The organism is Isoptericola aurantiacus, from assembly GCF_044769875.1.
Taxonomy (GTDB): domain Bacteria; phylum Actinomycetota; class Actinomycetes; order Actinomycetales; family Cellulomonadaceae; genus Isoptericola; species Isoptericola aurantiacus.
This window is the reverse complement of sequence record NZ_JBJBAE010000003.1, coordinates 115,343-173,013: the sequence shown is the minus strand read 5'-3', so window position 1 is coordinate 173,013 and position 57,671 is coordinate 115,343. Positions and strand designations below refer to the sequence as shown.

Annotated in this window: 50 protein-coding genes and 1 tRNA gene (2 of these 51 running past the window's edge); 35 read left to right on the top strand and 16 right to left on the bottom strand. The window is 72.5% G+C overall.

The annotated features are described in order from the left end of the window. From ACIQLL_RS10740 to rsrA, 3 genes are all read left to right on the top strand, one after another. Positions 1–881, top strand: the 3' portion of a protein-coding gene (locus ACIQLL_RS10740) for a helix-turn-helix domain-containing protein (protein ID WP_402466616.1). Its footprint begins 85 nt before the window's first position; 881 of the gene's 966 nt are visible here — the last part of the coding sequence; the start codon falls outside the window, past its left edge; its stop codon occupies positions 879–881. Between the two features lie 83 nt (positions 882–964). Further along, complete coding sequence (locus ACIQLL_RS10735; RefSeq protein ID WP_402466614.1) at positions 965–1,771, top strand: sigma-70 family RNA polymerase sigma factor; 807 nt, start codon at positions 965–967, stop codon at positions 1,769–1,771. Then, a complete protein-coding gene (rsrA, locus tag ACIQLL_RS10730; protein ID WP_402466611.1) occupies positions 1,768–2,046 on the top strand; it encodes a mycothiol system anti-sigma-R factor in 279 nt (92 codons plus the stop codon). The genes ACIQLL_RS10735 and rsrA overlap by 4 nt, the downstream gene beginning before the upstream one ends. 82 nt (positions 2,047–2,128) lie before the next feature. Here the strand turns inward: rsrA and ACIQLL_RS10725 are convergent, their stop codons facing one another. Beyond that, positions 2,129–2,203: a 50S ribosomal protein bL37 gene (locus ACIQLL_RS10725; protein WP_402375911.1), complete on the bottom strand. Its 75-nt coding sequence runs from the start codon at positions 2,201–2,203 to the stop codon at positions 2,129–2,131. 105 nt (positions 2,204–2,308) lie between these two features. Between ACIQLL_RS10725 and ACIQLL_RS10720 the strand changes: the two genes are divergently transcribed. After that, a complete protein-coding gene (locus ACIQLL_RS10720) occupies positions 2,309–3,109 on the top strand; it encodes a DUF4097 family beta strand repeat-containing protein (protein ID WP_402466609.1) in 801 nt (266 codons plus the stop codon). A 16-nt stretch (positions 3,110–3,125) separates the two neighbouring features. On the opposite strand, the gene ACIQLL_RS10715 is transcribed toward ACIQLL_RS10720, so the two are convergent. Together ACIQLL_RS10715 and ACIQLL_RS10710 are read right to left on the bottom strand one after the other, a co-directional pair. Then, positions 3,126–3,731 (bottom strand): GDSL-type esterase/lipase family protein, encoded by a 606-nt coding sequence (locus ACIQLL_RS10715; protein ID WP_402466606.1) that lies wholly within the window; start codon positions 3,729–3,731, stop codon positions 3,126–3,128. A 169-nt stretch (positions 3,732–3,900) separates the two neighbouring features. Continuing rightward, positions 3,901–4,833, bottom strand: coding sequence for an aldose 1-epimerase family protein (locus tag ACIQLL_RS10710; protein WP_402466604.1), 933 nt, complete (start codon positions 4,831–4,833; stop codon positions 3,901–3,903). Positions 4,834–4,909: 76 nt separating this feature from the next. On the opposite strand from ACIQLL_RS10710, the gene ACIQLL_RS10705 reads away from it, so the two are divergent. Next, complete coding sequence (locus ACIQLL_RS10705; protein ID WP_402466601.1) at positions 4,910–5,902, top strand: aldo/keto reductase; 993 nt, start codon at positions 4,910–4,912, stop codon at positions 5,900–5,902. Positions 5,903–6,001: 99 nt separating this feature from the next. Here ACIQLL_RS10705 and ACIQLL_RS10700 read toward each other — a convergent pair whose 3' ends face one another. The 3 genes from ACIQLL_RS10700 to ACIQLL_RS10690 all read right to left on the bottom strand — a co-directional run bounded on the left by ACIQLL_RS10700 (position 6,002) and on the right by ACIQLL_RS10690 (position 11,926). Continuing rightward, the gene (locus ACIQLL_RS10700; RefSeq protein WP_402466598.1) at positions 6,002–9,847 is read right to left on the bottom strand and encodes a multifunctional oxoglutarate decarboxylase/oxoglutarate dehydrogenase thiamine pyrophosphate-binding subunit/dihydrolipoyllysine-residue succinyltransferase subunit; all 3,846 of its coding nucleotides are present in this window, start codon (positions 9,845–9,847) and stop codon (positions 6,002–6,004) included. Between the two features lie 257 nt (positions 9,848–10,104). Further along, positions 10,105–11,196, bottom strand: a complete 1,092-nt coding sequence (locus ACIQLL_RS10695; RefSeq protein ID WP_402466595.1) for a HAMP domain-containing sensor histidine kinase — start codon at positions 11,194–11,196, stop codon at positions 10,105–10,107. A gap of 1 nt (position 11,197) precedes the next feature. Further along, positions 11,198–11,926: a response regulator transcription factor gene (locus ACIQLL_RS10690; protein ID WP_402466592.1), complete on the bottom strand. Its 729-nt coding sequence runs from the start codon at positions 11,924–11,926 to the stop codon at positions 11,198–11,200. A gap of 150 nt (positions 11,927–12,076) precedes the next feature. On the opposite strand from ACIQLL_RS10690, the gene ACIQLL_RS10685 reads away from it, so the two are divergent. The 4 genes from ACIQLL_RS10685 to ACIQLL_RS10670 all read left to right on the top strand — a co-directional run bounded on the left by ACIQLL_RS10685 (position 12,077) and on the right by ACIQLL_RS10670 (position 16,148). Continuing rightward, positions 12,077–13,408, top strand: a complete 1,332-nt coding sequence (locus tag ACIQLL_RS10685) for a hemolysin family protein (protein ID WP_402466590.1) — start codon at positions 12,077–12,079, stop codon at positions 13,406–13,408. Further along, positions 13,405–14,454, top strand: a complete 1,050-nt coding sequence (locus ACIQLL_RS10680; protein ID WP_402466587.1) for a hemolysin family protein — start codon at positions 13,405–13,407, stop codon at positions 14,452–14,454. Before ACIQLL_RS10685 ends, ACIQLL_RS10680 begins: the two co-directional genes overlap by 4 nt. Positions 14,455–14,649: 195 nt before the next feature. Beyond that, a complete protein-coding gene (locus ACIQLL_RS10675) occupies positions 14,650–15,495 on the top strand; it encodes a M15 family metallopeptidase (RefSeq protein ID WP_402466584.1) in 846 nt (281 codons plus the stop codon). 17 nt (positions 15,496–15,512) lie between these two features. Continuing rightward, positions 15,513–16,148 (top strand): CYTH domain-containing protein, encoded by a 636-nt coding sequence (locus ACIQLL_RS10670; RefSeq protein ID WP_402466582.1) that lies wholly within the window; start codon positions 15,513–15,515, stop codon positions 16,146–16,148. Between the two features lie 6 nt (positions 16,149–16,154). On the opposite strand, the gene ACIQLL_RS10665 is transcribed toward ACIQLL_RS10670, so the two are convergent. From ACIQLL_RS10665 to ACIQLL_RS10645, 5 genes are all read right to left on the bottom strand, one after another. Next, positions 16,155–17,297 carry a bifunctional 2-methylcitrate synthase/citrate synthase gene (locus tag ACIQLL_RS10665; protein WP_402466580.1) on the bottom strand — a complete coding sequence of 381 codons (1,143 nt, stop codon included), beginning with the start codon at positions 17,295–17,297 and terminating at the stop codon, positions 16,155–16,157. 48 nt (positions 17,298–17,345) lie between these two features. Further along, positions 17,346–18,263 carry a methylisocitrate lyase gene (gene prpB, locus ACIQLL_RS10660; RefSeq protein WP_402466579.1) on the bottom strand — a complete coding sequence of 306 codons (918 nt, stop codon included), beginning with the start codon at positions 18,261–18,263 and terminating at the stop codon, positions 17,346–17,348. Continuing rightward, positions 18,263–19,780 carry an MmgE/PrpD family protein gene (locus ACIQLL_RS10655; RefSeq protein ID WP_402466577.1) on the bottom strand — a complete coding sequence of 506 codons (1,518 nt, stop codon included), beginning with the start codon at positions 19,778–19,780 and terminating at the stop codon, positions 18,263–18,265. Before ACIQLL_RS10655 ends, prpB begins: the two co-directional genes overlap by 1 nt. A gap of 238 nt (positions 19,781–20,018) precedes the next feature. Beyond that, on the bottom strand, positions 20,019–20,591 hold the full coding sequence (locus tag ACIQLL_RS10650) for a hypothetical protein (RefSeq protein WP_402466574.1): 573 nt from the start codon (positions 20,589–20,591) through the stop codon (positions 20,019–20,021). A gap of 189 nt (positions 20,592–20,780) precedes the next feature. Beyond that, positions 20,781–20,856 (bottom strand) — tRNA-Arg (locus ACIQLL_RS10645). Positions 20,857–20,986: 130 nt separating this feature from the next. Between ACIQLL_RS10645 and argS the strand changes: the two genes are divergently transcribed. The 25 genes from argS (at position 20,987) to ACIQLL_RS10520 (ending at position 48,067) form a co-directional block, all read left to right on the top strand. Continuing rightward, positions 20,987–22,666, top strand: a complete 1,680-nt coding sequence (gene argS / locus ACIQLL_RS10640; protein ID WP_402466572.1) for an arginine--tRNA ligase — start codon at positions 20,987–20,989, stop codon at positions 22,664–22,666. A gap of 59 nt (positions 22,667–22,725) precedes the next feature. Next, a complete protein-coding gene (lysA, locus tag ACIQLL_RS10635; protein ID WP_402467415.1) occupies positions 22,726–24,102 on the top strand; it encodes a diaminopimelate decarboxylase in 1,377 nt (458 codons plus the stop codon). A 148-nt stretch (positions 24,103–24,250) separates the two neighbouring features. Continuing rightward, entirely contained in the window at positions 24,251–25,603 is a 1,353-nt protein-coding gene (locus ACIQLL_RS10630; RefSeq protein WP_402467412.1) for a homoserine dehydrogenase, read from the top strand. Between the two features lie 2 nt (positions 25,604–25,605). Then, positions 25,606–26,712, top strand: coding sequence for a threonine synthase (gene thrC, locus ACIQLL_RS10625; protein WP_402466569.1), 1,107 nt, complete (start codon positions 25,606–25,608; stop codon positions 26,710–26,712). Between the two features lies 1 nt (position 26,713). Then, positions 26,714–27,643 (top strand): homoserine kinase, encoded by a 930-nt coding sequence (gene thrB / locus ACIQLL_RS10620; protein WP_402466566.1) that lies wholly within the window; start codon positions 26,714–26,716, stop codon positions 27,641–27,643. A gap of 325 nt (positions 27,644–27,968) precedes the next feature. Further along, entirely contained in the window at positions 27,969–29,861 is a 1,893-nt protein-coding gene (gene rho / locus ACIQLL_RS10615; RefSeq protein ID WP_402467409.1) for a transcription termination factor Rho, read from the top strand. A 140-nt stretch (positions 29,862–30,001) separates the two neighbouring features. Next, complete coding sequence (gene rpmE / locus ACIQLL_RS10610; RefSeq protein ID WP_402466563.1) at positions 30,002–30,211, top strand: 50S ribosomal protein L31; 210 nt, start codon at positions 30,002–30,004, stop codon at positions 30,209–30,211. 354 nt (positions 30,212–30,565) lie between these two features. Beyond that, a complete protein-coding gene (prfA, locus tag ACIQLL_RS10605; RefSeq protein WP_402466560.1) occupies positions 30,566–31,657 on the top strand; it encodes a peptide chain release factor 1 in 1,092 nt (363 codons plus the stop codon). After that, positions 31,650–32,627 (top strand): peptide chain release factor N(5)-glutamine methyltransferase, encoded by a 978-nt coding sequence (prmC, locus tag ACIQLL_RS10600; protein WP_402466558.1) that lies wholly within the window; start codon positions 31,650–31,652, stop codon positions 32,625–32,627. The genes prfA and prmC overlap by 8 nt, the downstream gene beginning before the upstream one ends. Positions 32,628–32,632: 5 nt before the next feature. Then, positions 32,633–33,295: an L-threonylcarbamoyladenylate synthase gene (locus tag ACIQLL_RS10595; protein ID WP_402467406.1), complete on the top strand. Its 663-nt coding sequence runs from the start codon at positions 32,633–32,635 to the stop codon at positions 33,293–33,295. Beyond that, the gene (locus ACIQLL_RS10590) at positions 33,292–34,536 is read left to right on the top strand and encodes a glycosyltransferase family 4 protein (RefSeq protein ID WP_402466556.1); all 1,245 of its coding nucleotides are present in this window, start codon (positions 33,292–33,294) and stop codon (positions 34,534–34,536) included. Before ACIQLL_RS10595 ends, ACIQLL_RS10590 begins: the two co-directional genes overlap by 4 nt. Next, positions 34,533–34,997, top strand: coding sequence for a hypothetical protein (locus ACIQLL_RS10585; RefSeq protein ID WP_402466554.1), 465 nt, complete (start codon positions 34,533–34,535; stop codon positions 34,995–34,997). The genes ACIQLL_RS10590 and ACIQLL_RS10585 overlap by 4 nt, the downstream gene beginning before the upstream one ends. Before the next feature lie 155 nt (positions 34,998–35,152). After that, positions 35,153–36,022, top strand: coding sequence for a F0F1 ATP synthase subunit A (gene atpB / locus ACIQLL_RS10580; protein WP_402466551.1), 870 nt, complete (start codon positions 35,153–35,155; stop codon positions 36,020–36,022). A 121-nt stretch (positions 36,023–36,143) separates the two neighbouring features. Next, entirely contained in the window at positions 36,144–36,371 is a 228-nt protein-coding gene (gene atpE / locus ACIQLL_RS10575; RefSeq protein ID WP_402466549.1) for an ATP synthase F0 subunit C, read from the top strand. A gap of 11 nt (positions 36,372–36,382) precedes the next feature. Beyond that, the gene (locus ACIQLL_RS10570; RefSeq protein WP_402466546.1) at positions 36,383–36,949 is read left to right on the top strand and encodes a F0F1 ATP synthase subunit B; all 567 of its coding nucleotides are present in this window, start codon (positions 36,383–36,385) and stop codon (positions 36,947–36,949) included. Continuing rightward, positions 36,949–37,764: a F0F1 ATP synthase subunit delta gene (locus tag ACIQLL_RS10565; RefSeq protein ID WP_402466544.1), complete on the top strand. Its 816-nt coding sequence runs from the start codon at positions 36,949–36,951 to the stop codon at positions 37,762–37,764. Before ACIQLL_RS10570 ends, ACIQLL_RS10565 begins: the two co-directional genes overlap by 1 nt. A 79-nt stretch (positions 37,765–37,843) precedes the next feature. Then, positions 37,844–39,469, top strand: a complete 1,626-nt coding sequence (atpA, locus tag ACIQLL_RS10560) for a F0F1 ATP synthase subunit alpha (protein ID WP_402466541.1) — start codon at positions 37,844–37,846, stop codon at positions 39,467–39,469. 4 nt (positions 39,470–39,473) lie between these two features. Continuing rightward, positions 39,474–40,373 carry a F0F1 ATP synthase subunit gamma gene (locus ACIQLL_RS10555; protein ID WP_402466538.1) on the top strand — a complete coding sequence of 300 codons (900 nt, stop codon included), beginning with the start codon at positions 39,474–39,476 and terminating at the stop codon, positions 40,371–40,373. A 64-nt stretch (positions 40,374–40,437) separates the two neighbouring features. Continuing rightward, on the top strand, positions 40,438–41,922 hold the full coding sequence (atpD, locus tag ACIQLL_RS10550; protein ID WP_402466536.1) for a F0F1 ATP synthase subunit beta: 1,485 nt from the start codon (positions 40,438–40,440) through the stop codon (positions 41,920–41,922). 97 nt (positions 41,923–42,019) lie between these two features. After that, a complete protein-coding gene (locus ACIQLL_RS10545) occupies positions 42,020–42,307 on the top strand; it encodes a F0F1 ATP synthase subunit epsilon (RefSeq protein ID WP_402466534.1) in 288 nt (95 codons plus the stop codon). A gap of 13 nt (positions 42,308–42,320) precedes the next feature. Then, positions 42,321–42,743 carry a DUF2550 domain-containing protein gene (locus ACIQLL_RS10540; protein ID WP_402466531.1) on the top strand — a complete coding sequence of 141 codons (423 nt, stop codon included), beginning with the start codon at positions 42,321–42,323 and terminating at the stop codon, positions 42,741–42,743. A 20-nt stretch (positions 42,744–42,763) separates the two neighbouring features. Then, the gene (gene nucS, locus ACIQLL_RS10535) at positions 42,764–43,459 is read left to right on the top strand and encodes an endonuclease NucS (RefSeq protein ID WP_402466528.1); all 696 of its coding nucleotides are present in this window, start codon (positions 42,764–42,766) and stop codon (positions 43,457–43,459) included. Between the two features lie 52 nt (positions 43,460–43,511). Further along, positions 43,512–44,777 carry an N-acetylglucosamine-6-phosphate deacetylase gene (locus ACIQLL_RS10530; RefSeq protein WP_402466525.1) on the top strand — a complete coding sequence of 422 codons (1,266 nt, stop codon included), beginning with the start codon at positions 43,512–43,514 and terminating at the stop codon, positions 44,775–44,777. Between the two features lie 126 nt (positions 44,778–44,903). Next, positions 44,904–47,423, top strand: coding sequence for a beta-glucosidase family protein (locus ACIQLL_RS10525; protein ID WP_402466522.1), 2,520 nt, complete (start codon positions 44,904–44,906; stop codon positions 47,421–47,423). After that, a complete protein-coding gene (locus ACIQLL_RS10520) occupies positions 47,420–48,067 on the top strand; it encodes a YesL family protein (protein ID WP_402466519.1) in 648 nt (215 codons plus the stop codon). Before ACIQLL_RS10525 ends, ACIQLL_RS10520 begins: the two co-directional genes overlap by 4 nt. Before the next feature lie 137 nt (positions 48,068–48,204). Here ACIQLL_RS10520 and ACIQLL_RS10515 read toward each other — a convergent pair whose 3' ends face one another. The 5 genes from ACIQLL_RS10515 to ACIQLL_RS10495 all read right to left on the bottom strand — a co-directional run bounded on the left by ACIQLL_RS10515 (position 48,205) and on the right by ACIQLL_RS10495 (position 55,894). Beyond that, positions 48,205–49,968: a type 2 periplasmic-binding domain-containing protein gene (locus ACIQLL_RS10515; RefSeq protein WP_402466517.1), complete on the bottom strand. Its 1,764-nt coding sequence runs from the start codon at positions 49,966–49,968 to the stop codon at positions 48,205–48,207. Positions 49,969–49,998: 30 nt separating this feature from the next. After that, positions 49,999–50,943, bottom strand: a complete 945-nt coding sequence (locus ACIQLL_RS10510; RefSeq protein WP_402466514.1) for a carbohydrate ABC transporter permease — start codon at positions 50,941–50,943, stop codon at positions 49,999–50,001. Between the two features lie 12 nt (positions 50,944–50,955). Beyond that, complete coding sequence (locus tag ACIQLL_RS10505) at positions 50,956–51,966, bottom strand: ABC transporter permease subunit (RefSeq protein WP_402466512.1); 1,011 nt, start codon at positions 51,964–51,966, stop codon at positions 50,956–50,958. Between the two features lie 224 nt (positions 51,967–52,190). Continuing rightward, positions 52,191–53,183, bottom strand: coding sequence for a LacI family DNA-binding transcriptional regulator (locus ACIQLL_RS10500; RefSeq protein ID WP_402466509.1), 993 nt, complete (start codon positions 53,181–53,183; stop codon positions 52,191–52,193). After that, positions 53,180–55,894 (bottom strand): glycosyl hydrolase family 95 catalytic domain-containing protein, encoded by a 2,715-nt coding sequence (locus ACIQLL_RS10495; protein ID WP_402466507.1) that lies wholly within the window; start codon positions 55,892–55,894, stop codon positions 53,180–53,182. The genes ACIQLL_RS10500 and ACIQLL_RS10495 overlap by 4 nt, the downstream gene beginning before the upstream one ends. 132 nt (positions 55,895–56,026) lie before the next feature. Between ACIQLL_RS10495 and ACIQLL_RS10490 the strand changes: the two genes are divergently transcribed. After that, on the top strand, positions 56,027–57,671 hold the 5' portion of the coding sequence (locus tag ACIQLL_RS10490) for a beta-galactosidase (protein WP_402466504.1). 455 nt of this gene lie beyond the right edge of the window; 1,645 of the gene's 2,100 nt are visible here — the first part of the coding sequence; its start codon is at positions 56,027–56,029; its stop codon lies off the right edge, out of view.

The window sequence follows — 57,671 nt, the reverse complement described above, 5'->3', positions numbered from 1 at the left end:
GCAGCGACACCGGCGGCCCGGTCTTCGACTTCACGGTGTGCACCCCCGAGCCCGGCCTGATCCCGACCAAGGGCGGGTTCGGCATCCAGGTCGACGCCGGACTGGCGGCCACCGAGGAGGCCGACGTCGTCGTCGCGGTCGCCTACGACGTGATCTCGGACACCGAGCACATCGACGTGCCGCCGGCGTACCTCGAGGCCCTGCGCCGCGCCCACGACCGGGGCGCCTGGGTCCTGTCGCTGTGCTCCGGCGCCTTCGTGCTCGCTGCCGCCGGGCTGCTCGACGGGCGGCGGTGCACCACGCACTGGATGTTCGCCGACCGCCTCGCGGCCCTCGCGCCGTCGGCGCAGGTCGACCCCGACGTCCTCTACGTCCAGGACGGCCGCGTGCTCACCAGTGCCGGGACCGCCGCCGGCATCGACGCCGCGCTGCACCTCGTACGGTCCGAGCTCGGCGGAGAAGCGGCCCGCACGATCGCGCGCCGCATGATCGTCCCGCCGCAGCGCGACGGCGGCCAGGCGCAGTTCGTCGTCGACCCCGTGCCCGCGGAGGCCGACACGCTCGCCCCGCTCCTCGCGTGGGTCCGCGAGCACCTCGACCTGCCGCACACGGTGCCCCTGCTCGCGCGGCGGGCGATGCTGTCCGAACGCACCTTCGCCCGCCGGTTCGCCGCGGAGACCGGCACCACGCCCGCCGCCTGGTTGGTCCGCCAGCGGGTGCTGCGGGCCCAGGAGCTGCTGGAGTCCACCGGTGCCGGCGTCGAGGAGGTCGCCCGGCTCGTCGGGTTCGGCAGCTCCGCGGTGCTGCGGCACCACTTCGCGAGGGTCCTCGCCACCAGCCCGACGGCGTACCGGCGGCGGTTCGCCGACCTCGCGGGCTGACCGCCGGTCGCCGCGGCCTGCAGCGTGCCGGACCGGGAATGCGCGCGCCCGCGCCGCGGTTGACGACGCATGTGGAAGCCTGCATGACCCGCCCAGCCCCCGCCCCGGCGGCACGAGCCGACGTCCCGCTGTTCGGCGTCGCGGCCGACCTCGGCGTCGGCGCCGCGAACGCCTCCGGCACGTCCCGCGCGACCTGGCCGTCAGGGCTAGGCTCGACAGCGATGACCCAGGATGACGACGCCGGAACGAACGATCCGCACACCACCCCGGACGAGGTCGGTGCGGACACCGAGCGCGCCCCCGACGAGGAGTCGCCGACGCAGCGCGCCGCTCGCTTCGAGCGCGACGCCCTGCAGTTCGTCGACCAGCTCTACTCGGCCGCGCTGCGCATGACGCGCAACCCGACGGACGCCGAGGACCTCGTCCAGGAGACCTTCGCCAAGGCGTTCGCGGCCTTCCACCAGTACCGCCCCGGGACGAATCTCAAGGCGTGGCTGTACCGCATCCTGACGAACACCTTCATCAACAACTACCGCAAGAAGCAGCGCCAGCCGCAGCAGGCCCAGACGGACGACATCGAGGACTGGCAGATCGCCCGGGCCGCGACGCACACCTCGCAGGGGCTGCGCTCCGCCGAGGTCGAGGCGCTCGACCGGCTCCCGGACTCGGACGTCAAGCGCGCGCTGGCCGAGCTGCCCGAGGAACGTCGCATGGTCGTGTACTACGCGGACGTCGAGGGCTTCCCCTACAAGGAGATCGCCGAGATCATGGGTACACCGATCGGGACGGTGATGTCCCGGCTGCACCGTGGCCGCCGGCAGCTGCGGGAGCTGCTCGCCGACTACGCCGCGGACCGTGGACTCGCCGGAGCTCGCGGAGGAGAGAAATGAGCGACCTCACCCCCATCCCGCACGAACCCGCCGAGGGTGAGAGCGACTGCGACCACGCGCTGACGCACCTGTACGACTACCTCGACTCCGAGATGACCGAGGCCGACGAGCAGCGGATGCGCGCCCACGTCGCGCACTGCTCGCCCTGTCTGGCCGAGCTCAGCATCGAGGAGCTCGTCAAGAAGCTGGTCAAGCGGTCCTGTGCCGAGCACGCCCCCGAGACCCTGCTCGTGCGCATCCGTCAGCAGATCACCGTGATGACGGTGAGCGACTGACCCGGCACGGCTGCCCCGACCACGAAGGGCCGGACCTGATCAGGTCCGGCCCTTCGTCGTGCAGGCGATCGCCGCGCACGGATCAGGCGTTGGGACGCTTGCCGTGGTTGGCTGCCTTGCTCTTGCGGCCGCGCCGCTTGCTACCGCGCTTGCTCATGGCGGTCTCCTCACGAGAAGGTTGACGGGGTCGGTCCATGATCCCACAGGATCGTGACGGACCGGAACGCCCGGGCAACCGCACCACCCGCACACCGGAGGCACCATGAGCACCGAGTCCTGGGCCGTCGCGGCCCCGCAGACCATCGACGTGAACGGTGTGCAGACCGTGTCCCTGCGCCTCGACTCCGGACGGGCGGAGGTGGTCGCGGACCAGGACACGGACCAGGTCCGGGTGGAGGTGCTGGAGGTGGGCGAGGAGCCCCTCCTGGTCACCCGGGCCGGCTCCAGCCTGCGGCTCGCCTACGAACGCTCCAAGGTCGAGGCGTTCGTGGCGCGCGTGCGCTCCCTGCGGGAGAACGCTCGGGCCGTCGTGCGGGTCACGGTGCCCGCGGCGGTGAGCGTCGACGTCGGCACGGTGGACGGGGACGCCGAGGTGTCGGGGACCCGGGGCACCGTCGTCAAGACGGTGACGGGCACGGTCCGGACCGTGGGCACCACCGGGTCGCTGTACCTGCGGTCGGTCTCCGGCGACGTCCACGCCACGGACCACTCCGGCGACGTCTCGGCGCAGGTGGTGTCGGGATCGCTGACGCTCGGCGGCACGCTGGGCCGGGTCTCGACCAGCACCGTCTCCGGTGCGGTGACGGTCACCGCGGCCGGTTCGGCGCCCCTGGTGTCCGCCAAGACGGTCTCCGGCGCCGTCGCGCTGCGGCTCGACGACGGCACGCCCGTGAGCCTCAAGGTGCGAGGCGCCGCGGGTCAGGTCGTCCTCGACGGTGCGGTGCTCCCCTCGACGGGCCGCACGCTGGTGGTGGACCACGCCGAACCTCCGGCGGAGCACCGGGCCGTGGCCTACGTGACGGCCACGGTCACCTCCGCGCACGTGACCGTCTCCCGCGGATGAGGTGTGGCGCGGGCCGTCACTCGGACTCGTGCGGCAGCCCGAGCCAGGCGTGCCAGCCCGTGTGCAGCACGAGCCACGCCATGAGGCCGTAACCGGCCTGCCCCGGGAAGGTCGACCCCGTCGTCGCCAGGTCCGCCAGCCACTGCTCGTGCTGGGCCAGCGGGGTGTAGGTGTCCACGTAGGGCACGCGACGTCGGCTCGCGACGTCGGAGAACGCCGCGGAGAGCTCGGCGATGCGGTCGCCGTCCTCGGGGTGCCCGGGGGGCGGTCCGACGACGAAGGTCGGCAGGCGCCGGCTGTCCGCCACGTCCAGGATGTTGGCGAGGTTGAGCCGCGACCTCGCCACCGAGAGCCCGGAACCGACGTCGTGGCGGCCGAGAGCGACGACGAGCCGGTTGTCGTGGGTGGCCTCCGGACCGAACCGGGGGTCGGTCTCGGCCTCCCAGCGAGCGCCGAGGCCCGACGTCGTCTCCCCGGGGACGGCCAGCGTGAACGACATCGCCGGTCCGTCGAACCGCGTGCGCGCCAGGACGCGGCCGGTCCAGCCCAGGGCGCGGGCGTCCCCGACGCCCACGCCGAGCTCGTCGCCCACCACGCAGATGCGCACCTCACGGTCCGTCACGAACCCTCACCGTCCCCTGCTGTCGTGCTTGTCGCGCCGTCATTGTCCCGTGCCCGGGTGCGGCTCCGCATGATCCCACGCCGCGCTGCGCGCGCACCCGCCTCCCAGGGAGGGCGGGGTGGGAGATTTGTGACATCCTGCCCGGATTCGCCGCGGGCCGCACCGCGGTTCAGAGCAGCGTCGCGCCCCAGCACACCTCGTGCGACTCGCCGGGAGCGAGGCGCGCGAGCCGGTCGCCGCTGTTGAACGCGTCGGCGTAGCAGCTCATCGGTTCGGCGGCGAGCCCGAACCGCTCGTGACCCGGGATGTGGTCGGCCGAGCAGACCTGCCAGCAGTCCATCGAGTCGTCCATCCACACCGCCGGGGTCCGCCCGTCGGGGCAGCCGAGCAGGCACCAGGCCAGCCCGGCGTCGTCGCGCGTGGCCCCCACCCAGGCGTCGTCGAGGTCGAGTCCGGCCAGCGAGCGCGTCGCGCGCAGGTCGTGGTCCCCGGACACGGGCTCGACACCGGTGGGCAGCAGGCGCTCGTCGACGGTCACGTGCTCGACGGCGTCCAGGCGCACGGTGCAGTCGTCCAGCGCCGCACCCCCGGTCGACAGCCACGGGTGGAAGCCCACACCGTAGGGGGCGGTGCCCGTGCCCACGTTGGTGGTCCGCACGCGCACCTCGAGGCCGCGATCGGCGTCGACGGCGTACCGCACGCGCGTGGTCAGCTGGAAGGGCCAGCCCTTCTGCGCCGGCAGCGCGAGCTCGAGGGTGACCGAGTCCGCCGTCGACTCCACCGCCGTCCAGCGGTACCAGCAGCCCAGGCCGTGCAGCGCGGTGCTCCGGGCGGGCTCGGACAGGGCCAGCTGGTGCTCCGCACCGTCGGCCGTGTAGCGCCCGTCACGCAGCCGGTTCGGCCAGGGCACCAGGACGGCGGCGTTGAAGACCGGGGCCGGCTCGTCGACGCCGAACGGCACGAAGACGTCGCGGCCGGCGACGGTGTACTGGCGCACCATCGCCCCGACCTCGGTCACGGTGACGGCGTGCTCGCCGGCTCGGATGTGGTGCTGGGTGCCCGACGGGGCGTCGGAGATGCTGGGACGAAGACTCGTGTTCACGGTCACACCGTAGTCGGAAGGCCGGACGGGTGCGTCCCACGTAGCGTGTACTGGTCAACCCTGACTTGGAGGACTTATGGAAGAGCGGGTGCTCGGCCGGACCGGCCGGATGGTGTCGGTGATCGGCCTGGGAACCTGGCAGCTCGGAGCGGACTGGGGCGAGGTGGGCGACGACGAGTCGCGTGCCGTGCTCGAGGCGGCGCTCGAGGCCGGGGTGACGTTCTTCGACACCGCGGACGTCTACGGCGACGGGCGCAGCGAGGAGACGATCGGTCGCTTCCTGGCCGACCACCGGGGCCAGGGCATCACCGTGGCCACGAAGATGGGGCGCCGCGTCGACCAGGTGCCGGAGAACTACGTGCTGCCCCACTTCCGGGAGTGGACCGACCGCTCGCGCCGCAACCTCGGCGTCGACCGGCTGGACCTGGTGCAGCTGCACTGCCCGCCCACGCCCGTCTACTCCAGCGACGAGGTCTTCGACGCGCTGGACGAGCTGGTCGCCGAGGGCGTCATGGCCGCGTACGGCGTCTCCGTCGAGACGGTGGACGAGGCCCTGACGGCGATCGCGCGACCGGGGGTGGCGACCGTCCAGATCATCCTCAACGCCTTCCGGCACAAGCCCCTGGAACAGGTGCTGCCCGCCGCGTCCGAGGCGGGTGTGGGCATCATCGCCCGGGTCCCGCTGGCGTCGGGGCTGCTCTCCGGGCGCTACACGACCGAGACGACCTTCGCCGAGGACGACCACCGCACCTTCAACCGGTCGGGTGAGGCGTTCGACGTCGGTGAGACGTTCTCGGGCGTGCCCTTCGAGGTCGGGGTCGAGGCCGCGGGGCGGTTCACCGCGCTGGCCGAGGGCCTGACCCAGGACCTCACGCCGGCCCAGGCGGCGCTGGCGTGGGTCTGGCAGCAGCCGGGCGTGTCGACGGTGATCCCGGGCGCCCGCAGCCCCGAGCAGGCACGGCTCAACGCCGCGGCGGGTTCGGCGTCGTCCCTCGGTCCGCTCTTCACGTCCGACGTGCGGGACCTGTACGACGCGTCGATCCGCGCGCACGTCCACGACCGGTGGTGAGCCGCTGAGCCGTCGGGACCGGCCCCGGCCGCGCTCGGCAGGACGACGCAGGGCCCGGAAGGTCGCGACCTTCCGGGCCCTGCGTCGTCGTGCGAGCGCTCAGCGGGTGAACACCTGGTCGAGCAGCGTGGCCTGCTCCTCCTTGTGCCGCTTGGCGGTACCGGCCGCGGTCGAGGCCGACGCCGGACGCGAGATGACCTGCACGCGCGGCAGGTCCTCGGGCAGCGCCAGGTGCAGGTACGACCAGGCGCCCTGGTTCTGCGGCTCGTCCTGGACCCAGACGACCTCGGCGTCGGGGTACTTCGCGAGCTCGGCGCGCACCTGCTCCTCGGGGAACGGGTAGAGCTGCTCGAGGCGGACGATCGCCGTGGCGCCGTCCTCCCGCTTGGTCCGCTCGGCGAGGAGGTCGTAGTAGACGCGACCGGTGCACAGCACCAGGCGCTGCACCGCCGACGGCGAGATGTCACCCCGCGCCACGGCGGTGTCGCCGAGCACCGGCTCGAACGTCCCGGTGGTGAAGTCCTCGACGGACGACGTCGCGGCCTTCAGCCGCAGCAGCTGCTTCGGCGTGAGCACCACGAGCGGACGACGGGGCCGGTCGTACGCCTGCTTGCGCAGCAGGTGGAAGTACGAGGCCGGCGTCGACGGCTGGGCGACGGTCATGTTGTTCTCGGCGGAGAGCTGCAGGAACCGCTCGGGGCGGGCCGACGAGTGGTCGGGGCCCTGGCCCTCGTAGCCGTGGGGCAGCAGCAGCACCACGGACGAGTTCTGGGCCCACTTCTGCTCGGCCGAGGAGATGAACTCGTCGATGACCGTCTGCGCGCCGTTGACGAAGTCGCCGAACTGCGCCTCCCACAGCACCAGGGCGTCCGGACGCTCCACGGAGTAGCCGTACTCGAACCCGAGGGCGGCGTACTCGCTCAGCGAGGAGTCGTACGCCCAGAACTTGGCCTGGTCGCCGGCCAGGTACAGCAGGGGCGTCCACTCGGCCCCGGTGTGCCGGTCGTGCAGGACGGCGTGGCGCTGCGTGAACGTGCCACGCCGCGAGTCCTGACCGGCCAGGCGGACGGGAGTGCCCTCGACGAGGAGCGACCCGAAGGCCGCGAGCTCGCCGAACGCCCAGTCGATGTCCCCCTCCTTGGCCATGAGCTGGCGCTTCTCGAGGAGCTTGCCCAGCTTGGGGTGGACGCTGAAGCCCTCCGGCGGGGAGACGTGGACCTCGCCGACGCGCTCCAGCACCGTGTGGGGGACGGCGGTCTGCCAGCCGACCATCGTGCCGGCGTCCTCGCGCTGCGACTCGGGGCGCTCCAGGCCGGCGATCTCCTCGGTGCCGGCCGGAGCCGCGGGGCCGGAGCCCTTGGTCTCGGTGAAGACGCGCTCCAGCTGGGCCTGGTAGTCCTTGAGGGCCTGCTCGGCCTCCTCGACCGTGATGTCGCCGCGGGCCACGAGGTTCTTCGTGTACAGCTTGCGCACCGACTGCTTGGCCTCGATGAGGTTGTACATCAGCGGCTGCGTCATCGAGGGGTCGTCGCCCTCGTTGTGGCCGCGGCGGCGGTAGCAGACCATGTCGATGATCACGTCGCGGTCGAACTGCTCGCGGTAGGCGAAGGCGAGCTCGGCCACGCGGACGCATGCCTCCGGGTCGTCACCGTTCACGTGGAACACCGGGACCTGGTAGCCCTTCGCCACGTCCGTGGAGTACGTCGTCGAACGGGACGACGACGGACCGGTGGTGAAGCCGACCTGGTTGTTGATGACCACGTGGATCGTGCCGCCGGTGCGGTAGCCGCGCAGCTGCGCGAGGTTGAGCACCTCGGGCACGACGCCCTGGCCGGCGAACGCGGCGTCGCCGTGCAGCAGGATCGGCAGCACGGAGAAGCCGTCGCCGCCGAGGTCGATGCGGTCCTGCTTGGCGCGCACGATGCCCTGGAGCACCGGGTCGACGGCCTCGAGGTGCGACGGGTTCGCCGCGAGGTAGACCTTCGTCGTCGCGCCGGACTCGGCGGTGAACGTGCCCTCGGTGCCCAGGTGGTACTTCACGTCGCCGGAGCCCTGGACGGACCGCGGGTCGAGCTGCCCCTCGAACTCCTGGAAGATCTGCGCGTAGCTCTTGCCCGCGATGTTCGCGAGCACGTTGAGCCGCCCGCGGTGGGCCATGCCGACGCCGACCTCGTCCAGGCCGTTCTCCGCCGCCTTGGACAGGATCGCGTCGAGCAGCGGGATGACGGACTCGCCGCCCTCGAGCGAGAAGCGCTTCTGGCCCACGTACTTGGTCTGCAGGAACGTCTCGAACGCCTCGGCGGAGTTCAGCCGGCGCAGGATGCGCAGCTGGTCCTCGCGCGGGGTGCGTGCGTAGCCGTGCTCGAGCCGGTCCTGGAGCCACGTGCGCTGGGCCGGGTCGGACAGGTGCATGTACTCGATGCCGATGGAGCGGCAGTAGGAGTCGCGCAGCAGCCCGAGCGTGTCGCGCAGGGTCGCCTTGGGCTTGCCGCCGAAGCCACCGGTCGGGAACACGCGGTCCAGGTCCCACAACGTCAGGCCGTGGGTCTGGATGTCGAGGTCCGGGTGCTTGCGCTGACGGTAGGCCAGGGGGTCGGTGTCCGCCATGAGGTGGCCGCGCGAGCGGTAGGAGTGCACCAGCTCGGCGATCTTGGCGGGCTTGGCGGCCTCGACGTCGGAGTCGACGGTGTTGTCGCGGACCCAGCGCACGGGCTCGTAGGGCACGCGCAGCGCGGCGAAGACGCGGTCGTAGAAGCCGTCGAGCCCGAGGAGCTTCGAGCTGAGGATCTTGAGGAACTCACCGGACTGCGCGCCCTGGATGATGCGGTGGTCGTAGGTCGAGGTGATCGTCATGACCTTCGACACGCCCATCCGGGCGAGCTGCTCGTCCGAGGCACCCGCGAACTCCGCCGGGTAGTCCATCGCGCCGACGCCGATGATCGTGCCCTGGCCCTGCATCAGGCGCGGCACGGAGTGGACCGTGCCGATCCCGCCGGGGTTGGTCAGGGAGATCGTGGTGCCGGCGAAGTCGTCGACGCCGAGCTTGCCGCCGCGCGCCTTGCGCACGAGGTCCTCGTAGCCCGCCCAGAACGCCGCGAAGTCGAGCTCGTCGGCCTTCTTGATGCTCGGCACCAGGAGCTGGCGCGAGCCGTCGGGCTTGGCGAGGTCGATCGCGAGCCCGAAGCCGACGTGCGCGGGCTGCACGACCCCGGGCTTGCCGTCGACCTCCTGGTAGTGGGCGTTCATGACCGGCATGTCGGCGAGCGCCTCGACCAGGGCGAACCCGATGAGGTGGGTGAAGGAGATCTTCCCGCCCCGACCGCGCTGGAGGTGGTTGTTGATGACGATGCGGTTGTCGACCATCAGCTTCGCCGGCACGGCACGCACCGACGTCGCGGTGGGGACCTCGAGCGAGGCCTCCATGTTGGTCACGACCCGTGCGGCCGGGCCCCGCAGCTTGCGCACCTCGTCGCTCGCGTCGTCGTCGTCCGTGTGCGGCGACGCCTTGGCCATCTCCGCGTAGGGGGCCGTGGCCGGCAGCGCCTCGGCCACGGGGGCGTCCGCTGCGGAGACGAGGGGGTCGGCGGGGACCGGTGCGTCGGAGGCGCCCTGCGAGGCCTCGGCGGCGGCCGTGCCGGAGGCCGGGGACGCCGTGGTGGACCCGGTGGCCGAGCCCTCGTCCTGCGCCGGGGTCGCGGCCGGGGAGGACCCCGAGGTGGCCGACGACGGAGCGGTCGCGGGGGAGGTGGCGTCCTGGTCCCGGCGCGCTGCCGTCCCGTCCGGGGACTCGTCGGGCGTGTAGTCCGCGAAGAAGTCCCACCACGCGGGATCGACCGCGTTCTTGTCCTTCAGGTACTGCTCGTAGAGCTCGTCCACGAGCCATTCGTTGGCACCGAACGACGCACTCTCGGCGTTGATCGACTCTGACCCAGCCTTCGGGGACACCACTCCCGGATCGCCCACTTCCCACGTTGCACTCGTCGTCCTGCACCCGATGTCCGGGCACCATCCAGGGTAGGCCCTCGGCGTGCCCTCGCAGGGCCGGCCGCGGGCGGGCCGGCGGTCGGCGGCGTGCTCCCTCACCGCTGCGTGGTCCGTGGGTAATACACCAGGAAAGGAGTCCTCGGTGTTGCGTCGAGCGGCGTCATGCCTGTCTCACGATCAGGGGTCCGCCACGTTTCCGTGTGACCGATCTCACGGAGCTACTGCGCGGACTCCGTGGTCACTCCGGGCGCCGGTCGGGCGACGGCGGGAAGCAGGACCCGCATCGTCGCCCCGGTGTCCGTGTCGGCGACCTCCACGTGCCCCCCGTGCAGATCGACAGCCCACCGCACGATCGCCAGGCCGATGCCGGTGCCACCGCTGCCCGCCAGGGCGCGCCCGCTGGTCGACCCGCGTGCGAAGCGTTCGAAGACGCGGTCGCGGTCCTCCGGCGCGATGCCGGGACCCTCGTCCCCGATCTCGACGACGACGTCGTCCCCGGCCGGGTAGGCGTCCAGCCGGACCGTGCCCCCGTGCGGGGAGTGCCGGATGGCGTTCTGCAGGAGGTTGGTCACGACCTGGCGCAGCCGCTCCACGTCGGCCTCCAGGGGAAGGTCCTCCGGCGTGACGTCGACGACGTAGGTCAGTCCCTTGCCGGCGTCGACCATGGAGACGGCCTCCGCGCACTCCTCCAGGAAGTCGCCCACCGAGAACTCGGTCAGCGTCAGGGCGGAGGCGCCGGCCTCGACCCGGGAGAGGTCGAGCAGGTAGGTCACCAGGCGGCTCAGGCGCTCGGTCTGCTCGAGCGACAGCTCGAGCGAGGCGGGCGTCGCCTCCGTGACGCCGTCGACCATGTTCTCGAGCTGCGCCTGCAGGGCGGCCACCGGCGTGCGCAACTCGTGGGAGACGTTCGCGATGAGCTCGCGGCGGATCCGGTCGGAGGACTCCAGGTCGCGGGACATCGTGTTGAACGCCTCGGCGAGCTGGCCGACCTCGTCCTGGCTGGTGGACCGCACCCGGATCGAGTAGTCGCCGTCGGCCATGGCCTGCGCCGCCGCCGTCATCTCCCGCAGCGGCGACGTCATGCCGCGCGCGAGGAACCAGGTGAGCAGCAGCGAGACCAGGATCGCCAGCGGGAACGTGCGGCTGGGCCCGAACTCGTTGCGCAGCCCCACCCACGTGACGACCACGCCGACGGCCACGCTGGCCACCACCAGCAGTCCGAGCTTGACCTTGAGCGAGTGGACGGGGTCCAGCGGGCGGACGTCCAGCCGCCGGTGCTCGCGTCGCCGTCCGTCGTCGTGCGTCGCCATCTCAGGTGGCCGGCGGCTCGAAGGCGTAGCCCACCCCGTGCACCGTGCGGATCAGGTCCGGTCCGAGCTTGCGCCGCAGCGCCTTGATGTGGGAGTCCACCGTGCGGGTGCCGCTGGCGTCCGCCCAGTCCCAGACCTCCGCGAGCAGCTTCTCGCGGGTCTGCACCGTCTTGGGCGCGCCCGCGAGCATCACGAGCAGCTCGAACTCCGTGGGCGTCAGGTGCACCTCCTCGCCCGCGCGGTGCACGCGCCGCTGGGCACGGTCGATGGTGACGTCGCCGGCCACGAGCGGGGGCTCGGCGGGTGCGGAGGCGGCGGCCTGCGCCGCCCGCTCCACGCGTCGCAGCAGGGCCTTGACCCGCGCGACGAGCTCGCGCATCGAGAACGGCTTGGTCATGTAGTCGTCCGCGCCCACGCCGAGCCCGATGATCATGTCCGTCTCGTCGTCACGGGCCGTCAGCATGAGGACCGGGGTGGGGTGGTCCGCCTGGATGCGGCGGCACACCTCTAGACCGTCGATGCCGGGCAGCATGACGTCGAGGACGACGGCGTCCGGGTGCAGCCGGGCCGCGGCGTCCACGCCCGACAGTCCGTCGCGGGCGACCTCGACCCGCCAGCCTTCGGCGGAGAGGCGCTGCGCGATGGCGGTGGCGATGGCCGGCTCGTCCTCGACGACGAGCACCGTGGCATTCCGCTGGCCCTGCCCGGAACTGCTCGCAGTGGTGGTCATGGATCCCATCTTGCACTCAACACCTGAGGTTTCGCTGGGCATCTCCTGGCGTGGCGGCCGCGGTGCGACAGCGTCGGGGCCGACCCGATACGATCTGCGCACGATGGATGACAGTCGATATACCGGTCCGGACCGCCGTCGGGGGCCCACGTGCTGACCGACCTGATCATGGTCGCCGTGGGTGTGCTGCTCACCGCCGGCACGGCGATCTTCGTGGCGAGCGAGTTCTCCCTGGTCACGTTGGACCCGGCGGTCGTCGGCGCCGACGACGAGGAGGGCGACAGTCCCTCGCCCGGCCGGACGGGTCCCGACAGGCGGGACCGCATCGTCCGCTCCGGGCTGAAGCACCTGTCGACCGAGCTGAGCTCGGCGCAGGTCGGCATCACCGTGACGACGATCCTGCTGGGCTACACCGCCCAGCCGGCGCTGCTGTCCCTGTTCGGGGCCGGGCTCGCCGCCACGCCGCTGGGCGCGGGGATGGCGTCCGTCCTGGCCGGGGTCCTCGCTCTCGTCGTGGTCAACGCCTTCTCCATGCTGTTCGGCGAGCTCATCCCCAAGAACTTCGCGCTGTCGACGCCGCACACGACCGCGCGCGCCGTCGTGCCGGTGCAGCGGGTCTTCACCGTCGTCTTCGGGCCGCTCATCGCGGTCCTGAACGGGTCGGCGAACGCGATCCTGCGCCGCATGGGCATCGAGCCCCGCGAGGAGCTGTCCGGCGCGCGGTCGGCCTCCGAGCTGCTGTCGCTGGTGCGCCGCTCCGCCCAGGAGGGCACCCTCGAGGAGGGCACCGCGACGCTGCTGGCGAACTCCCTGGAGCTCGACGAGCTCACCGCGCGCGACGTGATGACCGACCGCACGCGCATGTCCGTCGTCTCCCGGGACACCAGCGCCCGGGAGGTCGTGGCCCTGGCCCACCGCACGGGCCACTCGCGCTTCCCGGTGATCGGTGACGACCGCGACGACGTCGTCGGCCTGGTGCACCTGCGGCGCGCCGTCGGCGTCCCGGACCCCCGCCGTGACGACGTCCCGGCCGGGGCGCTCATGGTCGACGCGCCGCGCGTGCCGGAGACCGTCACGCTCGGCCCCCTGCTCGTGGAGCTGCGCGGTCTCGGGCTGCAGATGGCCGTCGTCGTGGACGAGTACGGCGGGACCTCCGGGGTGGTGACGCTGGAGGACGTCGTCGAGGAGCTCGTGGGCGACGTCGCGGACGAGCACGACCGGCGCCGCGGCGGCGTGGCGCGGCTCGCGGACGGCTCGTGGGCGGTGCCGGGCGTGCTGCGCCCCGACGAGCTGCAGGAGTCCACCGGGCTGCGCGTGCCCGAGGGAGCCTCCTACGAGACGCTCGGCGGCCTGGTCATGGACCGCCTCGGGCGGCTGCCGGCCGAGGGTGACGTCGTCGAGGTCGACGGGGTCACGCTGCGCGTCGAGATCGTCGAGGGGCGCCGCGTGGAGCGGCTCCGGGTCGTGGGGGAGGACGCATGAGCACCGGGACCGCGCTGCTGGTCGGCGCGCTGCTGCTGATCGGGAACGCCTTCTTCGTCGGCGCCGAGTTCGCCGTGCTGTCCGTGAAGCGCAGCACCATCGAGCCGCGGGCGGAGGCCGGGGAGCGGCGCGCGAAGGTCGTGCTGTGGGCGATGGAGAACGTCTCGCTCATGCTGGCCTGCGCCCAGCTCGGGATCACCGTCTGCTCGACCGGGCTGGGGATCATCGCCGAGCCGGCGCTCGCCCACCTGCTCGAGGGGCCGTTCGCGGCGCTCGGGGTGCCGGAGCAGCTCGTGCACCCGGTGGCGCTGGTGCTGGCCCTGGGCGTCGTCGTCTACCTGCACGTCGTGCTGGGGGAGATGGTCCCCAAGAACCTCGCGGTGACGGGGCCGGAGGCGGCCGCGCTCTGGTTCGCGCCGCCGCTGGTGTTCATCGCCCGCGTCGTCCGGCCGATCATCGTGGCACTCAACTGGGTGGCCAACCACGCGATCCGGATGCTGGGCGTCGAGCCGAAGGACGAGGTGGCCTCGGCCTTCACCGTCGAGGAGGTGCAGTCGATCGTCGAGCACTCCCGGGCGGAGGGCGTCCTCGAGGACGACCAGGGGCTGCTCACCGGGGCGATCCAGTTCTCCTCGCGCACCGCGCGTGACGTGATGGTGCCGCTGGCGTCGCTCGTCACGCTCGCCCCGGGAGCCTCCCCGGAGGACGTCGAACGGCTGGTGGCCCGGACGGGATTCAGCCGGTTCCCGATGGTCGAGCCCGAGGACGACGGCCCCGGGCGGCTCCTGGGCTACCTGCACCTCAAGGACGTGCTGTACGCGACCAACGGCAACCGGTCGCGCCCCGTGCCGACGTGGCGCGTGCGCGCGACCGCGACCGTCGGCCCCGACGAGGAGGTCGAGGACGCGCTGCGCGCCATGCAGCGCTCCGGCGCGCACCTCGCCCGGGTGGACGAGGGTGGCCGCCCCGTCGGTGTCGTCTTCCTCGAGGACATCCTCGAGGAGCTCGTCGGCGAGGTCCGGGACGCGATGCAGCGCCGCCGCTGACGCGGTGAACAAGGCCTCGTGCGGGGTTGAACAGGGCGTGAACAACCGGGGCTTGGCCGTGAGCGCCGTCACCGCTATGGTTCGGTCACAGAACGGCATCCGAGGACGGCGCGGGACGCGTCGTCGCAGGTGACCGTCGGATGGGCACGGAGTCGGTGAGCCGCGGTGACGCGGCCGGAGAACCACGGAGGTGGCGTGGACACGACGTCGCAGGGCGACGCCCGATCCCCGCGCTCCCGTCGCGAGATCCGTGAGGCCGAGGACGCCCGCGCCGGTCGGCGCCAACGTCGCGGCCCGGCCCGCAAGGGCCGTGGACGGGGCGCGCACGCGGCACCCGCCGGTCACACCTGGATCACTCGGGCGACGGTCCTGGGCTCGCTGGCCGCGGTGACCATCGCCGTCCCGCTGTCCACCGACGCCGACGCCGACGACCACTCCCCGTTCGACCTGGAGACGGCCCCGGCGGGGCCGTCCACGCTGGCCCTGCTGCAGTCGGGGTCGACGGCGCCGTCGACGGCGTCCGCCATCGCGGCGGCACCCCGCGAGCGCACCGTGGACGTGGCCAGCCGGTCGACCGTGGCCCGCGACCCGCTGCCGGAGTGCGACGCCGCCGCCCCGGTGGACGGCACCAACGGCCAGCTCGCCGACCACTCGCTGTGCGACCTGTGGCAGAGCGGCGAGCAGCTGCGCCCGGATGCCGCCGTGGCGCTCAGCGCGCTCAACGAGGCGTTCAACGCCCGCTTCGGGCGCGACCTCTGCCTCGTGGACAGCTATCGCTCCCTGTCGTCCCAGTACGCCGTCAAGGCGAGCCGGGGGTACCTCGCCGCGACGCCCGGGACGTCCATGCACGGCTGGGGCCTGGCGATCGACCTGTGCTCCAAGGAGACGGGCAGCGCCGACGTCTACCAGTGGCTCTGGGACAACGGCCCGGCCTACGGCTGGGAGAACCCGCCGTGGGCCCAGCGGGGCGGTTCGGGCAAGTACGAGCCCTGGCACTTCGAGTACCGTGCCGGCGTCGAGGAGATCTCCGTCTGGCACTGACGGCGTACTGTCGTGGCATGTCCACGGACTACTCCGACTTCGAGTTCGAACGCCGGTTCCTCGTGCGCGAGCTGCCGGGCACGCTGCGGGACGCGCCGTCGCTCATCGTCCAGTCCTACTACCTGTCCGACGGCGGCTACGCCCTGCGGGTGCGGGCGCAGGCGAACGGGGTCGAGGCGGGGCTGGACGCCCGCAGCGACCCCCGCGACGTCCTGGACGCCCACCGCGACCAGATCGACTTCGCCGCCGTCACGGTCAAGGGCCCGTCGGCCGGCGGGACCCGGTACGAGGCCGAGCGGCAGCTCGACCCGCTCGTCGGGGTCGAGCTCGTCCGGCGCGGCGGCGCGCGGGTCCTCAAGACGCGGTACGCGGTGTGGCTCGGAGCCGACGGCTGGTCCATCGACGTCTTCGGCGGGGCCAACGACCCCCTGATCGTCGCGGAGTGTGAACGGTCCGGACCGGTCACCGAGCTGCAGATCCCCGAGTTCTGCGTCACCGAGATCACGGACGACCGCCGGTTCTCGAACGAGTCCCTGGCCGTGCGCCCCTTCGGTGAGTGGGCGGTGGACCACGCCCGTGAGCTGGCGGAGTCGGGCCCGCAGTTCCGTGACGACTTCGGCGAGAACCAGCGGCTGCCGCCGGCAGAGCGCTGACGGTGCCTAGGCTCCCGGAACCTCGCGGCGTGCGGGGCCGACGTACGCCGACAGCGGCCGGATGAGGGAGTTCGCCGCCTGCTGCTCGGCCACGTGTGCCGTCCAGCCCGTGACGCGCGCCGCCACGAACAGCGGCGTGAAGGTGTCGGTGTCGAACCCCATCAAGTGGTAGGCGGGCCCGGCCGGGTAGTCGAGGTTCGGATAGATTCCCTTGCGCTCGACGAACGCGGACTCCAGGGCGTCGTATAGGTCGCCCAGGTCCTGGCGGTCGTAGTGGGCCACCAGGGCGTCGAGCGCGGCCTTCATCGACGGCACGCGCGAGTCGCCGTGCTTGTACACGCGGTGCCCGAACCCCATGACCTTGCGGCGGGCGGCCAGCGCCTCGTCGAGCCAGGCCGCGGCGCGGTCGGCGGTCCCGATCTCGGTGAAGGCGTGCATGACGGCCTCGTTCGCGCCACCGTGCAGCGGGCCCTTGAGCGCGCCGATCGCGCCCGTGACGGCCGAGTACACGTCGGACAGGGTCGAGGCGATCACGCGGGCGGTGAACGTCGAGGCGTTGAAGGAGTGCTCGGCGTACAGCACGAGCGAGACCCGGAACGCGTCCACGACGGCGTCGTCGGGCACCTCCCCGAAGGTCTGCCACAGGAAGTTCCGGGCGTAGTCCAGGTCGTCGCGGGGCGCGACCGGCTCCAGTCCCCGGCGGCGGCGCTGGGTGTGGGCCACGATCCCGGGCAGCTGGGCGAACAGGTAGACGGCGCGCCCCCGGTTGAGCTCCGGGTCGAGCACGCCGTTCTCGCCGCCGAGCGTCCCGTCGAGACCGCCGAGCTGGCTGACCGCGGTGCGCACGGCGTCCATGGGGTGCGCCGAGACGGGCACGTCGTCCAGCGCCCGCCGCGTGCGCTCGTCCATCGGTCGCAGCGACCGTTCCTGCTGCTCGAGGGCCGCCAGCTCGGGGGCCGTCGGCAGCTCACCGTGCCACAGCAGGTGCGCCACGGCCTCGAACGGCTGCGTCGCGGCCAGGTCCTGGACCGGGTACCCGCGGTACAGCAGGGAGTTGGTCTCCGGGTCGACCTTCGAGATCGCCGTGGTGTCGGCGACGACGCCGGCCAGGCCCTTGCGGACGTCGGCCTCGGTGGGGGAGTCGGTCATCGGTGCTCCTTCGCTCGCGTGCCGCGCGGCGTCGCGCGACGGGTCCGGTCAGTCCGCTCGGTGGTGGTGGTCCTCCAGCGAGAAGTCGTACACCCCGGCGTCGAACGTGCTGTAGGCCGGGTAGTCGAGCAGGTCGTACAGGTCGGCGCGGGTCTGCATGCGCCCGACGGCGGAGTCCAGCGAGCCCTCGGCGCGCAGCGCGTCGAGCCCGCCCTCGGCGGCGCCCATGGCCAGGCGCAGCAGGGAGACCGGGTAGATGACCATCGCGACGCCCGCGTCGTGCAGCCGGGTGGCGGTGAACAGCTCCGACTTGCCGAACTCGGTCATGTTGGCCAGGACCGGCACGTCCAGCGCGGACGCCATCGCGGCGAACTCGTCGAGGTCGCGCATCGCCTCCGGGAAGACGGCGTCCGCCCCGGCGTCCACGAGGGCCCGGGCGCGCTCGATCGCGGCCTCCAGCCCGGCTCCGGCGCGGATGTCGGTGCGGGCCATGATCAGCAGGTTCTCGTCCCGGCGAGCGGTCACAGCAGCACGGATGCGCTGCAGCGCTGTGGGTTCGTCCACCACCTGCTTGCCGTCGAGGTGGCCGCACCGCTTGGGGTTCACCTGGTCCTCGACGTGCAGGCCGGCGACGCCGGCGTCCTCCATCGTCTGGACCGTGCGGGCCACGTTCATCGCCTCGCCGAACCCGGTGTCGGCGTCCACGAGCGTCGGCAGGTCGGTCATCCGGGCGACCTGACCGGCGCGCCCGGCGACCTCGCTGAGGGTGGTGAGCCCGACGTCGGGCAGGCCCAGGTCGGCCGCGACGACGGCACCCGAGACATACACGCCGTCGAACCCCTTGCGCTCGATCAGGCGCGCCGAGAGCGGGTTGAACGCCCCGGGGAGCTGCAGCAGGTCGCCGGAGCGCAGGCGTGCGCGGAACGTGGCGCGCTTGGCGGCGGGGGTCAGGTCCGAATACAGCATCAGAAGATCCCGGGTGCGGCGGTGGCCCCCGCGGCAGGGTCGACGGCGGGGGTCACGCTGAGCCCGGCGAGCTCGTCCGCATCCAGCTCGGGCAGGCGCTGGGCGACGTCGAGGAACCGCTCGATCTCGTCGTCGGCCAGCACGCCGTCGGCCAGGGACCGGAACTTGGCCACGTACTGCTCGCGACCGAACGGCCGCGCACCGAGCGGGTGGGCATCGGCCACGGCGATCTCGTCGACGATGCGCTCGCCGTCCGCCATCTCGATCTCCACGCGGCCGCCGAAGGACTTCTCGTCGGGGTCGGCCGAGTGGTAGCGACGGGTCCACTCCGCGTCCTCCGCCGTGGTGACGTGGCGCCAGAGCTCGACGGTGTCCGGGCGGCCGGCACGCTCGGGGGCGTAGCTGGCCACGTGGTCCCACGCACCGTCCTGCAGGGCGACGGTGAAGATGTAGGGGATCGAGTGGTCGAGGGTCTCCCGGCTGGCGGTCGGGTCGTACTTCTGCGGGTCGCCGGAGCCGGAACCGATGACGTGGTGGGTGTGGTGCGAGGTGTGCAGCACGATCGAGCGCACGGCCTGCGGCTCGCGCAGCTCGGGCCGCTCGGTGCCGAGACGCCGGGCCAGGTCGATCCAGGCCTGCGCCTGGTACTCGGCCGAGTGCTCCTTGGTGTAGGTGTCCAGGATCGCCGTGCGGTCCTCCCCGTGACCGGGCAGCGGCACCGTGTACCGCGCCTCGGGGCCGGACAGCATCCAGGCGATGAACCCGTCCGTGCCCTCGTAGATCGGGCTGGGGGAGGTCTGCCCGCGCATCGCCCGGTCCACGGCCTCGATCGCCATCTTCCCGGCGAACGCGGGGGCGTGCGCCTTCCACGTGGAGATCTCGCCCTTGCGGGACTGCCGCGTCGCCGTCGTCGTGTGCAGCGCCTGGCCGACGGCCTGGTAGATCGTGTCCGCCGGCAGGCCCAGCAGGGTGCCGATCCCGGCGGCGGCGCTCGGGCCGAGGTGCGCCACGTGGTCGATCTTGTGCTCGTGCAGGCAGATGCCCTTGACCAGGTCGACCTGGATCTCGTACCCGGTGACGATGCCGCGCAGCAGCTCGGCGCCCGAGCGGCCCAGATGCTGGGCCACCGCCAGGACCGGCGGGATGTTGTCTCCCGGGTGGGAGTACTCCGCGGCGAGGAACGTGTCGTGATAGTCCAGCTCGCGCACGGCCACGCCGTTGGCCCAGGCAGCCCACTCGGGGCTGGTGCGCTCACCGCTGCCCACGATGGTGGCGCCCGCACCGCCGCGGGAGACCGGGTGCGCCTCCGCCTGGGCGCGCGCGGCCAGGATCGGTGCGCGCCCCAACGACGCCGTGGCCACCGCCGCGTTGTCGATGATCCGGTTGATCACCATGTCGGTGACCTCCGGCGTCGGGTCGAGCTGCTCGGCCGCGACGTCCGCGATCTTCCACGCGAGCTGGTCGGTGCGGGCGAGCGGTTCGTCGGCGCGGTAGGTGCGCACGGTGTGGTCGATCATGGATCCTCCGGATCACGGGGACGGCATCAGGCCCGACGTCGGCGTCGACGCCTGCCCTGGCGAACCTAACGCGCCCGGCGCCGGGCGTCCACGCCGGTACCGGGTACCGCCGTCGGGCCGTGCGGCATCATCGACCTTCCCATCGATCCGGTCTGCCGTCGTCGACCCGCACCACCCCCGCGCGGGAGAGTGAGCGCTGCGTGCGCGCGGGCGCGTGTGCCGGCGGCCGGCGGCCCACTCATCGGCTCGACGGCTCGTCCTCGATCGCGACCTCCGCCATCGGGGGTTCCGGTGCGCGGCGGGCCCCTGGACGGGCGAGCGCGAGCACCGCGAGGACGCCGACGAAGACGGGCGTCGCCAGGCTCAGTGCACCCTGCCGTGTCCAGGCGATCACGAGCGGGTCGGAGACACCACCGTCCATCCGGGAGGTGGCGCCGTCCAACGACGCGCTGAGCGCGCTGTAGGGAAGGGTGGTCGACGCCACGGCCCAGGCGATGAGGGCGAGCGTCGTCGCGGCGGCGGCCCACACCGGGAGCTGGTGCCATCGCGTCGCCGCCGCCCGCTGACAGTGCCAGAGCGGCCAGACGGCCAGCGCCGTCACCACGGCGATCCCGAGATGGTCCACGACCGGCGCCCGCAGCCGGGCCACCGACACGGTCGAGCCGTCCCAGCTCAGCAGGGCTCCGCCGACGATGCTCGAGGCACGCAGGTCGAGGTAGCCGATCGCCGTGACGTACACCGTGGCCCCGACCGTCGCGGCCAGGACCCCCAGCAGGAGTCCGAGGGATGTCGGTCTGACCGGCGTGCGCACCGCTCCACCTCCGTTCGGGACACCCGGGGTGGGCATCGGTCCGCCGAACGTAGTGGTTGCCTCAAGAGCCGGTCAACGACGGTCGGGCGACCCTGTGCTGATCGCCGCGCCTCGCAGCCGCAGCGGTCCGCCGTCGCGCCGCCGGGAACGACGAAGGTCCCCGGGCCGTCAACGACCCGGGGACCTCGATGGTGCGCCTGAAGGGATTCGAACCCCCGACCTTCTGCTCCGGAGGCAGACGCTCTATCCACTGAGCTACAGGCGCGAGTACCGGGCGCGTCGCCAGAGGCGATGCCGCAGCACGGTCCCCGAGACTACCACCGCGGCTGTGCAGGTCGGAAAACGAGCGCGGCGCCGTCGGAGGGCGGCCGGCGCCGGGCCGGTAGAATCGCCCGGTGACCCCCGACGAGCTCTCCGAAGCACTCAGCGCTGCCCTCGCCGCGGCCGTGGCCGACGGCACCCTGGACCTTCCCGCCGACGCCGTGCCGGCGTCGGTCCACGTGGAGCGACCCCGGCAGCGCGAGCACGGCGACTGGGCCACGAACGTCGCGCTGCAGCTCGCGAAGAAGGCGGGCACGACGCCGCGGGCGCTGGCCGAGGACCTGGCCGCGCGCCTCGGGTCCACCCCGGGGATCAAGGCGGTCGACGTCGCCGGCCCGGGATTCCTGAACATCACGCTGGAGGCAGGTGCCGCCGGCGAGCTGGCGCGCACCATTGTCGAGTCGGGCGCCGCCTACGGCCGCAACGACTCCGAGGTCGGCAAGAAGGTCAACCTGGAGTTCGTCTCGGCGAACCCGACGGGGCCGATCCACATCGGCGGCGTGCGCTGGGCCGCCGTCGGGGACTCCCTTGCCCGCGTGCTCGAGGCCAGCGGCGCCGAGGTGACACGCGAGTACTACTTCAACGACCACGGCGCGCAGATCGACCGTTTCGCGCGGTCGCTGCTCGCCCGCGCTCGCGGCCAGGAGGCGCCGGAGGACGGCTACGGCGGGCAATACATCGCCGAGATCGCCGACGCCGTCATCGCTGACGCGGTCGCTGCGGGCGACACCGACCCGCGCGACCTGCCCGACGCCGAGGCGCAGGAGGTCTTCCGGTCGCGCGGCGTGGAGCGCATGTTCGGCGAGATCAAGTCCTCGCTGCACGACTTCGGCGTCGACTTCGACGTGTTCTTCCACGAGGACTCCCTGCACGGGTCCGGTGCGGTGGACCGCGCCGTGGCCCGGCTGCAGGACGCGGGCCGGATGTTCGAGGCCGACGGCGCGACCTGGCTGCGTACGACCGACTTCGGCGACGACAAGGATCGCGTCGTCATCAAGTCCGACGGCGACGCCGCGTACATCGCCGGCGACATCGCCTACTACCTGGACAAGCGCGAGCGCGGCTTCGACGAGGCGATCATCATGCTCGGCGCGGACCACCACGGCTACGTCGGCCGCATGATGGCGGTGTGCGCCGCGTTCGGCGACACCCCGGGCGTCAACCTGCAGCTCCTCATCGGCCAGATGGTCAACCTGGTCAAGGACGGCCGGCCGGTGCGCATGTCCAAGCGTGCCGGGACCGTCGTCACGCTCGAGGACCTGGTGGACGCCGTGGGCGTCGACGCCGCCCGCTACTCGCTGGCACGGTCGTCGGTGGACACGAGCATCGACCTGGACCTCGACCTGCTCGCCAGCGCCACCAACGAGAACCCGGTCTACTACGTCCAGTACGCCCACTCGCGCACCTGCGCCGTGGATCGCAACGCCGCGGACCGGTCCGTGGCGCGGGCCGACGGCTTCGACCCCGCCCTGCTCGATCACGAGACCGAAGCAGTGCTGCTCGGTCGCCTGACCGAGTTCCCGCGGATCGTCGCCCAGGCGGCCGAGCTGCGCGAACCGCACCGCGTCGCCCGCTACCTCGAGGGGCTCGCTGCGGACTACCACAAGTGGTACAGCGAGCGTCGCGTCCTGCCCTACCCGGACGAGGAGGTCGAGACCGTGCACCGCACGCGCCTGTGGCTCAACGACGCCGTGCGCCAGGTGCTCGCCAACGGGCTCGACCTGCTCGGTGTCAGCGCCCCGGAGCGGATGTGAGCGCCCGGGTGGACGCGGACGGGACGACGGCGGCACTCCCGACAGGTGGGCCCGGTGCCCTGGGTGCGCCCTGGTCCTCAGGTGTCCGACGTCGGCCGGACGGCGAGGTCGAGGTGGCCGGCGTCCCCGTGAGCGCTCTGGCCGCCGAGCACGGCACGCCCGCCTACGTGCTGGACGAGGCGGACTTCAGGGCCCGGGCCCGGGCCTACCGGACGGCCTTCGAGGCCGCCTTCGACCAGGTCGGCGCGGGCGTCGACGTCTACTACGCGGGCAAGGCCCTGCTCACCGTCGCGGTCGCACGCTGGGCCACCCAGGAAGGGTTGCGGGTCGACACGGCCTCGGGCGGCGAGCTGGCCACCGCCCTGCGGGCCGGGGTGCCGGGCACCGCGATCGGGCTGCACGGCAACAACAAGTCCGACGCCGAGATCCTCGCCGCGCTCGACGCGGGCGTGGGCCGCCTCATCGTCGACTCCCTCGTGGAGATCGACCGCGTGGCCGACCTCGCCGCCTCCCGGGGCGTCGTCGCGCCCGTGATGGTCCGCGTGACCACGGGCGTGCACGCCGGGGGGCACGAGTACATCTCCACCGCGCACGAGGACCAGAAGTTCGGCCTGTCGGTGAGTGCCGGGCCCGACGGCGGGACGTCCCCGGCGCTCGCGGCCCTGGTGGCCGTCGTGGCGCGGCCCGAGCTGGAGCTGCTGGGCATCCACTCCCACATCGGCTCCCAGATCCTCGACCCCTCCGGGTTCGAGGCCGCGGCCCGCGTGGTGCTGCAGCTGCGCGCGGACCTCGCCCAGCGCACCGGTGTGCTCGTGGACGAGGTCGACCTGGGCGGCGGGTACGGCATCGCCTACCTGCCGGCGGACGAGGCCCTCGAGCCCGGACCCGTGGCCCGTGACGTCGCCGAGGCCGTCGCCGCCGTGGCGGGTGAGCTCGGCACGCCCCTGCCGCGGTTCTCCATCGAGCCGGGCCGCGCCGTCGTCGGGCCGGCCGGGTTGACCCTCTACACCGTCGGCACGGTCAAGCCGGTCACCGTGTCGGCATCGGTCGACGGCGGGGCCACGGCCGGCACCTTCACCCGCCTGTACGTGTCGGTGGACGGCGGGATGAGCGACAACATCCGCCCCGCCCTGTACGGCGCGCACTACCACGCGGAGGTCGTGGGGCGGCTCTCCGACGCCGCCCCGGTGCTGGCCCGCGTGGTGGGCAAGCACTGCGAGAGCGGGGACATCGTGGTGCACGAGGTCATGCTGCCGGGGGACGTGCGTGCCGGTGATCTGCTGGCGGTCGCCGCCACGGGTGCCTACGGCCGGTCGATGGCCTCCAACTACAACGCGCTCACGCGGCCTCCTGTGGTCGCCGTCGCGGACGGTGCCTCGCGCGTCCTCGTGCGCCGCGAGACCGTGGAGGACCTCCTGGCGCTCGACCAGGGCTGACCGCCGCTCGGACCCGCCGTCACGATGCGGACGGCGGGCCGACCGGCTCCCGGGCACGGCTATCCTTTCCTCGTCCCCGACGTCCCTGATCGAAGGTGGCCCCGTGCCCGCTGCAGACCGCCCGTCCGCCGAGCCCGCGCCGTCGGACGTGCCGCGCCGGCCGCGCACGCCCCAGCGCGTCGCGCTGCTCGGCTGCGGCGTCGTCGGCACCCAGGTGGCCACCCTGCTCCTCGAGCAGTCGTCGGACCTCGAGGCGCGCGTCGGTGCCCCCCTGGAGCTGGCGGGCATCGCGGTGCGCGACCTCTCCCGCCCCCGGGAGGGCGTCCCCGCCGAGCTGCTCACCGACGACGCCGAGGCCCTGGTCGAGTCCGCGGACATCGTCGTGGAGCTGATGGGCGGGATCGAGCCCGCACGGACGTTGATCCTGCGCGCGCTGGCGCGCGGCGCGAGCGTCGTGACGGCCAACAAGCAGCTCCTCGCCGAGCAGGGCCCCGTGCTGTTCGAGGCCGCCGACGCCGCCCGGGCGGACCTGTCGTTCGAGGCCGCCGTCGCGGGGGCCATCCCGATCGTGCGCCCCGTGCGCGAGTCGCTCGCGGGCGACCAGGTGCTGCGCGTGCTCGGCATCGTCAACGGCACCACCAACTACGTCCTGGACGAGATGACCACCCAGGGCATGGAGCTGGACGACGCCGTCCGGCGCGCCCAGGAGCTCGGCTACGCCGAGGCGGACCCCACGGCGGACGTCGACGGGTTCGACGCCGCGGCGAAGGCCGCGATCCTCGCCTCCCTCGCCTTCCACACCCGGGTCTCGATCCACCAGGTCGCCCGCGAGGGTATCCGCGGGATCACCAGCGACGACGTCGAGTGGGCCCGGCGCACCGGGTACGTCCTGAAGCTGCTCGCCATCGCCGAGCGGACGGGTGAGGGCGTGGCGGCCCGCGTCCACCCGGCGCTCGTGCCGCTCGACCACCCGCTGGCCGCGGTGCGCGGCGCGTTCAACGCCGTCTTCGTCGAGGCCGAGGGCGCCGGGCCGCTCATGTTCTACGGGCAGGGCGCGGGCGGGCGCCCGACGGCGTCGGCCGTGCTGGGCGATGTCGTCTCGGCGGCCCGCGACCGGCTGATCGGGGGCAAGGGGCCGCAGGAGTCGGCCTACGCCTCGCTGCCCGTCCTGCCGGCCGACGCGGCCGTCACCCGGTACCAGGTGCGCCTCGAGGTGGCCGACCGGACAGGTGTCCTCGCGCAGGTCGCCGGTGTGCTCGCCGAGAACGGCGTGTCGATCGACACCGTGCGGCAGAGCGAGGCCCTGACGGCCGCCTTCGAGGCCGAGCCGGCCTCCGAGCCCGTCCCCGGTGCCGTGCCCGAGCAGGGCGAGCCCGTGGCGAGGCTGGTCCTGACCACGCACGCCGCGCGCGAGGCGTCGCTGGCCGCGACGGTCAGCGCGCTGGAGCGCCTGGAGCCCGTCCGTCAGATCACGTCAGTCCTGCGAGTCGAGGGAGTCTGAGCATGCCGGCCCACCAGTGGCGCGGTGTCATCACCGAGTACGCCGACCGTCTGCCCGCCCACGTCGCCGAGAGGATCGTGACCCTCGGCGAGGGGGGCACCCCGCTGGTGGGAGCCCCGGCGCTCTCCGCGCGCACCGGTGCCGACGTGTACGTCAAGGTCGAGGGGATGAACCCGACCGGATCGTTCAAGGACCGCGGCATGACGACGGCGATGTCCGCCGCGGCCGCGCGCGGCGCGAAGGTCGTGGTCTGCGCCTCGACGGGCAACACCTCCGCGTCGGCCGCCGCCTACGCCACGCGGGCGGGGATGATCTGCGCGGTGCTGGTCCCGGACGGCAAGATCGCGATGGGCAAGCTCAGCCAGGCGATCGCGCACGGCGCCAGGCTGCTGCAGGTGGACGGCAACTTCGACGACTGCCTGGTCGTGGCCCGCAAGCTCGCCGAGGCCTACCCGGTCGAGCTGGTCAACTCGGTCAACCCGGACCGCATCGAGGGTCAGAAGACCGCGGCGTTCGAGATCGTCGACGCCCTCGGCGACGCTCCCGACATCCACGCTCTGCCGGTCGGCAACGCGGGCAACATCACCGCGTACTGGAAGGGCTACCGCGAGTACGCGGGGATCGCGACCGGCGACGAGGGGCCCGGCGCCGCCCCGGTGGCCGTGGCCACCCGGACGCCCGCCATGTGGGGCTTCCAGGCGGCGGGTGCGGCACCGATCGTGCAGGGGCACCCGGTGGACCCGGAGACGATCGCCACGGCGATCCGGATCGGAAACCCGGCCTCCTGGACGCAGGCCGAGGAGGCCCGCGACGCCTCGGGCGGGGTGATCGAGGCGGTGTCCGACGACGAGATCCTCGCCGCGCACCGGGTGCTCTCGGCCGACGTCGGCGTGTTCGTCGAGCCGGCGTCCGCCGCCGGTGTGGCCGGCCTGCTGTCCCGGGCGGAGCGCGGCCTCGTCCCCGAGGGGGCGCGGGTGGTCGTCACGGTGACCGGCCACGGACTGAAGGACCCCCAGTGGGCGCTGCGCGGTCCGGACGGCGGCGACGTCACCCCGACGCGGGTGAGCGCCGACGTCGTGTCCGTCGCGGACGCGCTCGGGCTGGAGTGAGATGAGGCTCGGCGCCGACCACGTGGTCGCGAGGGTTCCCGCCACGAGCGCGAACCTGGGCCCCGGCTTCGATGCGATGGGCCTGGCCCTCGGTCTCCACGACGAGGTGGAGGTCCGGCTGGTGGCCAGCGACGAGATCCTCGTCGAGGTCACGGGCGAGGGCGCGGGCGAGGTGCCCGACGGCGCCGACCACCTCGTGGTGCGGGCGCTGCGGCACACGCTGGACCTGGCGGGCGCCCCGCTGACCGGGATGCACCTGCGCTGCGCCAACCGCATCCCGCACGGGCGGGGGCTGGGTTCGTCGGCGGCCGCGGTGGTCTCGGGCATCGTGGCGGCGCGGGGTCTGCTGGCGGACCCCCGGGCGCTGGACGCCGCCACCATGCTGAGGATCGCCACCGACTTCGAGGGGCACCCGGACAACGCCGCCCCCGCGCTGCACGGGGGAGCGACCCTCGCCTGGTCGGGGGCGGACGGCCCCCGGGCGGTCGGCCTGGAGATCGACCCGCGGATCGCGGTGACCGCACTGGTACCCGACGTCCGCCTGGCGACCAGTCGGGCGCGCGGTGTGCTGCCGGAACAGGTGCCGCACGCGGACGCGGCCTTCACCGCCGGGCGGGCCGCCCTGCTCGTGGAGTCGCTGGCGCGGCGCCCGGAGCTGCTGCTGGACGCCACCGAGGACCGGCTGCACCAGGACTACCGGGCGGGCGTCATGGCGGGTACCGCCGAGCTGGTCCGGGCGCTGCGTGCCGAGGGTCTGGCGGCCACGGTCTCCGGTGCCGGTCCCACGGTGCTCGTGCTGACGGCGCAGGGGCAGGGTGACGTCCTGGACGGCGTGCTCGCCGAGCTGGTCGACGACGTCGCCGGCTGGCACCGGGTGGATCCGGGCATCGACACGACCGGCGCGGTCTGCAGGAGTGATAGCATGAACTAAGCCTTCGGGAGCGGCCTCAGGGTTCGATCCTCGGATCGATCTGAGATCGACGTCGACGGCGCCATCCTCTTCGTCCCGCACGCTGTCGCGTGCGTCGTCGCAGGACGGGCGCCACGGTCGCGGCGGTGCGTCCCAGCGCCTCCCACGTCCACACCGAAGGCCGACAGCAACCCGGTCAGCGACGTCGTCGTACCACTGACACGAGGTTTGCGCCTGGCGCTCCCGCGTCCGGGCGCCCACCACCCCGGCCCGAGCGGATCTCCGCGGGGCCGCATACGAGGGGGAAGGGTCCTTCGTGACGAACACCACCGACAACCTGAGCTCGATGAAGCTTGCCGAGCTCCAGGCCATGGCGTCCCAGATGGGCGTCAAGGGCACGAGTCGCATGCGCAAGAGCGACCTCGCCGACGTCATCCGCACCCGTCGTGGCGGCGCGTCCGGCAACGGGTCCGCCGAGCAGCAGACCGCCCCGCCGAAGCGTCGCCCGACGGCGGCCTCCAGCGAGCAGCAGACCACCGTCGTCGACCCGCCGGTCGCCGCCGCGTCGGCGACGGCGCCGACCGTGCGGACCGAGGCCGCGGCCGACTCCGGCGAGCGCCGCCAGCGCCGCGCGACCCGTCCCACGTCCTCGGCCGAGGGCGCGGGGTCGGACCGCGGCGGTCGCGGCGGTCGTGACGGCTCCGAGAGCAGCACCGACCGCGAGGCCCGGCTGGCCGAGCTCGCCGACGCCGTGGCCGCGCCGCGTGAGCGGAACCAGCGCCAGCGCGGCGAGCGCCAGGGCGGCTCCGCCGCCAACGGGGAGCAGTCCACGCAGAACGACCGCTCCGAGGACCAGAACGGTCAGAACGGGCGGCAGGGGCAGCCCGACCAGCGCCAGCGCGGCGAGCAGCAGAACGACCGCTCCGGCTCGCGCCGTCGTCGTGGACGCGACCGCGGCCGTGACCGCAAGCGCAACCGTCCGGCACGCGGGGGCAACGGTCCCGACGTGGCGCTCGAGGACTCCGAGGTGCGCGACGACGACGTGCTCGTCCCGGTCGCGGGGATCCTCGACATCCTGGACAACTACGCGTTCGTCCGCACCAGCGGCTACCTGCCCGGTCCGAAGGACGTCTACGTCTCGCTGAACCAGGTCCGCAAGTCCGGCCTGCGTCGCGGCGACGCCGTCACCGGCGCGATCCGCCAGCCCCGCGAGGGCGAGGAGCCTCCGGGCGGGAACAGCTCCGGCAGCGGGAAGAACGTGCGCAACAAGTTCTCCGCCCTCGTCCGTCTCGACACCGTCAACGGGATGGCTCCGGAGCAGGCGCGCGAGCGGGCGGAGTTCACCAAGCTCACGCCGCTGTACCCGCAGGAGCGGCTGCGGCTCGAGAACCCCGAGGCCACCCGCCTGACCCCGCGCGTGATCGACATCGTCGCCCCGATCGGCAAGGGCCAGCGCGGACTCATCGTCGCGCCGCCGAAGGCCGGCAAGACGATCATCATGCAGCAGATCGCCAACGCCATCACGACCAACAACTCCGAGGTCCACCTCATGGTGGTGCTGGTCGACGAGCGGCCCGAAGAGGTCACCGACATGGAGCGGACGGTCAAGGGCGAGGTCATCGCCTCGACGTTCGACCGCCCGGCCTCGGACCACACCATCGTCGCCGAGCTCGCGATCGAGCGCGCCAAGCGCCTCGTCGAGCTCGGTCAGGACGTCGTGGTGCTGCTCGACTCCATCACCCGGCTCTCGCGCGCCTACAACCTGGCCGCGCCGGCGTCGGGCCGCATCCTGTCCGGTGGTGTCGACGCCGCGGCCCTGTACCCGCCGAAGCGATTCTTCGGTGCCGCCCGCAACATCGAGAACGGTGGCTCGCTGACCATCCTCGGCTCGGCGCTGGTGGAGACCGGCTCCAAGATGGACGAGGTGATCTTCGAGGAGTTCAAGGGCACCGGCAACATGGAGCTGCGCCTGTCCCGCAACCTCGCCGACAAGCGGATCTTCCCGGCGGTGGACGTCAACGCGTCCGGCACCCGCCGCGAGGAGGTCCTGCTCTCGCGCGACGAGCTCGGGATCGTCTACAAGCTCCGTCGGGTCATGGGCGCGCTCGACCAGCAGCAGGCGATCGAGCTCCTGCTGGGACAGCTCAAGAAGACCCAGACCAACGTCGAGTTCCTGCTGCACGTGCAGAAGACGACGCCGGCCGGGCTCTCCGACGGGGAGCCGGGCGAGACCGTCTGACGCACGGCGCACGTCACATCGTCGGCACAGGCGGAATCGTTCCGCGACCACCTGTGTTCTGGCACAATGGTTCGTCGGCCTGCCGGTTCACGGCTCGCGGTCCTGCGAGGCGACCCGGCGGCATCACACCTAGGAGCATCATGAAGTCCGGTATCCACCCCGAGTACGTCGTCACCCAGGTCACCTGCACCTGCGGCAACACGTTCACCACGCGCAGCACCGAGACGTCCGGCAAGATCAGCGCCGACGTCTGCAGCGCCTGCCACCCGTTCTACACGGGCAAGCAGAAGATCCTCGACACCGGTGGTCGCGTCGCCCGGTTCGAGGCGCGCTACGGCAAGAAGAAGTAGCACCCCGGCCAGCGCCGGCGACCCGCCCGACAACCTCTCCAGGGGCAGTCGGACGACGGGTCGCCGGCGCTGCCGTCTTCCCACGAGGTAGGCCTCCTGGCCGCGAGGTGGGCGGTCCGCCCGCGAGGTAGGCCTCCTCGTGGTCAGGTAGGCCGTCCGCCGGCGAGGTAGGCCACGGTCGGCGCAGCCCCGCCGGGGTCCGGTCCTACCTCGCGGGTCCCAGTTCTACCTCGCGGGAACCGGCCCTACCTCGAGAGCCGGTGGCCTACCTCGCGGGAACCGGCCCTACCTCGCGAGCCGGTGGCCTACCTCGCGAGCACCAGCTCGAGCTCGGCGTCCAGACACGGAGATGACGTGACCGAAGACTTCGCGGTGGCCCGGCCGCTGCTCGCCGAGCACGCCGAGATCGAGCAGGCGCTGGCCGACCCGGCCGTGCACGCCGACGCCGGCCGCGCCCGCACGCTCGGCCGCCGGTACGCCGAGCTCAACCGGGTCGTCGGGGCCTACCGTGCCTGGCGCACGGCCCACGACGACGCCGCCGCTGCCGCCGAGCTCGCCGACGAGGACGAGTCCTTCGCCGCCGAGCTGCCCGCGCTGCGGGACGCCGAGACCGACGCCGCCGAGCACCTGCGCCGCGTGCTGGTCCCGCGCGACCCCGACGACGGTCGCGACGTCATCCTGGAGATCAAGGCCGGCGAGGGCGGCGACGAGTCCGCCCTGTTCGCCGGCGACCTGCTGCGCATGTACCTGCGGTACGCCGAGCGCCGCGGCTGGTCCGCCCAGGTGCTCGAGTCCACCGAGACCGAGCTCGGCGGGTACAAGGACGTGCAGGTCGCGATCAAGTCCAAGGGCACCCTGCAGGACCCCGCCGACGGCGTCTGGGCCCACCTCAAGTACGAGGGTGGGGTCCACCGCGTGCAGCGGGTCCCGGTCACCGAGTCCCAGGGACGGATCCACACCTCGGCGGCCGGCGTCCTGGTCTTCCCGGAGGTCGACGACCCCGGTGAGGTCGAGATCGAGCCGAACGACCTGCGCATCGACGTCTACCGCTCCTCGGGCCCGGGCGGCCAGTCGGTGAACACCACCGACTCCGCCGTGCGCATCACGCACCTGCCCACGGGCATCGTGGTGTCCATGCAGAACGAGAAGTCCCAGCTGCAGAACAAGGAGCAGGCGCTGCGCGTGCTGCGCGCCCGGCTGCTCGCCGCGCAGCAGGAGGCGGCCGCGGCGGAGGCCGCCGACATCCGCCGGTCGCAGGTGCGCACCGTCGACCGCTCCGAGCGCATCCGGACGTACAACTACCCGGAGAACCGCGTCGCCGACCACCGCACCGGGTACAAGGCCTACAACCTCGACCACGTCCTCGCGGGAGACTTGGACGCCGTCGTGCGTTCGGCGATCGAGACCGACGAGGCGGCTCGGCTGGCCGCGGCCGGCGATGCCTGACCCGGCCGTCCCGCCGCGCACCGCCGCGCTGCTGCGCTCAGCCACCGGGACGCTGGCGGCGGCGGGGGTCCCCTCCCCGCGCGCCGACGCCGAGATCCTGCTCGGCCACGTGCTCGGCGTGGACCGGGGGGAGGTCCGGCGCCTCGCGCTGCTGGACGCCGAACCGGCATCCCTCGACGACGGCGTCGCCGCCCCGCACGGTGCCGTCGCCGACCGCTTCGCCCGCCTCGTCGAGCGTCGTGCGCGACGCGAGCCGTTGCAGCACCTCACCGGGCGCGCGCCGTTCCGGCACCTGGAGCTCGCCGTCGGCCCGGGCGTCTTCGTGCCGCGGCCCGAGACGGAGCAGGTGGCGCAGGTGGCGATCGACGAGGCCGCGGCGGTCGTGGCACGCCGGGGCGGCGCCGTCGTCGTCGACCTGTGCACGGGATCGGGGGCGATCGCCCTCGCCGTGGCCACCGAGGTCCCCGGCGCGACGGTGCGCGCCGTCGAGCTGGACGCGGGGGCGCACGCGTGGGCCCGCCGCAACGTCGCCGAGGCTGCTGAGGCTGCCGGACGTGCCGCCGTCGTGCACCTGGTGCGCGGCGACGCGCGCACGGCGCTGCGCGAGCTCGACGGCACCGTCGACGTCGTCGTCTCGAACCCGCCCTACGTGCCGCCGGACGCCGTGCCGCAGGATCCTGAGGTCTCCGGGCACGACCCGGCCGTGGCGCTCTACGGCCTGGGTCCGGACGGTCTCGAGGTGCCCCGGGGCATCGCGGCCGCCGCCGCCCGGCTGCTGCGCCCGGGCGGGCTCCTCGTCATGGAGCACGCCGAGGTGCAGGCCGCCGCCGCCCGCGACCTCGTCCGGGCCCACGGGTTCGAGGAGGCCGTCACCCGCCCGGACCTGGCCGGTCGGCCGCGGATGGTCGTGGCCCGGAGGACCGGGGGAGCGCCGGGCGCCCCGCGAACCGTGACAGACTGGGCCGGGTGAGCAGCGTGCACGACGTCACCGACTCGAACACCTGGGGCCCTGCGATCGACGAGGCGGTCAACACGATCTCCCGCGGCGCGCTGGTGGTCCTCCCGACCGACACCGTCTACGGCATCGGGGCGGACGCCTTCGACGCCGAGGCGGTCGCCGCGCTCCTGGCCGCCAAGGGGCGCGGGCGCCAGATGCCGCCGCCGGTGCTGGTACCGGACGTCCGGACCCTGGACGGCCTGGCCGTCGACGTGCCCGACGACGCACGGGCCCTGGTCGAGGCGTTCTGGCCCGGCGGCTTCACGATCATCCTGCGTTCCCAGCCGTCCCTGCACTGGGACCTGGGGGAGACCCACGGCACCGTCGCGCTGCGCATGCCCGACCACGAGGCGGCGCTCGCGCTGCTGCGTCGTACCGGTCCGCTCGCCGTCTCGAGCGCGAACCGGACCGGGCAGCCCGCGGCGAACGAGGCGTCGGACGCCGTCGACCAGCTCGGTGACGCGGTCGCCTGCTACCTCGACGGCGGGACCGCGCCGGGCGGGGTCGCCTCGACGATCGTCGACGCCACCTCGGGGCACCTGCGGGTGGTGCGCGACGGCGCCGTCCCGCTGACCGCGCTCCGCGAGGTCGCGCCCGTGCTCGGCCTCGGCGAGGAGCCGGACGAGGAGCCCGCCGGGTGAGGGTCTACGTCCTGGTCATGCTCATCGCCGCGGCGGTGACGTACCTGGCCACCCCGGGCGCCCGGTGGGTCGCCCGCCGCACCAACGCGATCTCGGCCGTGCGTGCCCGCGACGTCCATGTGCAGCCCACGCCTCGGCTGGGCGGGCTGGCCATGCTGCTGGGGATCGTCGTCGCCGTGCTGCTCGCCTCCCAGATGCCGTTCCTCGAGGGCGTCTTCGCCGACCGCCAGGTGATCGGCATCGTCGGCGGCGCGGTCATCGTCTGCCTCCTCGGCTGGGCCGACGACGTCTGGGACCTGGACTGGATGACCAAGCTGGCGGGTCAGGCGCTCGCGGCGGGCTTCGTCGCGTTCAACCAGGTCCAGCTGGTCTCGCTGCCGACCCCCGGTGGCCTCACGATCCCCTCGGCGCGGCTGTCGTTGTTCCTGACGATCCTGGTGATCGTGGTGGCGATGAACGCCGTCAACTTCGTCGACGGTCTGGACGGGCTCGCGGCCGGAATCGTGGCGATCGGCGGCTCGGCGTTCTTCCTGTACACGTACTCGTTGACGCAGCAGGCCAGCCCGGAGGACTACGCGAGCATCGCGACGCTCATGACCGCGGTCCTGGTGGGCATCTGTCTGGGCTTCCTGCCGCACAACTTCTACCCGTCGCACATCTTCATGGGCGACTCCGGCTCGATGGTGCTCGGCCTGGTCTTCGCGGGCGCCGCGATCTCGGTGATCGGCCGCTTCGACCCGACGCTGGCGGCGATCTCCGGCGCCCAGCGCGCGCCGCTGTTCATCCCGCTGCTGCTGCCGCTCGCCGTGGTGCTGCTGCCCCTGCTGGACATGACGATGGCGGTCGTGCGCCGACTGGCGGCCGGGAAGTCCCCGATGGCCCCCGACCGGATGCACCTGCACCACCGGATGCTCGCCCTGGGTCACTCGCACCGCCGTGCGGTCCTGATCCTGTACGTGTGGACCGCCGTGTTCGCCTTCGGAGCCGCCGCGCTCGTGCGGTGGCGCTGGCAGGTGGTGATGGTGTGGCTCGTGGTCGCGATCGTCGTGGCCCTGGTCCTCACGCTCGGCCCGCTGCGCACCCGAGGACGCTTCCTGGACGACGACGTGGCCACGGGAGCGCAGCAGGCCGTCGACGACGAGGCGGGCGTCCGGGTACCGGCCCGACCCGCCGCCCCGTCGGCACCCGGCGCGACCAACCCACGCACGACCTCCCGACCTCGCGAAGGACAGGCACGATGACCACGCCCCCCGCCCCTCGACCCCAGCAGCCGGACGGGCCCGGACCGGACGACGAGTCGACCGCCGCCGAACGGGTCATCCTGCGGACCGCGCTGCGCGACATGCTCGTGCTCGTCGGTGGCCTGCTGGTCCTCGGCTGCGCCGTCGGAGCGCTGGTGGACGGGATGGCGGGGGTGTGGGGCGCCCTCGTCGGCGCGACGCTCGCCGCGTTCTTCTGCGCGACGACGATCTGGTCGATGATGCGCACCATCGGTGCCAACCCGGTCAAGATGTTCGCCCTCATCATGGGGACGTGGATGGCCAAGATCGTCGTGCTCGTCGTGGTGCTCGCGCTGCTCAAGCAGGCGGACTTCTACAACGCGTACGTCCTCGTCGCGGTGCTCGCCCTCGGCGTGGCGGGGTCGGCGCTGCTGGACTACCGGGCGGTCAAGAACACGCGTATGCCCTACGTGCAGCCCTGACGCGACGCGAGAGCCGCGGCGTGCGACGATTGGCCGCGTCAACTTTGTGCACCCAGTCACAATCCCCGGATTGTCGCCGCTGACGGCTCCTCACGGTGTCGGAGCACCGGCGATCATCCGGTAGGCTGTGGCCGAATCCATGACGGCCAGGTCCGATGGTGTGCCGACTCGCGGTGCAGCTGTCGACCGTACGACCCAGGGAGTCCCCTCTGTCTACCTCCGCGACCGCGTTGCTGCTCGCCGCCTCTGAGGCAGAGAGCGGCTTCCACGCGCCGAGCATCGAAGACTTCTTCCCGCCGGCATTCCTCTTCGAGGGCACTCCGCTCGAGTTCAACCGCATCATGCTCGTCCGCTTCATCGCGGCGGCGGCGCTGCTGCTGGTGTTCGTCCTGGCCGCCAAGCGGGCGAAGCTCGTCCCAGGGCGGTTCCAGGTCGCGGTCGAGTTCGTCCTGGACTTCTGCCGCAACTCCATCACCTACGAGGTGATGGGGGAGAAGGCGGGGCGCAAGTACGTGCCCCTCGTGACGACGATCTTCTGCTCGATCCTCTTCTTCAACCTCACCGGCGTGATCCCGTTCCTGAACATCTCGGGTACCGGCGTGATCGGCCTGCCGATCGTCTTCGCCGTCTGGGTGTACGTCACCTATCTCGCGGCGGGCGTCGGCAAGTTCGGGGTGGGCGGGTTCCTCAAGAACAGCCTGTTCCCCCCGGGCGTGCCGAAGGTGCTGTACGTCCTGCTGACCCCGGTCGAGTTCCTGCAGGTCTTCGTGCTCCGCCCGGCGACGCTCGTCATCCGGCTCCTGGCGAACATGATCGCCGGGCACCTCCTGCTCGCCCTGTGCTTCGCAGCGACGAGCTTCTTCCTCCTCGACGCCGACGGCTTCATGAAGGCGTTCAGCGTCGTCACCTTCGCCGGGGGCTTCGCCTTCACGCTGCTCGAGATCTTCGTCGCGGTGCTGCAGGCCTACGTCTTCGCCATCCTCGCCGCCCTCTACATCAACATGTCCATCGAGGCGGAGCACTGACCCAGGGCGCCAGCCCTGGTGGGAGGACCGCCGGTCCCTCCCACCGTCCAGCCGCCCGCCAACAGATTCATGCACGCGACGCCCGCCAACACCGGACGGGCGCCCAACGGAAGGAAACCCTGTGGACGTCACCACTCTCGCCGCAGTCGAAGGCAGCATCGCGACCGTCGGGTACGGCCTCGCCGCCGTCGGCCCGGGCATCGGCCTCGGCATCCTGTTCGGCAAGACCATCGAGAGCATGGCCCGCCAGCCGGAGATGTCCGGCCAGCTGCGCGCCACCATGTTCATGGGTCTGGCGTTCATCGAGGTTCTGGCGCTGCTGGGCCTCGTGACGCCGTTCTTCCTGTGATGGCAGTTCGCATGAACGCCCCCACAGGCGCCGTGATGGCCGCGGAGGAGGGCACCAACCCGCTCCTCCCGGCGACCTATGACATCGTCTGGTCCACGGTGATCGTCGTCATCATCGCCGTCGTCTTCATCAAGTACGTGCTGCCTCGCTTCCAGACGGTCCTGGACGAGCGCACCGCGAAGATCGAGGGCGGTCTGGCCAAGGCCGAGAAGGTGCAGGAGGAGGCCGCGGCTGCGCTGGCCGAGTACCACCAGCAGCTCGCCGAGGCCCGTGCCGAGGCCTCGAAGACCCGCGAGGAGGCGCGTGCCGAGGGCACGGCCATCGTCGCGGAGCTCAAGGCCAAGGCCAACGACGAGGCGGCCCGCATCGTCGAGACCGCGCACCGCCAGATCGAGGCCGAGCGTCAGTCCGCCGCGGTCTCGCTGCGGTCGGAGGTCGGCGCGCTGGCCACCGAGCTCGCGTCGAAGATCGTCGGCGAGTCGCTCGAGGACAGCGCACGGCAGTCGCGCGTGGTCGACCGGTTCCTCGACGAGCTCGAGGCCGACCAGTCGGCGACGACGAGCGTCAAGGAGGCCTGATGCGAGGGACGAGCGGAGCATCGCTGGCAGCCGCCCAGGAGCGGTTCGAGCCGGTGCTGCGGTCCGCGGCCGGCGAGGCGGCCACGCTCGGTGAACAGCTGTTCGCCGTCGTGACCGCGCTCGACGAGTCCGGGGCGCTGCGCCGCTCGCTCGCGGACCCGTCGCGCGACGGCGAGGACAAGGCTCGCCTCGTGGCGGCGGTCCTCGACGGCCGGTTCGACGAGCGTGTCGTCGACCTCGTGTCCGGCCTGGCCCGGTCGCGCTGGTCGGACGAGTCCGACCTGACCGACGCCGTCGAGCGGCTCGGCCTGGACGCCGTGCTCGCCTCGGCGGAGTCCCGCGGTGCCCTGGAGACGGTCGAGGACGAGCTCTTCCGCCTGACCCGGGCCCTCGCAGGACAGCGGGAGACGCGGCAGGCGCTGTCGGACCAGTCCGCGTCGCCCGAGCGCCGTGCGGCACTCGCCGACGCGCTGGTCGAGGGCAAGGTCGACCCGGTCACCCTGCTGCTCGTGCGGCGTGCGACCACGACGCTGCGTGGACGTCGGTTCGTCCCGACCCTCCTGTGGTACGGCGACGTCGCGGCGGAACGCCGCAAGCGGCTGGTCGCCGCGGTCACGAGCGCGACGGTGCTCACCGCCGCGCAGGAGGAGCGCCTCGGGGGCATCCTCGAGAACGCCTACGGCCGCCCCGTGCAGCTCAACGTCTCGGTCGACCCGGCCGTGGTCGGTGGGCTGCGTATCCAGGTCGGCGCCGACGTCGTCGACTCCACCGTGCTGTCCCGCCTGGCTGACGCCCGTCGCCGGCTGGCCGGCTGACCCATTCGACGCCCAGCCGGCCGCCGGTCGGCGCAGATGAACGTTCGGTCGCAGACGCGGCCACGACAGGAGAAGAGCAATGGCTGAGCTGACGATCCGGCCGGAGGAGATCCGGTCCGCGCTGGACAGCTTCGTGAAGTCCTACGAGCCCGAGGGCGCGGTCGCCGAGGAGGTGGGCCGCGTCACCTTCGCCGCCGACGGCATCGCGCGTGTCGAGGGCCTGCCCGGCGCGATGGCCAACGAGCTGCTGCGTTTCGAGGACGGCACGCTCGGCCTCGCGCAGAACCTGGACGTGCGCGAGATCGGTGTCGTCGTCCTCGGCGAGTTCACCGGGATCGAGGAGGGCCAGGAGGTCCGTCGCACGGGCGAGGTCCTCTCGGTCCCGGTCGGCGAGGGCTACCTCGGCCGCGTGGTGGACCCGCTGGGCAACCCGATCGACGGACTCGGTGACGTCGAGACCGACGGCCGCCGCGCCCTCGAGCTCCAGGCCCCCGGCGTCATGCAGCGCAAGTCGGTGCACGAGCCGCTGCAGACCGGCATCAAGGCGATCGACTCGATGATCCCCGTCGGCCGTGGCCAGCGGCAGCTGATCATCGGTGACCGCCAGACCGGCAAGACCGCGATCGCGATCGACACGATCATCAACCAGAAGGCCAACTGGGACTCCGGCGACCCGAGCAAGCAGGTCCGCTGCATCTATGTCGCGGTGGGCCAGAAGGGGTCGACGATCGCCTCGGTGCGTGGCGCCCTCGAGGAGGCCGGCGCGCTCGAGTACACGACGATCGTCGCCGCGCCCGCGTCCGACCCGGCGGGGTTCAAGTACCTGGCCCCCTACACCGGGTCGGCCATCGGTCAGCACTGGATGTACGACGGCAAGCACGTCCTCATCATCTTCGACGACCTGTCGAAGCAGGCCGAGGCCTACCGGGCCACCTCGCTGCTGCTGCGGCGCCCGCCGGGCCGCGAGGCATACCCCGGTGACGTCTTCTACCTGCACTCCCGTCTGCTCGAGCGCTGCGCCAAGCTGTCCGACGAGCTGGGCGCCGGGTCGATGACGGGTCTGCCGATCATCGAGACCAAGGCGAACGACGTCTCGGCGTACATCCCGACGAACGTCATCTCGATCACGGACGGCCAGATCTTCCTGCAGTCCGACCTCTTCAACGCCGACCAGCGCCCCGCCGTCGACGTCGGCATCTCGGTGTCGCGAGTCGGTGGTGACGCGCAGGTCAAGGCCATGAAGAAGGTCTCCGGGACGCTGAAGCTCGAGCTGGCGCAGTACCGCTCGCTCGAGGCCTTCGCCATGTTCGCCTCCGACCTCGACGCCGCCTCGCGCGGCCAGCTCACCCGCGGCGCGGTGCTCATGGAGCTGCTCAAGCAGCCCCAGTACACGCCGTACCCGGTCGAGGAGCAGGTCGCGTCCATCTGGGCGGGGACCAAGGGCAAGCTGGACGACGTGCCGGTCTCGGACGTCAAGCGGTTCGAGTCCGAGCTCATCGACCACCTGCGCCGCAACACCGACGTCTTCGACGCGATCGTGTCGTCCGGCAAGCTCGAGCAGGACACCGAGGACGCGCTCGCCGCAGCGGTCGACGACTTCCGTGACGGGTTCCTCAAGGGCGACGGTTCCGCTCTCGTGGGCGGCGACGCCGCCGACGAGGCGGACGTCGAGCAGGAGCAGCTCGTCGTGCAGAAGAAGGGCTGATCGTATGGCCGGAGGATCCCAGCGCGTCTACAAGCAGCGGATCAAGTCGACGCAGTCGCTGAAGAAGATGTTCCGCGCGCAGGAGCTGATCGCGGCCTCCCGCATCAGCAAGGCGCGTGGCCGCACGGCCGCGGCGGCACCGTACGAGCGTGCGATCACCCGCGCCGTCTCGGCGGTGGCGACGCACGCCTCGATGGATCACCCGCTGACCACGGAGCGCCACGACACCGATCGTGTCGCGGTGCTGATCGTCTCCTCGGACCGCGGCATGGCCGGCTCCTACTCGGCGTCGATCATCCGCGAGACGGAGAGGCTCGTCGCCCAGCTCACGGCCGAGGGCAAGGAGGTCGTGCTCTACGCGGCCGGCCGCCGGGCGATCTCCTTCTACAAGTACCGTGGCCGCGAGCTGGCCGGCCAGTGGTCGTACGGCTCGGACTACCCGCAGCCGGAGGTCGCCGGGGAGATCGCCGACACGCTGCTCGGTGCGTTCCTCGCTCCGGCGGCCGAGGGGGGCGTCAGCGAGCTGCACGTGGTCTACACGCAGTTCGTCAACATGGTCACCCAGCGGCCGCGCGTCGTGCGGATGCTGCCGCTCGAGATCGTCGAGGGTGTCAGCACCCCGGGCGAGGACGAGCTGCTGCCGCTGTACGACTTCGAGCCCGGCCCCGAGAAGGTGCTCGACGCCCTGCTGCCGCGGTACGTGCGCAGCCGCATCTTCAGCTTCATGCTGGAGGCCGCGGCCTCCGAGCTGGCGTCCCGCCAGCGGGCGATGCACACCGCGACGGACAACGCCGAAGACCTCATCCGCAACTACACGCGCCTGGCGAACCAGGCCCGCCAGGCGGACATCACCCAGGAGATCAGCGAGATCGTCTCGGGTGCTGACGCCCTCGCGTCGTCGTGACCGCCAGCGGCCGACGTCGTCGATCGACGAACTCACACCCGAACCTTTCGAAGCGAGGCAACCCATGACCGCCACCACCGCGGAAGCCCCGACGGGCGCGGCGCCGACCGAGCCGGGCACCGGCCGAGTCGCGCGTGTGATCGGACCCGTCGTCGACATCGAGTTCCCCGAGGACTCGATCCCCGACATCTACAACGCCCTGACGGTCGACATCGACCTGTCCGGCCAGGGTGAGGACGAGAACTCGTTCACCCTCACGCTCGAGACCGCGCAGCACCTGGGCGACTCGCTCGTGCGCGCGATCGCGCTCAAGCCGACGGACGGTCTCGTCCGTGGGGCCGTCGTCACCGACACGGGTGCGCCCATCTCGGTGCCCGTCGGCGACGTCACCAAGGGCAAGGTCTTCAACGTCACCGGTGAGGCCCTCAACCTCGCCGAGGGCGAGACGCTCGAGGTCACCGAGCGGTGGCCGATCCACCGCAAGCCCCCGGCGTTCGACCAGCTCGAGTCGAAGACGACGATGTTCGAGACGGGTATCAAGTCGATCGACCTGCTGACCCCGTACGTCCAGGGCGGCAAGATCGGCCTGTTCGGCGGTGCGGGCGTCGGCAAGACGGTCCTCATCCAGGAGATGATCCAGCGCGTGGCGCAGGACCACGGTGGTGTCTCCGTGTTCGCCGGCGTCGGCGAGCGCACCCGTGAGGGCAACGACCTCATCGCCGAGATGGACGAGGCCGGCGTCTTCGACAAGACGGCCCTCGTGTTCGGTCAGATGGACGAGCCGCCGGGCACGCGTCTGCGGGTGGCCCTGTCCGCGCTCACCATGGCGGAGTACTTCCGCGACGTGCGCAAGCAGGACGTGCTGCTGTTCATCGACAACATCTTCCGGTTCACGCAGGCCGGCTCCGAGGTCTCGACGCTGCTCGGCCGGATGCCGTCCGCGGTGGGCTACCAGCCGAACCTCGCCGACGAGATGGGCCTCCTGCAGGAGCGCATCACCTCGACCCGTGGTCACTCGATCACCTCGCTGCAGGCGATCTACGTCCCGGCGGACGACTACACCGACCCGGCGCCGGCCACGACCTTCGCGCACCTGGACGCCACGACGGAGCTCTCCCGCGAGATCGCCTCGAAGGGTCTGTACCCGGCGATCGACCCGCTGACGTCGACCTCCCGCATCCTGGACCCGCGGTACGTGGGTCAGGAGCACTACGACGTCGCGACCACGGTCAAGCAGATCCTCCAGCGCAACAAGGAGCTGCAGGACATCATCGCGATCCTCGGTGTGGACGAGCTCTCCGAGGAGGACAAGACGCTGGTGGCGCGCGCTCGCCGTATCCAGCAGTTCCTGTCGCAGAACACCTACATGGCCAAGAAGTTCACGGGTGTCGAGGGTTCGACGGTGCCGCTGAGCGAGACCGTGGAGGCCTTCAAGAAGATCTCCGAGGGCGAGTACGACCACGTCGCCGAGCAGGCCTTCTACAACATCGGCGGGCTCGAGGACCTGGAGCGCAACTGGGCGAAGATCCAGAAGGAGTACGGGGCCTGAGGCCGCGTCCCGCCACGCTGACGCGTCGTCCTGCCGGCCGGTCCCACGGCCGGCAGGACGACGCACCACCCTCGACTGAAGAACCCTGGAGCCTGACATGGCAGAGCTGAACGTCGACCTGGTCGCGGCCGACCGCAAGGTCTGGTCCGGTGCCGCGCGCGAGGTCGTCGCGCCGTCGGCCGACGGTCAGATCGGTATCCTCGCCGGCCACACCCCGCTGCTCGCGGTCCTGCGACCCGGCACCGTCAAGGTGTTCACCGCGCCGGGGCAGGTGGCGGTCGAGGTGCAGGTCACCGGAGGTTTCGTCTCGGTGGACACCGACGTCGTCACCATCGTGGTCGACGACGTCACCGAGGTGTCCGGCCGCGAGAGCTCGCTGGCCTGAGGCCCCGTACGACATGGGTGGGTACCTGCTCGCGGCACTCGGTGCGGTGGTGCTCGTGCTCGCCCTGGTGCTCGTGGCGGGAGCCTCCCGGTTGCGGACGCTGTCCCACCGGGTCGGCTCGTTCCAGTGCAGCGCACGGGCCGGCTCCCGCCCCGACGCCTCCTGGTCGGTCGGTATCGCCCAGTACGGCGTCGGACGGATCGACTGGTGGCGCTGCTGGTCGCTGGCCCCGCGTCCGGCGCGGACCTGGCAGCGTGATCGGCTCGCGATCACGGGCCGTGCGCCGCTCGACCAGGCGGGCCAGCCCGACCAGTACCTCGTCCGGTGCCGGTACGACGGCGTCGACTTCGAGCTGACGATGTCGTCGGGCGCCTATGCCGGGCTGGCGTCCTGGTTGGAGTCGGCGCCGCCCGGCCGCCGCGACCTCGTCCTCTGAACGCTGATCGAAGGAGGACCGTGCGACTCGTCGTCGCCCGCTGCTCGGCCCGCTACACCGGCCGGCTCACCGCGCACCTTCCCCTCGCCACCCGGCTGCTCGTCGTCAAGGCGGACGGCAGCGTGCTGCTGCACTCCGACGGCGGGTCCTACAAGCCGCTGAACTGGATGAGCCCGCCCTGCACCCTGGCGGTGTCCGGCCCGGGTGGCGACGCCGCAGAGCGCGGCGTCACCGAGGTGTGGGTGGTCCAGCACCAGAAGTCCGACGACCGGCTCGAGATCGACCTGCACGAGGTGCTGCACGACTCGGCGCACGACCTGGGCGTGGACCCAGGCCTGGTGAAGGATGGTGTGGAGGCCCACCTCCAGGAGCTGCTCGCGGCGCAGATCGAGCTGCTGGGCAGCGGCCACTCGCTGGTCCGCCGCGAGTACATGACGGCGATCGGTCCCGTCGACATCCTGGCGCGCGACGGCGCCGGGGCCGCGGTCGCCGTGGAGATCAAGCGCCGGGGGGACATCGACGGTGTGGAGCAGCTCACGCGTTATCTGGACCTGCTCAACCGGGATCCGTTGCTGTCCCCGGTCCGGGGGGTGTTCGCCGCGCAGGAGATCAAGCCGCAGGCCCGCGTGCTGGCCACGGACCGGGGCATCGACTGCCTGCTGCTCGACTACGACGCGATGCGCGGTGCGGACGACCCGGAGTCGCGGCTCTTCTAGGAGTTCGGAAGGTTAGTTTCCAAACTCGGTCGACGTGCGGCACCATGGAGCCATGACCATCGATCCCGACGCCGGAGCCGTCGTCCCGGAGCCCCCCGAGGTGTTCGCCCTGCGCGGGGACGTCGTGACCCCCGGCACCCTCGTACCGGACGGTGCCGTCGTCGTGGCCGGGGACCGGCTCGTCTGGGTCGGTCCCGCCGAGGAAGCGGCCGCCGCCGGTCTGGGCGACGTCGTCCATGCTGCTGCGGAGCCGGAACCCGGCACGCTGGTGCTGCCCGGTCTGGTCGACCTCCACGATCACGGCGGGGGCGGCGCGAGCTTCCCCGACGCCGTCACCGTCGACGAGGCGATGGTGGCAGTCGCCGAGCACCGGCGCCACGGCACGACGACGATGCTCGCCTCCCTCGTCACCGCCGGTGCCGACGAGCTGCTGGCCCGGGCCGCCCTGCTCGCCGAGCTGGCCGACGCCGGGGAGATCGCCGGGATCCACGCCGAGGGGCCGTTCCTCTCCCCGGCCCGTCGCGGTGCCCACGATCCCGACCATCTGCTCGCCGGTGACGTCACCCTGGTCCGGCAGCTCGTCGACGCGGCGCGCGGCCACCTGCGGACGATGACCGTCGCGCCCGAGGTCGAGGGGATCTCGGGCCCCGGCGGCGTCGCCGACGCGCTGGTCGGCAGCGGGGTCGTGCCGTCGATCGGCCATACCGACGCCACCACGGAGCAGGCCGAGGAGCTGATCGCGCAGGTGACGCAGGCCCTGGCCGCCGCGCCGGGCCCGCGCCGCCGCATGACGGCGACCCACCTGTTCAACGCGATGCGACCGCTGCACCATCGCAGCGCGGGTCCGATCCCCGCCTGTCTGGCGTCGGCACGCCGGGGGGACCTGGTCGTCGAGCTGATCGGGGACGGTGTCCACCTGGACCCGGCCATCGTGCGCACCGTGATGCAGACCGTCGGCGCGGACCAGGTGGTCCTCGTGACCGACGCGATGGCGGCCGCGGGGATGGCCGACGGCGCCTACGACCTCGGTCCGATGTCGGTCACGGTGTCCGACGGCGTGGCGCGGGTGGCGGACCCCGACCACCCCGACGGCGGGCCGATCGCCGGAGGGACGGCCCACCTCGTCGACGTCGTGCGTGCCGCGGTGGCAGCGGGCGTCCCGCTCGTGGCGGCGGTCCGCTGCGCGTCGTGGGTTCCGGCGGGAGTGCTCGGACTGGACGACGTGGGCGGGCTGGTGGCCGGACGACGTGCCGACATCCTGGTCACCGACCGCGATCTGCGGGTGCAGCACGTGTGCCGGGGCGGCCGCCCGGTCTGACCGGACGGAGGGTCCCGCGCCGGGGCCTCGTTGCCCGGAGGCGTGCGAGGTCGCTACCGTACGTCGAAGCGCTTCGACGTCGTCGCCGCCCCGCACCGCCGCACCGCCGCGGCCCGAAGGAGTCTCATGGACGTGCCCCTCTTCCGCGACCACCGACGCCCGGCGACCGAACGCGCCCGCGACCTGCTGTCGAGGTTGACGCCGCAGGAGCGCGTGGCGATGCTGCACCAGCACGCGCCGGCCGTGGAACGGCTGGGTCTGGCCGCGTTCCACACGGGGTGCGAGGCCCTGCACGGTGTCGCCTGGCTCGGTCGGGCCACCGTCTTCCCGCAGCCCGTCGGTCTGGCGGCGACGTGGGACGCCGACCTGGTCCGCCGTGTGGGCGACGCGGTGGCCACCGAGGTGCGGGCCAAGCGCGCGGCCGATCCCGACGTGAGCCTCAACGTGTGGGCCCCCGTGGTCAACACCCTGCGGCACCCGGGGTGGGGGCGCAACGAGGAGGGCTACTCCGAGGACCCCCACCTCACGGGCCACCTGGGCGCGGCCTACAGTCGTGGCCTGCGCGGCGACCACGAACGGGTCTGGAAGACCGCGCCGACGCTCAAGCACTTCCTGGCGTACAACAACGAGTCCGACCGCTCGTCCACCAGCTCCGACCTGACCGGCCGGACCCTGCACGAGGAGGAGCTGCCGGCGTTCCGGGACGCGATCACCACGGGAGCCGTCGCCGCCGTCATGCCCTCCTACAACCGGGTCGACGGCGTGCCGGCGCACCTGCGGGACGACCTCCTGGCCGAGCTGAGGTCCTGGACGAACCGGTCCGTCGCCGTCGTCTCGGACGCCGCAGCACCCACGTTCGCCGTAACGCTGCAGGGCTCCCACCCCGACCGCGTGAGCGGCGACGCGGCGATGCTGCGTGCCGGCGTCGACTCGTTCACGGACGACGACGCGAACTCGGCGCCCACGGTGGAGCGGATCAGCGCGGCCCTGGATCGCGGCCTGCTGACCATGCAGGACGTCGACCGGGCCGTGCTGCGGCTGCTGGAGCTGCGGGTGCTGACCGGGGAGGTCGACGACCCCGGGCTGGACCCGTACGCCGGTCTCGGGCCGGGCGCCGTCGACCTGCCCGAGGCTCGCGCGCTCGCCCGCGAGGCGGCCACGCGGTCCGTCGTCGTGCTGCGGAACGACGCCGGGGTGCTGCCGCTGCCCGCCGATGGCTCGGTCGCCGTCGTGGGACCGCTCGCCGACACCGTGCTGACGGACTGGTACTCGGGGACGCCGCCGTACACGGTCACCGTCGCGGACGCGCTGCGCGAGCGTCACGGTGACGACGCCGTCGCGGTGGCCACCGGAGCCGACGTCGTCGCGCTGCGTGCCCGCAGCACGGGCTGCTACGTGGCGGCCTCGGCGGAGGGCTCCCGCGTCGTCGCCGACGCCACCGTGGCCGGCGACGACGCCCGATGGGAGGTGACCGACTGGGGTGACGGGCTGCTCACGGTCAGGTCGCAGCGCTCCGGAGGACTGCTCACGGGAGCCGCGTGGCTGCTGCGCGCCGATGCCGGACGCGTCGGGGGGTGGGAGGTCCAGGAGAGCTTCCGGCGGCACGTGCACCCCGACGGCACCTGGTCGCTGCTGCACCTGGGTTCGGGACGATGGGTCCGGACGCAGCGGGGGACCGGCGTGCTGTGCGCCGAGGGCCGCACGCTCGACGACGCGGAGCGGTTCGCCGTGCGCCTGCTCGGGTCCGGTGCGGCGAACGTGGCCGAGGCCGCCGCCCGGTGCGACGCCGTCGTCGTCGCCGTCGGGAACGATCCGCACCTGAACGGCCGCGAGACGCAGGACCGCCCCCATCTGTACCTGCCCGACGCCGCCGTCGAGATCTGGCGAGCGGCGGTCGAGGCGAACCCGCGTGCCGTGCTGGCGCTCGTCTCGAGCTACCCGTACGTTCTCGGACCGGGCGTCGCCGAGGCCGCGACGGTCGTGTGGACCAGCCACGGGGGTCAGGAGCTGGGGCACGGGCTCACCGACGTCCTCGCCGGCGCGGTCGAGCCGACGGGCCGGCTCGCGCAGACCTGGCCGGCGCGGCCGGAGCAGGCCGGAGACCTCTTCGACTACGACACCCGGGGCCAGCGGGTGACGTACCGGCACCTGCCTGACGACGACACCGGGACGCCCACCTTCGCGTTCGGGCACGGGCTGACCTACGGCGCCGTGAGCTACGGGGACCTCGAGCTCGGCGCGACGTCGGTCGTGGCGCCGCCGCCGACCAGGGACCATCCGCCGCTGCGGCCTCGCGACCCGTCGTCGTCGACCGTGGTGACCGCGCACGTGGCGTTGCGCAACGACGGCGAGCGACCCGCCGAGGAGCTCGTCCAGATGTACTCGCTCGGCTGCCCCCGGGTCGACGTGCCGACGCCGGTCCGGCTGCTCCTGGGCTACCGGCGGGTCCGGCTCGAGCCCGGCGAGGCCCAGGTCGTCACGATCGCGTTCGACGTCGCACGGCTGGCGGTCTGGCAGCAGGGGAGCGGGGGTGCCCTCGACGGCGTCCTGGTCGTCCAGCCCGGCGGGTACGAGCTCGCCGCTGGGCCGTCCAGCGTCGAGCTGCCGGCGCGTGGGATCCTGGGCGTCGTGAGGACGACGCCGTGAGGATCGACCCGGAGGGGCGCAACGTCCAGGGAGTCACCACGCTCGTGCTGTTCGTGGTGCTCAACCTCGCCTACCTGGTCGCCTGTCTGCCGGTCGTCACGATCGGGGCGGCCACGAGCGCGCTGTACGAGGTCACCCTGCGGTACGCCGACGACGAGCGGGGCGACCTGGTGCGCGGGTATCTCGTGGCCCTGCGGACCAACCTGTGGCGGGGGACCGCCGTCCTCGTCCTGCTGGGTGTGCCGACGGCGATGCTGGCGTTCAGCGCGGTCTTCTGGTTCTCCATGGACGGCCTCGTCACCGCCGTGGCGGGCGCGCTGTCGGCCCTCGCGGCGGCCGCCACGGCGTCGGCCCTGATCTACGGGTTCGCCCTGGCCGCGTGGTTCGACGCGCCGGTGGGCCGCACGGTCCGCAACGCGCTGCTGCTCCCGCTCGTCGAGCCGGCACGGACCCTGGGGCTGGTCCTCCTGCCGGTCACCGCGGCCTGCGTCGTCGTCCTGGTGCCGCAGACACTCTTCCTCGTCGGGACGATCGGCTTCTCGTTCGGCGCCTACGTGAGCGCCTTCGTCCTGCACGGCGTCTTCCGCCGTCGGCAGGCACACCCGTCCGAGCTGGAGCCGGTCAGCCCGCACTCGGGGCAGTGAGGACCCGCCCGTGCGACGTCGTCGGACCGTCACCGCATGCCGCGGCCCGCACGCCGCATGCCGCACGCCGCAGGGCCCGGGCAACATGCCCGGGCCCTGCGGCGAGCCGTGCGCCGGCCGGCGCCGTCGTGCCGTGATCAGCCGAACTCGGCCGCGACGGCCTCGCGGGCGGCGTTCTGCTCCTCGGCGTTGGCCATGTCGACGTCGAGGACCTTCTGGTAGCCGAGCCCGTCGACCGTGTCCTGCAGGGAGGTCAGCAGCGTCTCGAACTCGGCCTCGTCCTGGGCGAAGACCATCTTCCACGAGTGCTCGATGATACTGGCCTTGACCTGGTTGCGGATCGCCTCGATCTCGCTGTCGTCCGCGGGGGCGGTGTAGCTCGACCCCGGCGCCACGAGCAGCTGGTCGTTGGCCTGCAGGTACTCCAGGGTGCTCGTCGCGTCACCCATCGTGGCGGCCCAGTCCTCGGTGAGCGGGTTCGCCACGGCTTCCTGGTAGCTCGGCCAGAAGGTGTAGTTGTACGGATAGCCGGTGTCCGGGTCGGTGTCCTTGGGCAGCACCGTCGAGACGTTGAGGGTCGACACGCCGTCGGTGTAGGCGCCGCCGCCCCACTCGGCCGGCACGTCCGCGCCGCCCTCGAGGAAGACCTGCGTGCCGAAGTCGGTGAGCGCCGGCTCGCCCGCGTCGTCCAGCTCCCAGGTCAGGTCCTGCGGCCCGGCCGCCGCCCCGGTCTGCGAGGAGTTGAGGTGGACGCCCTCCGGCGAGTACAGCCAGTCGATGAACGCGGCCAGGCGGGCGGGGTCCTCGGCGCCGGAACCGATGCCGAGGATCTGCTTGCCGCCGTAGACCTCGGCGCCGTAGGAGAAGATCTCCTGGTCCTGCATGGGGGCCAGCATGAAGCCCTTGCCGTCGGCCATCCGCTCCTCGGTGTTGAAGGCGGACTGTCCGAGCCACGGCCACCAGGACAGGAGCACCTGCCCGTTCTGGTACTTGGAGAACATCGTGTCGTAGTTCTGCGTGGTCGACTCCGGGTCGACCAGACCCCGCTGGTTGGCCTCGAAGTAGAACCTCAACGCCCGGACGTACTCCGAGTCGGGGTCGACGATGCTCTGGTAGTCCGAGCCGTCCGCCTTGGCGAGCACGAACCCGAGCTCGTCGTAGCCGTAGAGGGTGGCGGGCTGCTTGGCCGTGACCATCATGTTGCCGTCCCAGTCCTTGAACAGGGAGATGGCGTAGGTCTTCTGGCCGTTGTCGGCCTGCGGCTGCGCCTCCTGCATCTCCTGCAGGACGGGCAGGAGGTCCTCGAGCGTCCCGATCTCCGGGTACCCCGCGTCCGCGTAGAGGTCCCAGCGCAGGTAGGGGCCGAACGTCGGCTCCAGGCCCTCGGACGGCTCCGTCGGGCTGAGGCTCGAGACCGAGGTGGGGAACCCGTAGATGCCGTCCTTGCCCTCGTTGAGCTGGTCCACGGCGGCGCCGAAGGGCGCCACGTGCTGCATGGAGTCGTAGTACGACGACGCGTCGAGCAGGAGCCCGCCCTCGACGAGCTCGTCCATCTGCTGGCCCTTGTCGACGACGACGAGGTCGCCCAGGTCCCCGCCCGCGACGCGGGTGTTGTACAGCGTGTCGCCGCCGCCCGCGACGTTGGGGGCGATGATGTTGAGCTCCATGTTGAACTTGTCCTCGACGACCTTGCCGAACCAGCCGCTCTGGATGCCCATGTAGTTGGCGAGCCCGTCGTAGACGTCGACGGTGATCGGATCGGCCTGCGACCAGTCCTGGTCGACGCTCTGCGGTGTGGAGGACTCCTCCGAGCCGTCGCTCCCCGGCCCCGTGCAGGCGGTGAGGGAGAGAGCTCCGAGCAGTGGTGCGATCAGGATCGCCGCGCACTTCCTGGTCTTCATGACACCCCTTCGTGTGATGGTGGTACGCGATCAGCCCTTGACCGCGCCGAGCATGATGCCCTTGACGAAATACCGTTGGAACAGCGGGTAGACGAAGATGATGGGCAGCACGACGAGCACCGCGACCGTCATCCGGATCGACGTCGGTGTCTGCGACGTGGCCGCGGACACGATGGAGCCGAGGTTCCCCTCGGCGTTCTGCGCCGCCTGCGCCAGGCTGCTGGCCTGGTTCGTGTACGTGTAGAGCAGGTACTGCAGCGAGTAGAGCTTCTGGTCGGTGATGTAGAGCAGCGTGTCCTGGAACGAGTTCCACTGCGCCACCGCCGTGAAGATCGCCACGGTGGCGAGGATCGGGGTCATGTTCGGCAGGATGATCCGGAAGAAGACCCGGAACGTGCCGGCGCCGTCGATCTCCGCGGCTTCCTGGAGCGACCGGGGCATCGACTCGACATAGGTCTTGACGAGGATGATGTTGAAGGGCTGGACGATCACCGGGATGATGTACACCCAGAACGAGTTGGTCAGCCCCAAGGACTTCATCGTGATGTACATCGGGATGAGTCCCGCGCTGAAGTACATCGTGAAGATCGTGAGCCGGTACCACAGGGAGCGCTTCCACATGCGCTCCTGCGTGAACATGAATCCGAGGAACGCCGAGGCCAGGACGGTGCACGCCGTACCGATCACGGTGCGGGCCACGGAGACGGCCGCCGCGCTCGTGAGCCCGTCCAGTCCCATGATCTGCCGGTAGTTCGACAGGTGCAGGCCCTGGGGGAACAACCGGACGTCCCCGAGCGCGCTGGCGTCGTTGGCGCTCACCGAGTTGATGATCAGGTAGTAGAACGGATAGGCGCACAGCAGCGCCATGAGCAGGAACCCGCCGTAGTTCACGATCGCGAACGGGATGTCGCCGCGGGTCCGCTGCAGGCTCGGCGGGACGCTCTTCGTCTTCTTCGACCTCTTCGTCGTCGTCATGTCGTCCCGCCCTCAGATGATCGAGGTGCCGCGTGCGCGCTTGGCGACGGCGTTGGCCGCGACGAGCAGCAGCACCGAGACCAGGCTCTTGAGCATGCCGATGGCCGTGGCCATCGACAGGCTGTTGCCCGTGATGCCGATGTTGTAGACGTACAGGTCCAGCACCTGGATGTACTCCTTGTTGAAGGCGTTCTGGAAGACGAAGTACTGCTCCATGCCGTTGTTGAGCATGTTGGCGATGGACAGCACCAGCAGGACCACGTAGGTGGGCATGAGCTGGGGGAAGGTGATGTACCGCATCAGCTGGAAGCGGCCGGCGCCGTCGATGCGGGCCGACTCGTACAGCGCCGGGTCGATCGACGTGATGGCGGCGAGGTACATGATGGCGCCCCACCCGAGGCCCTTCCACAGGCTCCAGAGCAGCATCGTCAGCCAGACGTGCTGGTCGGTGTCCAGGAACTTGATCGGTGCGGTGATGAGGCCCCAGTCGCCCAGGACGGAGTTCACCAGGCCGGAGGTCGAGAAGAGCGAGAACGCGATCATGTAGACGAGCACCCACGAGATGAAGTTCGGGAGCGTCGTGAGCGTCTGGACCGCGTTCCTGAACCACGGGGCCCGGATCTCGTGGAGCAGCATCGCGAAGAACACGGGCAGCAGCGAGGTGGCGAAGCCGAGGAAGCTCATCGCGAGCGTGTTGGTCAGCACCTGCCCGATCTGCCGGAGCTGGGTGGGCGAGGACACCAGCATCTCGAACCACTGCAGGCCGACGAACTCGCTCCCTGCCAGTCCGAGCGCCGGGCGGTAGTCGTAGAACGCGGTGGCCCACCCGGCGAGCGGGAGGTAGGAGAAGGCGAAGACCAGCACGAGGAACGGCGCGATGATCCAGAACATCGTCTTCGAGGACCCTGTGCTGGTCCCCGGTCGGCGGCCACGGCGGCGGACGCCGGTCGGCTCGCGCGACGCGGCGGGCGCGACGGCGGTGGCCGCCTCGGTCGACGTCGTCGTCCCCTGGGTGAGACTCACCTGTCACTCCCTCGTGATGGTCGGCGCCGGACGGGCATCGTCGAAGCGCTTCGAAATTGATATCACTGCGGGCGATGCTCGCGCAACGGTGTCCGGGGACCGGTTCCCCCGATCGGGTGGGATCGTGACCATGGCGCGTCCGCGCCGCGGGGGGCGTCGCAGGGCGGGACGGGACCGCCTCCCGGGGGACCGGAGGGCCGTCGGAGGCTCGCGTCAGCGCACCGTCAGGCGGCGTGCCCCCGCACGGTGAGGACGGGGGCCAGCAGGCGGGACTCCGCCGGCTTCTCGTCGTCGAGCCGCGCCAGGACCATGTCGACGGCCACCCCTCCGATCACCTCGCCGGGGATGTCGATGCTCGTCAGCGGCACCGCCTGTGCCGTCGCGACGGCGGTCGGGCACAGCGCGACGACCGAGACGTCGTCGGGCACGGCCTGCCCGCGCTCGGCGAGCCGGCCGAGCACGTGGGGCAGCGCCCGCTCGTTGTGGACGAGCAGGCCCGTCGTCCCCGGCGCGCGGTCGAGCACGGTGTCCACGGCACGCCGTGCCCCGTCGGGTGTGGTCTCGCAGGCCTCGATCTCCCCGGTCAGGGAGTGCTCGGCGCAGGAGTGACGGAACCCGCGGATGACCCGGTCGGCATAGCTCGTGTGGCGTGCCACGACCTCCGGCGGAGGCCCCAGCAGGGCGACCTCCCGGTGCCCCTCGGCGGCCAGCCGCGAGGCGCCGAGCCGCCCGGCGGCCTCGAAGTCGAGGTCCACGCAGCTCAGCCCGGCGGGATCCCGCGGCAGCCCGATGAGCACCGTCGGTTGCCGCAGCCCGCGCAGCACCGGCAGGCGCTCGTCGTCGGCCTCGACGTCCATCACGATGATCGCGTCGACCATCGACCCGGCCGCGACCCGCTCGATCCCTCCGACGTCGTCCTGCGTCAGGAGCAGGACGTCGTGGTCCGCCGCACGGGCCTGGGTCACCACCCCGGTGACGAACTGCATGACGACGGAGACGTCGACCCCGGCCCGCAGCGGCACCATGAGGCCGATCACGTTCGTCCGGCTGGACGCGAGGGCGCGTGCGCCGGCGTGGGGGCGGTAGGACAGGTCGGCGATGGCCTGCTCGACGCGTCGGCGGGTCGGCGTCGAGATCGAGCGCTTGCCGGACAGGACGTAGGAGACGGTGGAGGCCGACACTCCGGCCGCCTTGGCGACGTCCTCGATGGTGGTCACGGTCTGCGCTCCTCGGGGGCGGTGTCCGCTGCTCCTCCGCGGTGAGGAGGCGGGTCGGTGCGGTCCTCGGGTCGAACCTGGTGGTCGAGGATCAAGATATCCCCGGCAGGGACCCGGACCCGCCGCGAACCGGCCGGGAGCCCGGGCGAACTTTGCTCGGTGCGCGGCACGGGGCCGACGCTCACGGTGACGTCCACGTCACGGTCCGCCGGGCCGTGCAGGACCACGCGCGCGGCCCGACCGCCCCGCCAGGAGACGTCCACGCCCACGCCGCCGCGGGCGCGCAGGCCGCTGACCTCGCCGTCGGGCCAGGCTGCGGGCAGGGCGGGCAGCACGTCGAGGTGCGGGTGGCCGTCGGTCCCGCGGTGCGACTGCAGCAAGAGCTCCGCGACGCCGGCGGTCAGGCCGGTGCTGCCGTCGAGCTGGAAGGGCGGGTGGGCGCTGAAGAGGTTCGGGTACAGCCCGCCCCGGTGCTCGCCCCCGGACCCGACGGGCCGCAGCGCCAGCAGCAGCTGGTCGTGGGCGCGGTCGCCCCGGCCGAGCCGGGCCCACAGGGCGAGGCGCCAGGCGAGGGACCACCCCGTGGACTCCCGTCCGCGCCGCTCGAGGGAGCGCTCGGCCGCGGCCGCCAGTGCCGGCGTCGTCCTCGGGTCGAGCGTCCCCAGCGGGAACAGGCCGACGAGATGGGAGAGGTGACGGTGCTCCGGTTCCGCCTCGGGCAGGTCCTCGCCCCACTCCAGGAGCCGGCCCCCGGGTCCGACCCGCGGGTCGGGGAGCGCCGCGGCCGCGTTGGCGAGCTCCGCCACCCACGGCGGGTCGAGGCCGAGCGTCGCGGCCACCTCGCGGCAGGCGTCGGAGAGCCAGCGGATCAGGGCGACGTCCATGGTCGCGTCCGTCGTGACCGCGGCGGGCCGCCCGTCAGGAGCGACGAACCGGTTCTCGGGCGACGTGGACGGGCTCGTCCGTACGACCGGGTCCGCACCCTCGGCGGGAGCGACCGGCCGGATCCAGTCCAGCGCGAACGCCGCAGCCCCGCGCAGCGTCGGCCAGGCGTGGCGCAGGGCGTCGACGGCGGCGGCCCGGTCGCCGTCGAACCGGGCGTGCTCGACCAGGTGGTGGCAGAGCCAGATCCCGCCCATCGGCCAGGCGGCCCACGACGCGTCGCCGTGGCCCGCGCCGACCGGGGCGGCATGACCCCAGGCGTCGGAGTTGTGGTGGGCCACCCATCCGCGGGTGCCGTACAGCCGGCGCGCGACCTGCGCGCCGGGTCCGTCGGCGAGCCGCTGCACGAACTCCAGCAGCGGTGCGTGGCACTCGGCCAGGTCGGTGGTCCCGGCCGGCCAGTAGGCCATCTGCAGGTTGATGTTCAGCGTGTAGGCACTGCTCCAGGGGCCCGGCAGCCACGGGTTCCACAGGCCCTGGAGGGTGGCCGGGAGCCCGCCGGGGCGCGAGGACGACATGAGCAGGTAGCGCCCGTGGTGGAACGCCAGCGCGGCGAGGCCCGGGTCCGGCCGGCGCGCGGCGGCGGCCACGCGCCGGTCCGTCGGGAGGCGGCCGGCGCCCTCGGCGGAGGGCAGCACCAGGCGCACCCTGTCGTACAGGCGGCGGTGCTCGGCGACGTGGGCGGTGAGCAGGGCGTCGCGCACGTCGGTTCGGCCGCGTCCGGCGACGTCGGTGGCGAGCTGGTCACGGAGCCGGACGACGGCGGACGGGACCCGGCGGGCACCGGGCGGGTCGGTCGTCGCCGTGGCGATCCTCAGGACGTGGAGGGTGGCACGGCCCGTGCGCAGGACGCCGTCGGCGACGACGGCGTCGGGGTCGTCGAGGGCGCGGACGGCCACGAGGCCGCGCCGACCACGGGCGGGGGCGTAGCGCACGCCGCCGGAGTCCGGCTCGTGGTCGGGGGGCACGTCCACGGGAAGGTCGACCGCATGCACGAGCGTGGCGTGCTGCCCGAGCCCGTCGGGCCCGTCGAGGCCGACCGGCGGGTCGTCGGTGGCGGGCAGCAGACCGCCGAGCCGGACCGTCAGGCGCACGGGCCGTCCCGCGCGAACCGTGTGCACCAGGGCCCCGCCGTACGCGTCCGCCCAGGTCTCCTGGACGACGCTCCCGGTCCCGGCGGTCGTCCAGCAGTGGGTCGCTACCCCGGTCCGCAGGTCCAGCCGGCGGGTGGCGCCCGCGGGGAGCGCGCTCGCCTCGCGGTCGTCGAGCCCGGGGCCGCCGGAGGGGGCCGGTCCGGGTGCGGCCGAGACCTCGATGTCCGCCTCGGCCAGGGGCAGGAACGCCTGGGCCCAGGGTGTCTGCAGGTCGGCGAGGAGCCGTTCGGCGGAGCGGACGTCGCCGTCGGACAGGCTCTGCCGGATCCGTGCCAGGTGCTCGTGCCCGCCGGCACGGGCGCCGGCGAGCGGGTCGCCGCCGGACGTCCCGGACCAGGCGGTGCCGTCGTTGAGCCACAGGTGCTCGGTGCCGGGCCGCCCCGCGCACATGGCGGCCCGGTGCCCGTTGCCTACCGGGAGCGCTTCGACCCACACCGCCGCAGGACGGGCGTAGCGGAGCAGGTGCAGGTCGTCGGGAGCCTCCGCCGTCGGGCCGTGCGCCCCGGCCGGTCCATGGGTGCTCCCGCCCGCCTCGGTCTGCTCCGGAGGCGAGGGCGTGCCCGCGTCGGCCGGAGCGGAGCGTGGGGGCTGGTGGCGACGCTGGACACCCGGCATCCGGTCAGGCTAGCGTGTTCGAAGCGCTTCGACAGTCCGCGGTGAACACCTCGGCACCCGGCCCCGCAGTGACGCCGGGGCCTCCGGAGCCGGAGGTCCCGCACCGGCGGGCCGAGCGAGGAGGAGGCGACGGTGCCGAGCGTGCAGGGCGCGGGGCGAGCAGCGGGAGATGTCGGGTCGGGGTCCCCGGACGGCTTCCCCGTGCTGACCGACGATCTCGGGATCCTCTACGGCGGTGACTACAACCCCGAGCAGTGGGACCCGCAGGTGTGGCGCGAGGACGCGTGGCTCATGCGCGCGGCCGAGGTCAACCTCGTCACGGTCGGGGTCTTCTCCTGGGCGCGCTACGAGCCCGCACCCGGCGTCCGCGACTTCGCGTGGCTCGACGAGGTGCTGGAGGTCCTGGCCGCACAGGGAGTCGGGGTCGACCTCGCCACACCGACGGCGTCGCCGCCCGCGTGGCTCGGTCGCCGGTACCCGGAGACGCTCCCGGTCGACGTCGACGGGGTGCGCCTCGTGGCCGGGTCGCGCAACCACTTCTCCCCGGCCTCCAGGGTGTACCGCGACCACGCGCTGGCGATCACGCGTGACCTCGTGTCCCGGTACGCGGGGCATCCCGCGGTGCGCATGTGGCACGTCGGCAACGAGCTCGGGCAGGTCTGCTACGGCGAGGAGTCCGCGGCGCGGTTCCGGCAGTGGCTGCAGGGGCGGTACCGCACGATCGAGGAGCTCAACCACGCCTGGGGCACGGCGGTCTGGTCGCAGCACTACGCGTCGTTCGACGAGATCCTCCCGCCGCGGCGGACGGTCTACCACGTCAACCCCACCCAGGCGCTGGACTTCCGCCGCTACTCCTCGGACCTCCTGCTCGACCTCTACCGCGAGCAGCGGGACCTCGTGCGCGCCGTCGACGGGACCCGGCCGGTCACGACCAACCTCATGGGATTCTTCCCGCTCGCCGACTACTGGTCGTGGGCGCCGCACCTGGACGTCGTCGCGGACGACTCCTACCCCGACCCCGGCGACCCGGGCTCACCGGCCGACGCCGCCCTGACGGGCGACCTCATGCGCTCGCTCGGCGGCGGACGTCCGTGGATGCTGATGGAGGCCGCCGTCGGGGCGGTAAGCTGGCGCGACCACAACCTGCCGAAGTCGCCCGCGCGCTCCCGTCTGGAGGCGCTGCAGGCCGTCGCCCGCGGTGCGGACGGCGTGTGCTACTTCCAGTGGCGCGCGTCCCGTGCCGGCGCCGAACGGTTCCACTCCGCGATGCTCCCGCACGCCGGGCCGGACACCCGCGTGCACGAGGGTGTCCGGCACCTGGGTGCGGACCTGCGCCGCCTGCGGGCCGCCGTCGGCACGCGGGTCCCGGCACGGGTCGTCCTGCTGTTCGACTGGGAGTCGTGGTGGGCGGCGGAGGAGCAGGCCCGGCCCACCGCACGCCTGCGCGTGCTCGATCGGCTCCGGGCCTGGTACCGGCCCCTGTGGGACGTCGGAGTGGCGGTGGACCTCGCCGCGCCGGGATCCGACCTGTCGGGCTACGACGTCGTCCTCGTCCCGCAGTCGTACCTCCTGAGCGAGGTCGCGGCGCAGGAGATCGAGCGGGCGGCGCGGGCCGGCGCCCAGCTGGTCGTCGGCCCGTTCAGCGGGGTCGCCGACGGCAACGCCCAGGTGCGACCGGGTCGGTTCCCCGTGCTGCTGCGCGACGTGCTCGGCGTCAGCGGCGAGGAGTGGGTCGCGCTCCCCGACGCCGGGGTCCCCCTGCGCGTCGGCCCGTCGT

Coding starts and splice junctions, on each gene's coding strand:
- ACIQLL_RS10735 (WP_402466614.1), top strand. CDS start 965: ATGACCCGCCCAGCCCCCGCCCCGGCGGCACGAGCCGACGTCCCGCTG.
- rsrA (WP_402466611.1), top strand. CDS start 1,768: ATGAGCGACCTCACCCCCATCCCGCACGAACCCGCCGAGGGTGAGAGC.
- ACIQLL_RS10720 (WP_402466609.1), top strand. CDS start 2,309: ATGAGCACCGAGTCCTGGGCCGTCGCGGCCCCGCAGACCATCGACGTG.
- ACIQLL_RS10705 (WP_402466601.1), top strand. CDS start 4,910: ATGGAAGAGCGGGTGCTCGGCCGGACCGGCCGGATGGTGTCGGTGATC.
- ACIQLL_RS10695 (WP_402466595.1), bottom strand. CDS start 11,196: ATGGCGACGCACGACGACGGACGGCGACGCGAGCACCGGCGGCTGGAC.
- ACIQLL_RS10690 (WP_402466592.1), bottom strand. CDS start 11,926: ATGACCACCACTGCGAGCAGTTCCGGGCAGGGCCAGCGGAATGCCACG.
- ACIQLL_RS10680 (WP_402466587.1), top strand. CDS start 13,405: ATGAGCACCGGGACCGCGCTGCTGGTCGGCGCGCTGCTGCTGATCGGG.
- ACIQLL_RS10670 (WP_402466582.1), top strand. CDS start 15,513: ATGTCCACGGACTACTCCGACTTCGAGTTCGAACGCCGGTTCCTCGTG.
- ACIQLL_RS10665 (WP_402466580.1), bottom strand. CDS start 17,297: ATGACCGACTCCCCCACCGAGGCCGACGTCCGCAAGGGCCTGGCCGGC.
- prpB (WP_402466579.1), bottom strand. CDS start 18,263: ATGCTGTATTCGGACCTGACCCCCGCCGCCAAGCGCGCCACGTTCCGC.
- ACIQLL_RS10655 (WP_402466577.1), bottom strand. CDS start 19,780: ATGATCGACCACACCGTGCGCACCTACCGCGCCGACGAACCGCTCGCC.
- thrC (WP_402466569.1), top strand. CDS start 25,606: ATGCCGGCCCACCAGTGGCGCGGTGTCATCACCGAGTACGCCGACCGT.
- thrB (WP_402466566.1), top strand. CDS start 26,714: ATGAGGCTCGGCGCCGACCACGTGGTCGCGAGGGTTCCCGCCACGAGC.
- rho (WP_402467409.1), top strand. CDS start 27,969: ATGAAGCTTGCCGAGCTCCAGGCCATGGCGTCCCAGATGGGCGTCAAG.
- rpmE (WP_402466563.1), top strand. CDS start 30,002: ATGAAGTCCGGTATCCACCCCGAGTACGTCGTCACCCAGGTCACCTGC.
- prmC (WP_402466558.1), top strand. CDS start 31,650: ATGCCTGACCCGGCCGTCCCGCCGCGCACCGCCGCGCTGCTGCGCTCA.
- ACIQLL_RS10585 (WP_402466554.1), top strand. CDS start 34,533: ATGACCACGCCCCCCGCCCCTCGACCCCAGCAGCCGGACGGGCCCGGA.
- atpB (WP_402466551.1), top strand. CDS start 35,153: ATGGTGTGCCGACTCGCGGTGCAGCTGTCGACCGTACGACCCAGGGAG.
- ACIQLL_RS10570 (WP_402466546.1), top strand. CDS start 36,383: ATGAACGCCCCCACAGGCGCCGTGATGGCCGCGGAGGAGGGCACCAAC.
- ACIQLL_RS10565 (WP_402466544.1), top strand. CDS start 36,949: ATGCGAGGGACGAGCGGAGCATCGCTGGCAGCCGCCCAGGAGCGGTTC.
- atpA (WP_402466541.1), top strand. CDS start 37,844: ATGGCTGAGCTGACGATCCGGCCGGAGGAGATCCGGTCCGCGCTGGAC.
- ACIQLL_RS10555 (WP_402466538.1), top strand. CDS start 39,474: ATGGCCGGAGGATCCCAGCGCGTCTACAAGCAGCGGATCAAGTCGACG.
- atpD (WP_402466536.1), top strand. CDS start 40,438: ATGACCGCCACCACCGCGGAAGCCCCGACGGGCGCGGCGCCGACCGAG.
- ACIQLL_RS10545 (WP_402466534.1), top strand. CDS start 42,020: ATGGCAGAGCTGAACGTCGACCTGGTCGCGGCCGACCGCAAGGTCTGG.
- ACIQLL_RS10540 (WP_402466531.1), top strand. CDS start 42,321: ATGGGTGGGTACCTGCTCGCGGCACTCGGTGCGGTGGTGCTCGTGCTC.
- ACIQLL_RS10530 (WP_402466525.1), top strand. CDS start 43,512: ATGACCATCGATCCCGACGCCGGAGCCGTCGTCCCGGAGCCCCCCGAG.
- ACIQLL_RS10525 (WP_402466522.1), top strand. CDS start 44,904: ATGGACGTGCCCCTCTTCCGCGACCACCGACGCCCGGCGACCGAACGC.
- ACIQLL_RS10515 (WP_402466517.1), bottom strand. CDS start 49,968: ATGAAGACCAGGAAGTGCGCGGCGATCCTGATCGCACCACTGCTCGGA.
- ACIQLL_RS10510 (WP_402466514.1), bottom strand. CDS start 50,943: ATGACGACGACGAAGAGGTCGAAGAAGACGAAGAGCGTCCCGCCGAGC.
- ACIQLL_RS10495 (WP_402466507.1), bottom strand. CDS start 55,894: ATGCCGGGTGTCCAGCGTCGCCACCAGCCCCCACGCTCCGCTCCGGCC.